A 54,862-nucleotide genomic window follows, 5' to 3' on the forward strand; every position below is an offset into this window, starting at 1 on the left:
CGGTTCACCCTGGCACGCCGCGGCTGTTCCTGGACAGGTTCGCCACGCCGGATGGTCGGGCCCGGTTCATCGCCGTGCGACACCGGGGCGCGGTGGAGCCGCCGGACGGCGACTTCCCCTACTACCTGACGACTGGCCGCACGATGCGCCAGTACCAGTCCGGAACGCAGACCCGGCGGGTGCGCGCACTCGTCGCCGACGATCCCGACCCGGTCGTCGAGCTGCACCCGGTGCTGGCCGCCCAGCACGAGATCACCGTCGGCGATCTCGTGGAACTGCGGTCCCGGCGAGGACGGGCGGTGTTCCGGGCCCGCGTCACCGACACGATCCGCCAGGACACCCTGTTCGCGCCCTTCCACTGGGGCGGGTACTCGACCGTCAACCTGCTTACCAATCCGGCGCTCGACCCGACCTCACGCATGCCTGAGTTCAAGGCATGCGCGGTGGCGCTGCGCCGGATCGACGAGCTTCCCGATGGCGGCGACGCGCCGCCGACCGGCGCGACCGTCCCAGTCGCGACCGAGTGGTCCCGCCCGCGCGGCGCCTCGGCCCGACCGGCCGACGCGACCGCCTCCCCAGCGGCGTCCTCCCCGGCCGCCGCCCTCACCTCCCCCGGCGCCGGCTCCGCGGGTGCCGGCACCGACCCCGCGGAAGGCATGGCGCCCGCGCCACACCGGAAGGACCGTCGTATGCACAGCACACCCCGCTTCTTGCAGGGCGTCTTCTCGTTCGAGGGACAAGGGCTGACGAAGCCGGCTCCCCTCGACCCGGCGCTGACCTACACGGTCCCACCGGGAACGACCACCCAGCCGGTGTACTTCCGCGGCGGCAACTCCTCCGACCAGCTGATCTACGTCTTGCTCATCCGGGATGGCGCGCCGATGCGCTACTTCCCGATCGGCGCCCGCGCCGACGTGCACGTCCCGCTGCGCGTGGTCGAGGACCTGCTCGGCGACACCCGCGTCGAGCTGCACCTCGCCGCCCCGGAGGGCGCCGAGGGCAACGTGATCATCGACTTCGGCCTGATCGAGTTCTAGGCGAGCGCGACATGACCATCACGGAGAACACCCCGATCACGCCCTCCAGGACCGGCACCTCTCCCGCGGCCAAGGCGATCAGCGCCGTGCCGGCGCAGCGAGAGCACCGCCAGACGCCCGCCGGCGGGCGCCAGAGACTCGTCGTCGTCGGCAACGGCATGGCCGGCATCCGGGCCGTCGAGGAGATCCTCGCCCGCGGCGGGGCCGACCTGTTCGAGGTCACCGTCTTCGGCGACGAGCCGTACGGCAACTACAACCGGATCCTGCTCTCGAACGTGCTGGCCGGCGCCGACACGGAAGACGAGATCTTCCTCAACACGCCGGAGTGGTACACGGACAACGGGATCCGGCTGCGCGCCGGCACCCGGGTCACCGGCCTCGACCGGTACGCGCGCGTCGTCGCCACCGAGGACGGCACCGTCACTCCCTACGACAAGCTGATCATCGCGACCGGCAGCCGCTCGTTCATCCCGCCCATCAAGGGCCTGACCGGCCCGGACGGCCAGCTTCCCGGCGGCGTCTTCGCGTTCCGCACGATCGACGACTGCCGCTCCATGATCGCCTTCGCGGGCGGGCGGCGGACCGCGGCGGTCATCGGCGGTGGTCTGCTCGGCCTGGAGGCCGCCCGCGGGCTGCAGACCTACGGGCTCGAGGTGCACGTCATCGACGCGGCGCCGACCCTGATGAACCAGCAGCTGTGCGCCGAGGCCGGCGGGATCCTGCGGCGTGGCGTCGAGGAGCTCGGCATCACCGTGCACCCGGGCGCGCGGACCGCGCAGGTCCTGCTCGCCGCCGACGAGACCGGCGACGGTGAGACCGACGGCGGCGCTGCCGGGGATGGCGGTGGCCTCGGCCGAGCGGTGGGACTGGAGTTCGCGGACGGGACGCGCCTCGACGTCGACATGATCGTCGTGGCGGCCGGGATCCGGCCGAACGTCGACGTCGGCCTGCGCGGCGGGCTGACCGTCGAGCGCGGCATCGTCACCGACGACCAGATGCGGTCGGTCGACGATCCGGACGTCTACGTGGTCGGCGAGTGCGCCCAGCACCGCGGCCAGGTCTACGGGCTGGTCGCGCCGCTGTGGGAGCAGGCGACGGTGCTCGCCGAGCACATCACCGGCGTGAACCCGGACGCGGCCTACCACGGTTCGAAGACCGCGACGAAGCTCAAGGTCGCCGGTGTGGCCGTCGCCGCGATGGGACTCAAGGACGCGGAGCACCCCGACGACGAGGTGGTCCGGTTCGTCGAGCCTCGCCAGGGTGTCTACAAGAGCGTCGTCATCCGCGACGGCAAGCTCGTCGGTGCCACCCTGCTCGGCGACACGGCCAAGTCGGCCTCGCTCATCCAGGCGTTCGACCACGGCCTGCCGCTGCCGGAGGAGCGGCTGAAGCTGCTGTTCGACATCGGCCTGCCGGCGGCCGAGGTCGGCGCGGCGGAGATGGCCGACGAGGCCCAGGTCTGCAACTGCAACGGCGTCAGCAAGGGAAAGATCGTCGCCTGCGTCAAGGGCGGGATGAAGACGGTCCCCGGCGTCATGAACGCCACCCGCGCCGGCAAGGGCTGCGGGTCCTGCAAGACGCTCGTCAAGGAGATCGTCGAGTGGGCGGCCGACGGCGACGTCGAGGACGACCCGTCCGCGAACTGGTACGTCCCCGGCGTCCCGATGGACAAGCCGACCCTCATGGCGGCGGTGCGGGAGCAGGAACTGCGATCGGTGTCGGCCGTGTTCGCGGCGCTGGCGCCCGACGGCCGGGAGGACGCGGCCAGCAAGATGGCGCTGACGTCCCTGCTGCGCATCGTCTGGGGCGGCGACTTCGTCGACGAGCGCGACGGCCGGTTCATCAACGACCGTGTCCACGCCAACATCCAGAAGGACGGCACCTTCTCGGTCGTCCCGATGATCGCCGGCGGCGTGACCAGCCCGGACGAGCTGCGCCGCATCGCCGACGTCGCCGAGAAGTACTCCGTCCCGATGGTGAAGATCACCGGCGGCCAGCGCATCGACCTGCTCGGCGTGCGCAAGGAGGACCTGCCGAAGGTCTGGGCGGATCTCGACATGCCCAGCGGCCACGCGTACGGCAAGAGCTTCCGCACGGTGAAGACCTGCGTCGGCAAGGACTTCTGCCGGTTCGGGGTCGGTGACTCGACCGCGCTCGGCGTCGCGATCGAGCAGCGCTACCACGGCCTCGAGAGCCCAGGGAAGCTCAAGCTCGCGGTCAACGGCTGCCCGCGCAACTGCGCCGAGGGCCTCATCAAGGACGTCGGCGTCGTCGCGATCGACGGCGGACGCTGGGAGATCTACATCGGCGGCGCGGGCGGCGCGCACGTCCGCAAGGGCGACCTGCTCGCCACGGTGGACAGCCCCGAGGAGGTCATGACCCTGACCGGCCGGTTCCTGCAGTACTACCGCGAGAACGGTAAATGGCTGGAGCGGACGTACACGTTCGTCCCGCGGGTCGGCATCGAGAAGATCCGGGCCGTCGTGGTCGACGACACCGAGGGCATCGCCGCCGACCTCGACGCCCGGATCCAGGAGTCGATCGACGCCTACCGCGACCCGTGGCTGGAGCGGGACGAGCCGGCCACCCCCGGCCAGTTCCGCGCGTCCCTCCCGCTCGTCTCCCTTCCCCGGGTACCGGTCCGATGAGCGCCACCGACACCACGACCAGCGCCACGATGGACGCCGCCATCGCCACGACCAGCGCGATGCGCGCCGAGACCACCGGTGCCGGCCCGGGCAGCGGCGCCCGCGCCGGCGCCGGTACCGCGAGCGGCGCCCGGCGGACCGGGGCCGTCCACCGGCTCGGGCCGGTCGCCGAGATCCCGGTCGGCGAGGCCAGGGCCTACGCCGTCGACGGCCAGCAGATCGCCGTGTTCCGGCTGCGCGGCGGCGGGCTGCGGGCCGTGGACGCGGTCTGCCCGCACGCCGGCGGCCCGCTCGCCGACGGCCAGTCCGACGACGCCGTCGTCATCTGCCCGCTGCACGCCCACGTCTTCGACCTGTCCACCGGCGAGTCCGCGTCCGGCGCGGAACCCCTTGGCTGCTACCCGGTCGGTCTCGCGGCCGACGGGACGCTCGAAGTCACCGTGTGACCTCAGGCTGACCGAGTAACCCCCAAGACCAGTGGCGTGGTGGCCGAAACCTCCGGATCCCACGGCCACCACGCCACTGCACCACGCCACCGGCGCAGGCCACCGGACTCCGCCGTGACCCCGCGAGTACGACGCCGCGTACGCGCCCCACGCGGCGTTCCAGACCATGTGCGACTCTCGCTCACATGAGCGCCTCGGAGAGGACCGACGACACGGGGACGACGGACGACACAGGGATGACCGAGAACATGCGCCGGCTGATGGCGGTCGCGCTGGCACTGCCCGAAGCCGCGCGGGTCGACATCGAGGCCTGGGACGGCGAGCCGACGTTCCGCGTCCGTGGCAAGAACTTCGTCTTCACGGACCCGGAGGCCAACCACCTCACCGTGAAGCTGCCGAAGGACGAGGCCGCCGCGGTGGTCGCCTCCGAGCCCGGTGCCGAGCCCGCCGGCTACGGCCTCGGCCGCCACGGCTGGGTCCGGCTGACCATCACCCCCGACGAGCCCGAGGACCGCTGGGACCAGCTCGCCGAATGGGTCCGCGTCTCCTACACCCTCGTGGCCCCCAAAACCCTGGCCCGCCTCGTCGACCCGGCCGGCTGACATCCGGGGAGCGCGGACTCGTCTGAACAGGGCAACAAAAAACGACCAGGTCCACCTCGGCTGGACCTGGTCGCGCTCGAGAGCGGGTGACGGGAATCGAACCCGCGTTGCAAGCTTGGGAAGCTCGTGTTCTGCCTCTGAACTACACCCGCGTGGTACTGCCTCCGCATCCTAGCGGATGGCTCGGCTGGGTGGGATGTGGCCCGTCGACGCGGCACCCCGCCGCCCATGAACATCCTGGACGGCGTCGCGAGCCCGCCGCTCGTCCAGGTCAGTGGTGCGCGCCGCGGCCGTTCTCCGTCATCAGCTCCGTCATCGGCGCGCCGCCTCCTCGTTGGGCGGCGGCCGGCTGGGCGATCCGGCTGGCGGCGTCGCTCACCGCGCTCACACTGGTGGGCGTCATCTCGCGGTGAACCGCGGCGTCGTCGCGGATCGCCAGCACGATCGCCGGAGGTACGGACAGCCGATGAGCGACGCGGACCTGGTCTTCATCGGCGGGCCGGTGTTCACAGCCGACGCCGCCCGCACGCGTACCCACGCCGTCGCGGTGCGTGGCGGGCGGATCGTCGCCGTCGGGCGCGACGCCGAGGCACTGGTCGGTTCGTCGACCGAGGTCGTCGACCTGGCCGGGAAGCTGCTCGTGCCCGGCTTCCAGGACGCTCACGTCCACCCGGCGTGGGGTGGGCTCGACCTGCTGCGCTGCCATCTGGGCGGCGCCCACGACCGGGCCGGCTACCTCGCCGCCGTCGCCGCCTACGCCCGGGCGCACCCGGGCGAGGAGTGGATCCTGGGCGGCGGCTGGAGCATGCCGGCGTTCCCGGGTGGCACGCCGCTCGCGGCCGATCTTGACGTGGTCGTGCCCGACCGGCCCGTGATGCTGATGAACCGGGACGGCCACGGGGCGTGGGTGAACTCCCGGGCGCTGGAACTCGCCGGCGTCGACGCGCGCACCCCCGACCCGGCCGACGGCCGGATCGAACGGGACGCCGCCGGCACGCCCACCGGGACCCTGCACGAGGGCGCGATCGCCCTGGTCAGCCGGCTCGTCCCGCCCGACACCCCGGAGCGGATGGTCGAGGCGCTGCTGAGGGGCCAGGAGTACCTGCACTCGTTCGGTGTCACCGCCTGGCAGGACGCCATCGTCGGGACGTACGGCAACGCGGCCGACCCGGCGCCGGCCTATCTCGCCCTCGCCCGGTCGGGCCGGCTCACGGCCCGGGTTGTCGGCGCGCTGTGGTTCGAGCGCGACCGCGGCGTGGAGCAGCTCGACGACCTGCGGCACCGGCGCGAGACCTACTCCCACGGCCGGTTCCGCGCGACGACCGTGAAGATCATGCAGGACGGCGTTCCGGAGAACTTCACCGCGGCGATGCTCGACCCGTACCTGTCCCCCTGCGGGTGCGGCGGCCATGGCGACCGGAGTGGGCGCGGCCTCGGCAGCGGGATCGCGTTCTTCCCGCGGGAGGTCCTGCTGGAGGCGGTGCCGGCGCTGGACGCCGCCGGCTTCCAGGTGCATTTCCACGCCATCGGCGACCGGGCGGTGCGCGACTGCCTGGACGCGGTCGAGCGCGCGATCGCCGCGAACGGGCGCGGCGACCTGCGCCACCACATCGCCCACCTGCAGGTCGTCCATCCCGACGACGTCGGGCGCTTCGGGCAGCTGGGGGTCGCCGCGAACCTGCAGTTCCTCTGGGCGGTCCTCGAGGCGCAGATGATCGAGCTGAACCTGCCGTTCCTCGGCGCCGAGCGCGCCGCCTGGCAGTACCCGTTCCGGGGGCTGCAGCAGACCGGGGCGGTGCTGGCGGCCGGGAGTGACTGGTCGGTGTCGACTCCCAACCCGCTCGCCGCGCTCCATGTGGCCGTCAACCGGACGCCCGCGCCGACGGAGAGCGTGACCCGGGCGGAGCACGAGGTGTTCCTGCCGGAGCAGCGCCTCGACCTGGCCAGCGCGCTGGCGGCCTACACCTCCGGGTCGGCCTGGGTGAACCACCTCGACGACGTCACCGGCACCGTCACGGTCGGCAAGGAAGCCGACCTGGTCGTGCTCGACCGTGACCCCTTCGCCGGCCCGGCCGGCGAGATCGGCGAGACCCGCGTCCTGCAGACCTTCGTCGCCGGCACCCGCGTCTACGCCGCCCCGGACGGCTGACGCCGTCGCTGTAGGCCGCCTCGTCCCGGTAAGCCGTCGCGGCTGCTTCCTTGTAGCCGTAGCCGTTTCTTTCCTGTCGCCGCTTCGGCGCGGACGCTTCGCCGAGTCCGCCCGGCCGTCGGTCCGCGCGCACGAGGCCACGAGGCGGCCGAAGCACTTGATGTGAAGCAGAACGCGTTCTAGAGTCGGGTTCAACAATTTGACCGCTCGGTCGAAGTATTGAACCGACGTTCGGTGACGGGGGCGCCGCCCGGCGGCGCCGCCCGCGCGGCAGGGCTGGTGTGCGCATGACTGTTCAGGCGGCCACAGAATCCGGGGACCCGGCCTTAGCCGGCGCTGGTCCCGCCGGTCCACCGAAGATCCGCGCTCTGGGCGCGGAGCGGGTGTTCGGGCGCGGGGCCAAGGCCGTGCACGCGCTTGGCCCGCTCGACCTCACCGTGGGCGAGGGCGAGTTCGTCTGCGTCGTCGGACCGTCCGGCTGCGGGAAGTCCACCTTCCTGCGGATCGTCGCCGGTCTGACCCGCCCCACCGGGGGCCGCGTGGAGGTACGCGCCGGTTCCCCGAACCCCGCCGCGATGATCTTCCAGGACTACGGCATCTACCCCTGGAAGACGGTCGAGGCGAACGTGCGGTTCGGCCTGGACGTCCGGGGGGTGCCCAGAGGCGAGGCCCGCGCGCGAGCGCGCGCCTGGCTCGAGCGGATGGGGCTGGCCGAGTTCGCGCACGCGTACCCCCGGCAGTTGTCCGGCGGGATGCGGCAGCGGGTTTCCATCGCCAGGGCGCTCGCGGTCGAACCAGAGATCCTGCTGATGGACGAGCCGTTCGCCGCGCTCGACGCCCAGCTGCGCACCATCCTGCAGGACGAGCTCCTCGCCATCTGCCAGGCGGAACGCCGGACCGTGCTGTTCGTCACCCACAGCCTCGAGGAAGCCATCGTTCTCGGCGACCGGGTGGTCGTGATGAGCGCCCGGCCGGGGCGGATCCTGGCCGAACGCGTACCACCGTTCCCCCGGCCGCGTTCGGCCGAGGTGCGGGAGTCCGCCGAGTTCGCCGCGTTCCGGGGCGAGCTGTGGGCCCTGCTGCGCGGCGAGGTGGAGGCCGAGAACCTCGCGCGAGGCGGACCGGGAGCCACCCCAGGAGCCCAGAGCGGCGAGGGCTCGTCGCGAGGCGCGCCGCGCCCCGGCGGCGCGGCGGACCAGGCCGCCGCGCCGGCAACCCAGCCGGCCCCAGAGCCGGCGGCCGGGCCGGCCGCGCCGAAGGGAGCCTGAGCGATGACGGGAACGCGCGCCTTTGCCACCGAGCAGGTCCTCGTCCGAGCCCCGGGCCGGGCCGAACGCGACCCCACGGGCAGCGCCCGCCGCCGCGCCGTCCTGGAGATCGGTCTCGCCACGGGTGTCCCGTTGCTGCTCCTCGGGCTGTGGCAGGCGGCGAGCGGGCTCGGCTGGATCGATGCCCGGCTCTACCCGTCGCCGATCGACATCGTCCGGACCGGCGGCGAGATGCTGGGCGACGGACAGCTGTGGGGCGACATCTGGCACACCACCGCCCGGGTACTGGCCGGGTTCGCCATCGGCACCGCGGCCGGCATCCTGTTCGGACTGGCGATGGGCTCGGTCCGGCTCATCCAGGTCGCGCTCGAGCCGACGCTCGACGCGCTCTACGTCGTGCCGAAGCTCGCGTTGCTCCCGGTCTTCCTGACCATGTTCGGCCTCGGCGAGGGACCGAAGATCGCGCTGGTGGCGGTGACCGTCTTCTTCTTCGTCTGGATCTCGACGATGTCGGCGATCATCGCGGTGGAGGACGGCTACCGGGAGGCCGGGCGCTGCTTCGGGGCGAACCGCTGGCAGATGTTCCGTCATGTGCTCGTCCCGGCCGCGCTGCCGCAGATGTTCGTGGCGATGCGGGTCGCCGCCGGGGTCGCGTTCCTCGTCATCATCGCCGCCGAGTTCATCGTCGGGGACAACGGCCTCGGCTATCTGATCTTCCAGTCGCGGACGTTGTTCATCAACGACCAGATGTTCGTCGGCATCGTCGTCGTCGCGATCGAGGGTGTGCTCTTCGCCGAACTGGTCCGCGCGGTCGGGCGCCGGGTGACCCGGTGGGCGCCGACCGACCACGAACGCGTCCGGAGCTGAGCCTCCGGCCCAGCCCTCGCGCTCGCCATCCGGCTTGCGCCCCTCCCCGGGCGGCTTCCGTCCCTCGTTGGGCGGCTTCCGTCCGCCTGCCCGACCGACCCGCCGTCGGCGCTGGGCCGGCGGGGTTTCTCGGGCTCGGGCGGCGCGCTCACGCGCAGCCCACGCGAAACCCCGCCAGCCGCTGATCGCCCGCCTGGCACCCGCCTCCCCTGCCCGCGGACCGGTGCCGACCGTTCCCGCACCGAGGAAGGACCCCCATGAGGTCTCGTCGCCGTCTCTCCTTACTCCTGTTACCGGCGCTGTCCGCCAGCATCCTGCTCACCGCGTGCGGTGGCGGGGACACCACGGGCGACGAGTTCACGCCCGCGTCCGCCGCGCCGATCAAGGCCGTCGCCGGCTGCGAGAACGGCTGGACCGACCCCGCCGACCGCTCCGCCACCCGCGCGCCGGCCCGCTGCGCCGCGAACGCGCCGGCGCCGGAGCCCCTCGCCACAAAGACGAAACTCGTGATCACCGCCGCGACGCCGAAGGCGGAGTTCATCGCGCCGATCCGCTGGGCGCTGGCCAACGGCGAGTTCGAGAAGGAGAACCTGGAGGTCGAGCTGCGCCAGGTACCGGCCGCGGACGGCCTGAGCCTGCTCGCGCAGGGCGAGACGGACATCATGGTCGGATCTCCCGACGCCGCGTTCTTCAACGCCGTGAACCAGGGCTTCGGGCTTCGCTGGGTGATGGGCAACTTCTCCGCGCCGGCCACCAGCAAGACCGGTATCTGGGCTCGCGACGTCGACGGCCGGCCGGCCACCTTCGCCGACCTGAAGGGCAAGACCATCGCGAGCGTCCTGGGCAACGGCAGCCCGACCGTGTACCCGATCGTCCAGCAGGCCGAGAAGGCCGGCCTGACGTTCGACGACCTGAAGTTCCAGACGCTGCCGGCGGCCGACGTGGTGACCGCGCTGGTCAACGGCGGGGTGGACGGCGCCTGGGTGCTCGACCCGCTGTGGATCCAGCTGGTGGACAAGCCGGGCCTGACCTACCTGGGCGGGCAGCCGGCCGGCGAGCCGCTCGGCGGGGTGCTGTTCGGCCAGAACATCCTCGGCGAGAAGCGCGCGGCGGGCGTCGCCTTCACCCGCGCGGTGGTCCGCGCGATCAACACCGAGTTCGCCGCCGACTACAAGTCGGACCCCGCGTTCGTGGAGGAGCTGGCGAAGGTCGTCGAGCTGCCGGCCGCCCAGCTCACCCAGACGCCGTCGCTCGTCACCGACTGGGAGATCAGGTCGGGGACGTCGACCCGCCTGCAGGACGCGATGATCAAGAGTGGCGCGCTCAAGTACGACGCGCCGATGGACGAGTCCAAGGTCGTCGACCGCTCCTTCTACGAAGCCGCGGTCGGGCACAAGGACTAGGGCCGGTCCGGACACCGCTCGGCCGGGCCAGGCGCGGCCCGGCCGAGCAGGCAGGCGGAGGTGAGCTACCGCGATGGCGACGTCGAATCCGACCGTGCGGGTGGTAAGCGTGCTTGAAGTATTGATCCGCCACCCACACCGGGGTTACGGCCTCTCGGAGCTCGCGCGCGCGGCCGGCGTCAGCAAGGGGACCTGCCTCGCGATCGCCGACACCCTCGTCGAGCACGGCTACCTGGTCCAGCACTCCACGACCCGCGCCTACCGGCTCGGCCCGGCGCTCATCACCGCCGGGCAGGCGGTCCTCAGCGGGTTCGTCGACCTGCGGCCCGCGCTCGGCGCGCTCGCCCGCGTCACCGCCGAGTTCGACGTCTCGTGCTCGGTGCTCGCAGTCGACAACGACCAGATCGTGGTACTCGAACGCGTCGGCAACCCCGACCCGACCTACGGTCTGAGCGAGGTCGGGGCCCGGATGCCGTTCGCCCCGCCCTGGGGCGCGCCGTTCGTCGCCTGGGGCTCGGCCTCGGACCTGGACCGCTGGTTCGGCCGCAGCGTCGTCCCCCTGCCGGAGGCCGCCCAGGACTCGCTGCGGCGAGCGCTGCGCGCCGGTCTGCGCCTGGGGTTCTTCGTCACCCGGGAGATCCCGCCGGCGCATCCGGTCGCCGCCGACCTGCACCGGCTGCGCTCGGCCGCGGGCACGGTGGACCTCGCCGCGCTGCGCCGGCTCGCGGCGGCGCGGCTGAGCGCCGGTGGCTACTTCATCGACGACCTCGACCCGGCCCAGACCTACCCGGTCAACCACATCTCGGTCCCCGTGCTGGGCGCGGACGGCCGGGCCGTGGCGAGCCTGCTCGCCATGATGTTCGGCCGGGTCGTCAGGGGCGACGAGATCACCCGTCTCGGCGTCCGCCTCACCGAGGTGGCCGCGGACGTCGCCGCCCGCGTGGCTCGGCCCTACCCGAGCCCGCGATCTCCCTGACCGACCCAGCCCTGCCCGGCCCTGCCCGCGTCAGGCCGGCTCCGGGGCGCTCGGGGGCCGGAAGAAGTGGGGCTCCCGCCCGGCGGGCTGGTGGGGCCGCTCGGGCGGTGAGATGTGCGGGATGTCGAGGGTCGCCGGCTTGTCGGGCTCCAGGCGGAACGACTCGCCGTGGTGTTGGAGGGTGATGCTCCCGCCCTCCAGGATGGTGTAGGTCGCGGTCTCGCCGGTGACCTCGATGCGCAGGTGGCGGCCGCGCACGCACAGCCCGAACGCGAGCCGGGACAGGCCCTCGGACAGCCGCGGCGCGAACCTGAGCACCTTCCCGTGGTCGCGCAGCCCGCCGAAGCCCTCGACCAGCGCGATCCAGGAACCGGCGAGCGACGCCATGTGCAGGCCGTCGCCGGTGTTGCGGGCGATGTCGCGCAGGTCCATCAGCGCGGCCTCGCGCAGATAGGCGTGCGCGAGCGCGAGATGCCCGCACTCGGCGGCGAGCACCCCCTGCGGCGCGGCCGACAGGGAGGAGTCCCGGACGGTGAGCCCCTCGTAGTACGCGAAGTTGCGCAGCTTCTGCTCGTGGGTGAACGCGTCGCCGCGGCGCTGCATCGCGAGCACGATGTCGGCCTGCTTGACGACCTGCTTGCGGTAAAGGTCGAAATACGGGAAGTGCAGCAGCAGCGGGTACTGCTCGGGACGGGTCTTCGCGAAGTCCCAGATCTCGTGCCCGGTGAACCCGTCCGACTGCGGGTGGACGCCGAGGTGCTTGTCGAACGGGATGTACATGTCCTCGGCGGCGTCGCGCCAGGACGCGGTCTCCTCGGCGTTGACGCCGAACTCGTGCGCCCGGTCCGGGTGACGTTTCGCCGCCTCCGCCGCCGCGCGCAGGTTCTTCTGGGCCATCAGGTTCGTGTAGACGTTGTTGTCCGCGATCGCGGAGTACTCGTCGGGGCCGGTCACCCCGTCGATCCGGAACCGGCCGTCGAGGTCGTGATGGCCGAGTGAACGCCACAGCCGGGCCGTCTCGACGAGCAGCTCCAGTCCGACGGTGCGTTCGAACTCGTAGTCCTCGGTGACGTTGACGTAGCGGGCGACGGCATCAGCGATGTCGGCGTTGACGTGGAAGGCCGCGGTGCCCGCCGGCCAGTACCCGGAGCACTCCTCGCCGTTGATGGTCCGCCAGGGGAACGCCGCGCCGCGCAGGTTCAGCAGCTGGGCACGCTCCTGGGCGAGCTCCAGGGTGGACTGCCGCCAGCGCAGCGCGTCGGCCGCGGCCGACGGGCTGGTGTAGGTCAGTACCGGCAGCACGTAGGTCTCGGTGTCCCAGAACGCATGCCCGTCGTACCCGGGACCGGTGAGCCCCTTCGCCGGGATCGCCCGGCGTTCGGCGCGGGCACCGGCCTGAAGCACGTGGAACAGCGCGAACCGGACCGCCTGCTGGACCTCCGCGTCGCCATCGACCTCGACGTCCGCGCGCTTCCAGAACGCGTCCAGGTAGGCGCGCTGCTCGGCGAGCAGCCCCTCCCAGCCGGTCTCCTTGGCCGCGACCAGGGCGGCGGCGGCCTGGTCACGCATCGCTGGCAGCGACCGCTGCTTCGACCAGCCATAGGCCACGAACTTCACGATCCGCAGCTTCTGCCCTGGCTTCAGCACTCCGGTGACCGTGACCCGCCCCGAGTTCGCCTCACTCTCCGAGAACACTCCGAGCGCGCCGGGACCGTCGATGACGTGGTCCATCGCCACCGCGACCCGGATCTGGCTGTGCCGGGTGACGTGCACCAGCCCGACGGAGGTGTCCCGGGCGATGTGCAGCTCCGGCACCAGCGGGGACTCCAGCACCGCGGCGGCGCGGGGGTCGCCGGTGCGCACCGGAAGTGTCTCGTTGGCCACCAGTTCGGACTGCACGACCACCCGCGTCGCGTCGGTGATCGGCTCGACCTCGTAGCAGATGGCGGCGACGGCCCGCTGGGAGAACGAGACGATCCGCCGGGACACCACCCGGACGACCTGCCCGGCCGGCGACTCCCACTCGGCCTCGCGGACCAGCACGCCGTCCCGGAAGTCGATCTTGCGTCGGTGTGCGCGCAGCTCGCCGTAGCGGACGTCGAGCGGCTCGTCGTCGACCATCAGCCGGATCAGCTTGCCGTTGGTGACGTTGATGACGGTCTGGCCCGACTCGGGATAGCCGTAACCGGCCTCGGCATACGGCAGTGGGCGCAGCTCGTGCACCGAGTTCAGATAGCTGCCGGGCAGCCCATGCGGTTCTCCTTCGTCGAGGTTTCCGCGCAGGCCGATGTGGCCGTTCGACAGGGCGAACAGGGACTCGGAACGGGCCATGTTCTCCACGTCCAGCCCGTTTTCCTCCAGCGACCACGGGTCGACGCTGTAGGACGCGCTCCCGGCCATCAACGGTGCTCGGGAGACGACGGAACGGACGGGGACGACTGGGGCGACGGGTCTCCGGAGGTCAGCAGGTCACCCAGATCGGCGACCACCACGTCCGCGCCGTGGGCGCGCAGCGCCTCACCATGCCCGTGCCCGACCCGGTCGATGCCGACGACGTAGCCGAATCCACCGGCGCGTCCCGCCGCGACCCCGGCCTCCGCGTCCTCGAAGACGGCCGCCCGCTCGGGCGGCACTCCGAGCTCGCGGGCGGCGGCGAGGAACGTGTCCGGCGCCGGTTTCCCTGCGAGCCCACGCTCGACGATGGTGAGGCCGTCGACGCGGACCTGCAGCAGGTCGGCGAGCCCCGCCACCTCGACGACCTCGCCGGCGTTCGCGCTCGAGGAGACCAGCGCCCGGGCCTTCTCCGCGGTGACGCAGGCCCGCAGGTAGCGGACCGCGCCCGGGTATGGCCGCACCCCACCCTCGGCGATCTTGTTCAGTACGAGGATGTTCTTACGGGTTCCGAGGGCGTTGACGGTGAGCCCGGACGGCGGGTCGTCGGCCGTGCCCTCGGGCAGGTGGATGTCACGCGAGGCCAGGAACGAGCGCACGCCGTCCAGGCGGGGCTTCCCGTCCACGTACTGCTGGTAGTCCCGCTCGAGATCGAAGGGCTCCTCCGGGTCGCCGGACCGCGAGGCCCAGTTCTCCAGGAACTCGTCGAGCATTTCCTTCCAGGCCGCCGCGTGTACCTGGGCCGTGCTGGTCAGCACTCCGTCGAGGTCGAACAGGCAGGCATCGATGTGATCAGGCAGCCCGAGCATGGCCGAGGCACTACCCCTTCTTGTCGCTCCCCGCGTCTCTGTGCCTCCGTGGGCCTTGCCTCCGTGCGCAGCGCCACCCCGCGCCGCCCCTCTCGGCGCGGCCCGGCCCAGCCAGGCCAAGGGCCTCGGCCTGCGCGGGCGTGCCTTCGTCGTGCTCGCGTCCGTCGTCCCGGGGGTTCGGGGCGGGGGCTGGCGGTTCTGCTGACGGTTCTGCTGGCGGCGCGGCGACGACCCCGGCGTCGCCCGCCGGAGGCGTGCGAACGGGACATGCATGCGGGCCTCCTACCCCCGTCCAGCCGAGACGACTCCACCGCTCGTGACAAATCGTGGCGGGATGTCGGTGAAGGGTGATGCGCTCCGCGCACGACGACGGGCGACCGGCAACAGGCGGTCGGCGGGCGCGACGCCACCCGTCGGTGGATGATGGCCCGCCCTGGACGACGGCCACCCTGGTGGACCGGTCGTGGACACTGGTGGACCCGTCAGTGGACAACGACCCACCTGGTGCGCCGTTGTCCAGTAGGTTGCGGGACGTGCTGCTGTCCGACCGGGACATCCGGGCCGAGATCGACGCGGGCCGGGTGTGCCTCGACCCCTACACCCCGGGCCTGATCCAGCCGAGCAGTGTGGACCTGCGCCTGGACCGCGCGTTCCGGGTCTTCCAGAACCACCGGTACAGCCACATCGATCCGGCCGTCGAGCAGGAGGACCTGACCGAGCTGGTCGCTCCCGAGGGCGACGAGCCGTTCGTGCTGCACCCAGGCGAGTTCGTGCTCGGCTCCACCCTCGAGGTCATCACGCTGCCGGACGACCTGGCCGGCCGGCTCGAGGGCAAGTCGAGCCTCGGCCGCCTCGGGCTGCTCACCCACTCGACCGCCGGTTTCATCGACCCGGGCTTCTCCGGCCACGTCACGCTGGAGCTCTCCAACGTGGCGACCCTGCCGATCAAGCTGTGGCCCGGCATGAAGATCGGTCAGCTCTGCCTGTTCCGGTTGTCGTCCCCGGCGGAGCACCCCTACGGCGCCGCGATCTACGGCTCCCGCTACCAGGGCCAGCGCGGCCCCACCCCGTCCCGCGCCTACCGCGACTTCACCCGCGCCCCCGTCCCCCCGGTCAACGGCCAGGCCTGACAGCCCCGTAGGCGACCGGTCCCGAGGCCGGTCATGGGCACGACGGCGCACGGCCTCGGCCGGGGCGCACGGCCGCGGCCCGGTCCGCTCGAGACCTGCCGCGCTGACCGGCGCTGAGCCGTCCCCGCTCGCGGGCGGGCCCAGTCGCCACCAGGGCCCGACGCGATCAGCTCGAGTCAGGACTTCTGGGCGAAATGCTCGTTGCCGCATGAGGTATGGGGGCGAAAAGCAGCGCATTCGCCGCCACGAGGCATGGCCGGAAGCCAGGACCGGCTTGGAAGGTCAAGGGGTGAGCCGGGCCAGCCAAGATCGAGCCAACCATGGCCGAGCCGGGCCGCGCGGGATCGATCGGCGTCGGGCTCGGCCGGGCGGGGCCGGGCCAGGCCAGGCTGGTCAGGCCGGTTGGGTCGGGTCAGAGCCCGGCCAAGGCGAACGGCCCGGGCGACGGGGTCGCGCCGGGCCGTTCGGGTGGGACGGGGCGCCGCTGGTCAGGCAGCGGTGGTGCTTCGTCGGCCACGGGCCTCACGGTCCGCCGGCGCGGCGTCGTCGGGCCCCGCGGCCCGGGCCGGGCCGCGCGCCGGGCCCGCCCCGGCCCGGCCGCGGGGCGGGCCGCCCCTGCCCGACCGCTGTCTCCCGCGGCTCCCAGCCGCCCCCCGCGCGCCACCGAGCAGGCGCTCCCGGTCCCGCCGGCCCATCTCCCACCGGCGTCAGGCCCGACGTGCCAGCTCCGCGCCGCGTACCCGACGCCGGCCGGCCCGCCGCGGGTGCTCCGGCCCCGGCGTGGTCACGGACGCGGCCGGCCGGATGGCTCCGGCTCCGGTCGCCCGGCCGCTCCGATCATCCCGACGGCACCGACCCGGCCGCCCGGCCGCGCGCGTGTGACCGCGCGCCCGGCCGCGCCGGGAGCGTCGCGCCACCCGCGCCGCTCCGCCGGCACCTGCCGGCTCGGCAGCCCGGCGGCGCGGGCCGTCGTCATGCTCTAGCGCCCAACCCGCATCTCCAGCAACGTTCGCCGCCGCTCCACCGTCCAGCTCGCCGCCGGCCGTTCGACCTCGCCGGCCCACTGCGAGCATGGGACAGTGACCAACACACCGGACATCACGGACGGGAACACGCCACCACGCAACGGTGGCCACCGTCCGAAGGTGGTCAACGAGCGCGCGCTGCTCGATTTCGGCCGAACCGGCCAGGAACGGCTCGCCGACAGCGTCACCGGCTTCGCCGGCTCGATGTCATTCGTCTATGTGCACGTCGCCTGGTTCGCCTTCTGGATCCTGCTCAACCAGGGCGCCTTCGGCACCCAGATGATCTTCGATCCGTTCCCCTACGGGCTGCTGACGATGGTCGTAAGTCTGGAAGCCATCTTCCTGTCGACGTTCGTGATGATCAGCCAGAACCGGGACACCCGCCGCCAGAACGTGCGCGCCGACCTGGACTACGAGACCACCGTCCGGTCCGAGGTCTGGTCCGCGCACATCGGCCGCCAGCTCGGCATCGACCCGGCGGCGATCGAGGTCGACGTCCGGGCGATCCTGCGCCGCGACGGTACTCCGCCGTCCTGAGACCGCCCGCCCCGCCGACGGACGACAGCGACGACGACGGCCGCGACAGGGTGCCGGCGAACGACCGCGGGGCGCTGGCGAACGACCGCAGGGTGCCGGCCCGGCTTGGGCCGACACCCTGGCGGATGATCCACGGGAGCGCGGGTGGTCAGCCCCGGAGGCGTTCGAGGGCGCCGATCATGTCCGGGTAGCGGCGGGTGCTGCCACCGCCGTCGGCGCTGTAGAGGCTGCCGGAGACGAAGCTGGCCTCGTCGGAGGCGAGGAAGAGCGCGACGTTCGCGATCTCCTCCGGCTCGGAGAACCGGCCGAGCGGGGTGTTGTCCAGGAACTCGTCAACGATGCCGGGGATGCTCCACATCCCCTCGGTGAGGGTGGTGCGCACGAGGCCGGGCGCGATCGCGTTCACCCGGATGCCGTGCCTGCCCAGCTCCAGCGCCGCGACCTCGGTGAGCGCGACGACGCCCGCCTTCGCGGCGCAGTAGGCGCCCATCCCCCGCCCGGGCTGGATCGCGTTGAGGCTGGCCATGGTCACGATCGACCCGCCACGGCCGCCGGCGCGCAGCACCGCGCCCGCGTGCTTGACGGTGAGAAACACCCCGTGCAGGCAGAGGTCGACGACCCGGCGCCACTCGGCGAAGTCGTGGTCGGCGACCTCGCTGGCCGTGCCGGTGCCCGCGTTCGCGACGGCGATGTCCAGCCCGCCGAACCGGCTGGTCGCGAGCGCGACGGCCGCGGCGACGTCGTCCTCGGCGGTGACGTCACAGCGCACGGCCGCGAGCGCCTCCTCGCCGAGCTCGGCGGCGAGCTTGGCCAGCCCCGTCTCGTCGATGTCCGCGGCGACGACGCGCGCCCCCTCGGCGATCAGCCGCTTGGCGGTCGCCCGGCCGATGCCGGACGCGGCGCCCGTCACCACCGCGACCTTGCCCGCGACCCGCCCGTTTCCCTCGCCCTGACCGCTCATGGCCCGCTCCGTCCCTCGCGATCCCTCGCGCCGAGTGGCCCACGTCACCAGCCGGCGATCGGGACGAAAGCCTGCCAGCCCGAAATTCCCGAAGCAAGCGACCGATACGGGCGCCGGGCCGCGCGCGGGAAGCCGAGCCCGGCAGCCCCGCCCTGAGGGGCCCGCCCTAAGGGGTTGACGTGGCGGGTTCGGCCGTCGCGAGGGCGGCGACGACGGCGTCGGCGACCTGCCGGCGGCGGGCGTCGCCGACGACCGCCGTGCCGTCGGGCTCCTGGATGTAGAAGGCGTCGACGACGTCGAGACCGATCGTGGCGACGATCGCCGTGTGCACGTTCACGCCGACCGACGCCAGCGCCCGCACGATGCGGAACAGCACGCCGGCCCGGTCGGGGGCGCGCACCTCCAGCACCGTCATCGAGCCGGAGTCGTCGAAGGTCGCCCGCGGCGCGCCGGGAGTCCGCCACGGCTGGCGGACCGCGTACGCCTCCTCCCGCGCGGCGAGCTGGCCGGCGACGTCGAGCCGGTCTTCCAGCCCGCGGCGCACGTCGGCGAGCAGGCGGAGCGGGTCTGGCTCGTGGCCGTGGGTCGCGGCCACCGCCGCCTGGAGCAGGGCCCGGCCGTTCGCGCCCCTGGCCGAGGCGCGCCGGATGTCGAGCCTGTTGATCGCGAGCACGCCCGCGGTGACGGCGAGCAGGCCGACGTGGTCGGGCGCGAGCACGACGATCTCGTACATGCCCTCGTCGGGCAGCGGGTTGACCTGCACGAGGTGCTCGTCGGGCAGGGCGAGCAGGGCGCGCTGGCGGTCGGTCAGCTCCCCGGGGACGGGCACGGGGCCGCCGCCGAGGACGGCCAGCGCCCGGGTGACCAGATCCCCGATGAGGCGGGCCTTCCAGGCGCTCCACGCCGTCGGGCCGGTCGCCCGCGAGTCGGCCTCGGCAAGCTTCTGCAGCAGGGTGAGCACCCGGGCGCCGCCGACCGCCGCGGCGACGGCCTCGATGGTGGCCGGGTCGTCGACGTCGCGGTGGGTCGCCGAGTCGGGTAGCAGCAGGTGGTGGCGGACCATCGCGATCAGCACGTCGACGTCGGCCGGCGGCAGGCCAAGGCGCGGCCCGATCTTCTCCAGGAGGACGATGCCGGCGTCGGTGTGGTCGCCGGGATAGCCCTTGCCGATGTCGTGCAGCAGCGCGCCGAGCAGCAGCAGGTCCGGCCGGTCCACCTCACGGGTGTGCTCGGCGGCTCTGGCCGCCGTCTCCATCAGGTGCCGGTCGACGGTGTAGCGGTGGTAGGGGTTGCGCTGCGGCCGGCTGCGCACGGGGGCCCACTCCGGCAGGATCCGGACGAGCAGGCCGACCTGGTCGAGCGACTCGAGCACCGGGATGGCCTTGTCGCCGGTCGCCAGCAGCGCGACGAACGCGTCCCGGGCGGCGTCGGGCCACGGGTCCGGCAGGGCCGCCGCGTCCCGGGCCAGCCGGTCGATGGCGTAGCGGCCCAGCGGGATGCCGGCGCGGGCGGCGGCGGCCGCGGCGCGCGGCAGCAGCGCGGGGTCCCTGGCCGGGTCGGCGTCCCGGGCGAGCTGGACCTCCCCGTCCTGCTCGACGACGCCGGCGTCGAGCGGGCGGCGGATCGGCCGGGCCGGCCGCCACCGCGACCGGGAGCGCAGCCCCGCGGCGACCCGGCTCCAGGTGACGTCCCAGGTCCACGAGACGGTCCGCCCGGCGTCGGCGACGGCGTGCGCGAGGGCGAACGAGTCCGGCTCGCCTGGTTCTCCCGAGGAGCGGCTGGCGCCGGCCGACAGGCTGGGGCCCGCCACCGCGCTGGACCCCGCGGCCGCGATGAGCCCGCCAGCCGCGATGAACCCGCCGGACAGGACGGAACCGGCGGGCTCGCTGGGACCGTCGCGGCGGGTCACGTAACCGAGCACGGCGGCGACCGCCTCGCCGTCCTGCAGCAGCAGGCGGTCCAGGTCACGGCCGCCGGCGATCCGGCGGACCTCGCCGCGGACGTCGAGCAGCAGTTGCTGGGCGGCGCGTACCCGCGCGTCCGGCGGCTCGGCGACCCAGGCCGCGGCGAGCGCGTGCAGCGCCTGCACGTCCCGCAGCCCGCCGCGGGCCTCCTTGAGGTCCGGTTCCAGCAGAAAGGCGACCTCGCCCGCGCGGCGGGTCCGTTCGGCGTGCAGCGCGGCGAGTTCGGGCAGGCGGCGGGCCGCGCGGGCCCGCCAGCGGGTACGGACCGCTTCGAGCAGCCGGGTGGCGAGCTCCTGGTCGCCGGCGACGAGGCGGGCATCGAGCAGGCCGAGAGCGGCCTTCAGGTCGCCGTCGGCGACGGAGACGGCCTGGTCGACGGTGCGGACGCTGTGGTCGAGCCCGACTCCGGCGTCCCAGATCGGGTACCAGATCCCGTCCGCGAGGGCGACCGCGTCCTTGCCGCGTCGGCCGTCGTGCAGCAGCACCAGGTCGAGGTCGGTGCCGAAGGCCGGCTCGCCGCGGCCATAGCCGCCGACGGCGAGCAGTGCCAGGCCTGGGCCGGGCTGGCCGAACAGCGCGCGCAGGACGGCGTCACCGCGGGCGGTGAGCGCGGCCCGCAGCGGCGCGCCGACCAGGTCGGACAGCGAGTTGTCGCGCCCGCGCAGCGCCGCGAGCCCAGCCGGGACGTCGACCGCCCCGGCCTCGGCAGCCCCGGCCTCGTGGGCGGCGGCCTCGTGGGCCGTGGCGTCGTCATGGGCCGTCGCGACCGCGTTGCTGGCGGCTCCTGGACCCGGCTGGACGCCGTCGCCGGGGCCCAGCGGGGCGCTTGGGCCCGGCCGGCGGGCTGGCTGCTCCACCACGCGCCTCCTCCCGATCGTGCGGATCAGTTAAACGTTTACCCGGCCCGCGCGCACGTCCGCCGATCTCGGCCATTGGCCGTCCGGCTACGCGAGGCGGGTCGGCGGACACGGACGTCCCAGCCGACACGGACGTCCCAGCCGACACAGACGTCCCAGCACAGTCGCGCGGCGAGGGCGACCGCGCGGCCGGCACGGTCGCCCCGGCGGGCGGGACGACCAGGCAGGTGGACGCGGCGGGTCGTCGGATGGGCGGGCAGTCGTATGGGCAGGCAAAGGCGGGGGGCCACCGGCCGTTGCCGGCGTGCCCCCCGCCCGTGTGGTGGTGCTTACCGAGACAGAGGAGGAGCGATCAGGAAGTGCTCGCGGTGTCCGGAGGCTCTGGCGAGCCTCACGCATGGAGTGCGTCGAACGGGCCGCCGGGCATCGTGCCCGCGCCTGCGTGGGTCAGGGTCTGGGTCCGCCACGGGTCCCCGCCGGCGCTCCGGTCCTGCCCGACGCCCGCCCCGGTCCTCCGGGACGGGCGCCGGGCCGGCGAGCCGGCGAGCCGGCGGGGAGGGACGACTACAGGGCGTCGGAGCCGCGCTCACCGGTCCGGACGCGGACGACCGTCTCGACGGGCACGACCCAGACCTTGCCGTCACCGATCTTGCCGGTCTGGGCGGCCTTGGTGATGGTGTCGACGAGGCCTTCGACCGCCTCGTCGTCGACGACGACCTCGACCTTGATCTTGGGGACGAAGTCCACCTTGTACTCGGCGCCCCGGTAGACCTCCGTGTGGCCCTTCTGCCGGCCGTAGCCCTGGACCTCCGAGATGGTCAGTCCGTGCACGCCCTGAGCCTCGAGCGCCGCCTTGACGTCGTCGACCTTGAACGGCTTGATCACCGCGGTCACAAGCTTGGTCATTTGCTTTTCCTCCTCCTAGTCAGGCCCGAGCCCCCACGCTCAGGCCTGCGTCTCCTCGGGAACCTTGGCCGATGAGACGACGGTGACGTTACCGTCCCCACCGGACAAATTTAACCAATTAGTTACCCCGTCACGCAACGCCCGATCGCCGTCGGCCTCGACTTCCGGCCGCGAAGTTTTCCTAGATCGGATGACGGGTAACGAAAAAGCCCGCCAACGGGTCATCCTGGCCACGATCTGCCCCGTATGCCCACTTATATGCGTTCGCGGGCCGAATCGCGCCGCGCCAAAGCGGGTCGCACCGGCCCGACGGGCCAACAGTGCCAGTCCCAGCGTGACGGTCGCCGAATAGGCGATCGCGCAGCCGACCGCGAGCAGTTGCTCGGCGAACAGCCGCCACGACCCACCGTAGAAGACACCCCGGATCGTCGAACCGCCGGTGCTCGGAGTAGCGAACAAGCCAACCATCAGTGTGCCAACTATCGCGCCGGTGAAATGGATGGCGCCGACGCCGAGCGCGTCGTCGAGCCCGCGTCGACGCGTGAGCGCGATGGCCAGTGGGCAACCGATGCCGGCGACCGCGCCCACGGCCAGCGCGCCCATCGGGGAGACGAAGCCGCAGCCCGGAGTGATCGCGACCAGTCCGGCGACGGCGCCGGACACCGCGCCCAGCGGCGTCGGCTTCCCGTCGCGCAGCCATTCGAACAGCACCCAGCAGATCATCGCGGCGGCGGCCGCGACCTGGGTGTTCAGGAACGCCCAGCCGGCCAGCTCCCCGGAGCCCAGCGCCGAGCCGGCGGTGAGCCCGAACCAGCCGAACCACAACATTCCGGCACCCACCAGGACCAACGGGACGTGATGGGGCCGGGCCGTCGGAACCCGGCGCGACGGGGCGTCCGGGCCGCCGCGCGGCCGGAGAGCGGGATCTCGCCAGTCGCCGCGCGGGCCGAACACGACCGCGAGCACGACGGCCGCCACGCCCGCGTTCACGTGCACGACGGTGCCGCCGGCGAAGTCGAGCGCGCCGCGCCGGAACAGCCAGCCGTTCGGGCTCCACACCCAGTGCGCGACCGGTGCGTAGACCAGCACCGACCAGAGCCCGGCGAACAGCGCGAACGCGCCGAGGGGCAGCCGGCCCGCCGTCGCCCCGATGATCAGCGCCACGGCGATGACGGCGACCATCAGCTGGAACGTGACGACGACGATCGTCGGCGTGCCGCCCCCCTCGGCGGTGTACGGCGCGGTGACCGGGTCGCCCAGGTGACGCAGGCCGGCGTAGTCGAGCCCGCCCCACAGGCCGTCGGCCGGGCCGAAGGCGACCGTGTATCCGATCAACGGCCACAGCAGCGTGACCACGCCGATACCACAGAAAACCTGGATCAGCACGCCCATGATGTGCTGGGCACGGACCATCCCGCCGTAGTAGAACGCCAGCCCCAGAGCCGCGAACAATGCCAACGCGCAGCTGACGAGCATCCACGCGCCGTTCGCGGACAGGTGGGCGGCGACGATCTCGTCGCGGGTAAGCGGGTCAATGATCCGCGGGTCCATGCCGATCCCCCCATCTGGCGCTCCTCGGCTTCGGCAGCATCCCGCCCGGCATGGGCGCGGGCGCCATCCGGGTACCTGGGCAGCCAGTACGGGTATCCGCACCGCGCCAGAAGGTGATGAAGGCCTGGACCAGGAGGCCGCGGGTGGATGGGCCGCGCCAGGCCCTGACCCGAAAAAAGTGGGGGTGCACCGGCCGGAACCGACACACCCCCACCCTCGTACGAAGGCCCGCCTACCGTGGTGGCCCGGCCCGTGGGCCTGGCCACCACGATCAGGCCTGTCGCGCTGGCCTGGAGCCGCTCAGGCTCAGACCTGCGCCCCCTCCTTGGCCGGCACCGGGACACCGATCGAGGAGCTGCTGGCGCCGCCGACCGGGCTGAGCCGGTAGGCGGACTCGCCGTGCTGCGTCTCGTCGAGGCCGATCTCCTCGTGCTCGTCGCTGACGCGGCCCTTGAGGACGTACTTGACGAACAGGGCCAGGATCAGCGTCCCGACGCCGGAGTAGCCGATGGTCGCGCCGACCGCGAGCGCCTGCTCGCCGAGGACACTCCACTCACCGCCGTAGAGCACGCCGTCCGGGCTGTAGCCGGTCGGGTCCGCGGTGGCGAAGAAACCGATCAGCAGGGCGCCGAGGACGCCGCCGACCAAGTGGACAGCGCCGACGTCGAGCGAGTCGTCGATGCCGACCTTGCCCTTGATCGAGGTGGCCAGGGCGCAGATGGCACCGGCGATACCACCGATGGCGATGGCGCCCATCGGGGAGACGTAACCACAGGCCGGGGTGATGGCGACGAGACCGGCGACCGCACCGGAGGCGGCACCCAGGGTGGTGGGCTTGCCGTCACGCAGCCACTCGACCAGCAGCCAGCCGAGGACGGCGACACCGGCGGCGATCTGGGTGTTCAGGAACGCCCAGCCGGCCAGCTCGCCAGAGCCGCCAGCCGAACCGGCGTTGAACCCGAACCAGCCGACCCACAGGATGCTGGCACCCAGCAGCACGAACGGCACGTTGTGCGGCCGGAAGTCGCCACCCGGCCAGCCCTTGCGCTTGCCGAGCACGAGCGCGAGGACCACACCCGCGATACCGGCGTTCGCGTGAACGACCGTTCCACCGGCGAAGTCCAGCGCCCCCCGCTGGAACAGCCAGCCGTTGACGTTCCACACCCAGTAGGCGACCGGCGAGTAGATCAGGATCGACCACAGGCCGATGAAGACCGCGTAGGCGCCGAACTTGAGTCGGTCCGCGATCGCGCCGGTGATCAGGGCCGGCGTGATGATCGCGAACGTCATCTGGAACACGATGAAGATCACCGTGTGGGTGCTGCCGCCTTCGAGGTTGAACTCCGCGAAGGTGCGGTCACCAATGTTCTGCAGGGCCACGAAGTCGAAGCCACCGAAGAAACCATTGGTCGCCGGACCGAACGCGATGCTGAACCCGACCAGGGTCCAGATCAGCGTGATCAGACCTATGGCGAAGAAGTTCTGCATCAGCATGCCGAGGACATGCTTGGTACGGACCATGCCGCCGTAGAAGAAGGCAAGGCCAGGCGTCATGAAGAGCACGAGCGCCGCACTGGCCATCAGCCAGGCGTCGTTGGCGGACAGCTCGGCGGCGCCTACCGCTGTCTCAAGATCTGCTGGGGACATATCTCTCCCGTCGTTCTCCCCCCGCGCGAGCCGCCGCGCGGACTACGGTCCCCGGTTCGCTGCCCGCGGCACTCGTCCCGGATCCTCCGGTGTCGAAGGTTCTTGAGGCCCTGTTCCAGAGCAGTGACCACCCTGTTTCTTGTGTGTGAATTCGCTAAATTGGGCGCCACGTGGCCGAGGCGGGTGTGCCAGCAGTGGGTGGCCAGAGACGCTCCGTGCCCTCCGGCGCGTATGCGTGACTGAGCAACTCCAGACAGTTACTGTGACGCGCCGTGCGCAGGACGCGATCGGAGGGCCCCCATAGTGCCAGTGGTCTGTCGCGAGACTCGCCGAACACCGGATGTTGGCGCGAGGCGACCCGGGCGTCGCCCACGCGGCGCGACCGGCCACCGGGCGTTCGCGCGTCGGTGGGCCTGCTGATCTCCGGATGGCTGATCCTGGCGCCGGGGATGGCGCCCGCGTGGGCGTCACCCGGCGCGCCGTCGCCCGGCGCGAGCGCCAACGCGGACCCCGGCGGGGCCGACACCCTCGAAGGGCTGAGCGCCCAGATCGAGGCGACCCGCGCCGAGCTCGCGGCGCTCGACACGAAGCTCGCGGCGGCCGCCGAGGCGTTCAACGCGAGCCGGCTGCGGCTGGGGCAGGCGAGGACGGCCGTCACCGACGCCGAGGCGCGGGTCGACCGGGCCGACGCCGTCGTCCAGGAGGCGGTCCAGAAGAGGCGCGGCCTGTCCGCGTCGGCATACCGCGCCACCGGGCTGGACACGTTGTCGGCGCTGCTGACCGGCGACCCCGGCGGCGCGCTCGACCGCGTTGGCGCGCTGGACGCCCTGGCCCGCCGGGCCCGCGCCGCGGAGGCCGAGGAACGGCTCGCCCGCGTCGACCTGACCGAGGCGCGCGCCGCCGCGCAGATGACGCTGGTCGCGGCCCAGGGCGCCTTCGACGAGGTCACGGAGCGCAAACGCGAGATCGAGACGTCGGCGAGCCAGCAACGCACCCTGCTCGACGGCCTGATCGCCAAGCAGCGCGACCTGGAGCGGGAGGCCAGGGAACGCGAGGCGGCGGCCCGCAGGGCCCAGGAGCTCGCCGCCGCGGCCAACGCCGCGCGCATCGCCGAGGCCGCCGCGGCCGAACAGCGCCAGCTACGCCAGCAGGCCGACCTGGCGAACCAGGCCGGGCAGCAGTTCGCCGGCGCCCCGGTCGCCCCGGCGCCCGCGCCCTCGGTACCCGGGCCGCCCGCCGGCGGCGGTGGCGCGGCGACCGCCGTCGCCGAGGCCTACCGGCAGCTGGGCAAGCCCTACGTGTGGGGGGCCGAAGGCCCGGACTCGTTCGACTGCTCGGGCCTGTCCCAGTGGGTCTGGGCGAAGGCCGGCGTGCACCTGACCCACTACACCGGCGCCCAGTGGAACGAGGGCCGGCGGGTCTCCCGCGCCGAGCTCATCCCCGGCGACCTGGTCTTCTTCCACTCGAACCTGGACCACCTGGGCATCTACGTCGGCGACGGGAAGATGATCCACGCCCCGCACACCGGCGCCGTCGTCCGCGTCGAGGACGTCTGGTGGTCCAGCTTCCAGGGCGGCGTCCGCCCCACAGGCTGACCCATGCCCGCCGAGACACCGCCCACCCGAAACACCCGCTCCTGGCCCTGCCCCCCGCCAGGCGACCTCGCGTGCCGAAGCGAACGTCACGAGGTCCGCTCTGGGAATGGCGGAAGGGGAACTCAGCCCGCCAGCCGAGTCACCCCCGTGCGGTTGGGCGAAGCCCGACTCCAGGGGTCCTGGGGTCGCGGGTCGTCCCCGGAGCAGACATCGCGAGGTCGGCCCCGAGAGGTGGCCAACGGCCGGGGTTCGCCGCTAACCGAGCTGTTCGGCCATGTCGACGAGTTCCTTGCAGCGGCGGCATACCGGGAACCGCTGCGGGTCCCGGACCGGTTCGAACTTGTACCCGCACAGCGCGGTCACCCGGCCGCCCTCGATGGACGCCCGGACGATGTCCTCGCGGCGCGCGAAGTGGGAGTAGTCGTCGCCCTCGCCAGTGCGCGTGTCGGACGTCTCTGGCCGAATCTGCGTCGTGCTCACCCATCGAGTGTAGGTCGCGACCGTCGCGTGGCCAGTCTTGGGCCGCTCGGAGCCGTCCCGCGCCAACCTCGTCCGCGAGAGCGGTCACCGGGCCGGCGAGGAGCCGCCGACGGCCGGCGCGGCCAGGTGGGAGTACCGGACGACCGCCCGTCGTTGCCCCCTGTGGGCACCGAGTCGAGGGGGGCCAGCGCGACCCGCGCCGGCGCCGTGTGGCGGGCGTCACGGTTCGAGACGGGCGGGTGATAATCGATCGAGTCGGCGTCCCGGCTCGCGGGCCGTTCGGGTACCGAGGGCGGGTCCGAAACGGACGTATGCCACGGGAACCACACAGGTAACTCGGAACGGTCCACAGGACTCTTGCGGCGGCGGGCCCCGACGTACCCTGGACGGGACGGAAAACAGGACGGGAGACCGGTGACTGGACTGATCGACAGTACCGAGATGTACCTCCGAACCCTGTATGAACTACGGGAAGAGGGCATCCCGCCGCTACGTGCGCGCTTGGTGGAACGACTGCATGTCAGCGCTCCCGCCGCCAGCGAGTCGACGGCTCGACTGGCTCACGAGGGCCTCGTCGCCCTCGCCGAGGACCGTACGGTCCAGTTCACCGAGAAGGGCCTGCTGCGCGCCACGGCCGTGATGCGCAAGCACCGGCTCGCCGAGCTGCTGCTCACCAAGGTCATCGGCCTCGACTGGGCGCTCGCCCACAACGAGGCCTGCCGCTGGGAGCATGTGATCTCCGACGAGGTGGAGGCCCGCCTCACGGTGCTGCTCGGCGACCCGAAGCGCTGCCCCTTCGGCAACGAGATCCCGCCCGGCGCGGACCAGGTGGTCACCGGCAACGGCACCCCGACGAGCCTGCTCGCCAGCGCCGACCTCGCCGGCGGCAAGGCCCGCCCGGTCACCATCAGCTGGATCTCGGAGCGGCTGCAGAGCTACGAGGACACGATGCGCCGCCTGAAGGAGGCGGGCATCGTCCCGGGCGCCCCGATCGTCGTCGAGTCCCACGGCGACCTCCTCAGCGTCCAGCAGGACAGCAACGCCTCCAGCGCCGAGATCGACCGCCGCACGGCGTCCCTCGTCTACGTCGAGTAGCGGATCGACCATCCGGTCATCCGCTGTGGCGCCGAAGTCCCCGCGATTCGCCGCCACGGGGTCTGACGGGACCGGCCCGCGCCGGTCCCGTCCAGAAAGCGGCCGCCGCCCGGCCGGCTGCCTCCCCACAAAGTTCCGCCGCGCTCGCGAACCAGCGGGCGAAGCGGCGTACTCTTGCTTGGTCACCTCGGGGGCCCGTCCAGCCCTGGCCGGTCCGCGGCCCCCGTCGCGACGTCCGGCCCTCGTAGCTCAGTGGATAGAGCGACCGCCTCCTAAGCGGTAGGCCGCAGGTCCGATTCCTGCCGGGGGCACCATTCGCTTCTACTCGGCGCACTCCTCTCGACGGCGTTACCCTGGGCGACTTGATATTGACCGATCGTTCGGCCATGGCCGTGATCTCACCGAGGGCAGCTTCGTCCGCGGGCAGTCTGATCATGATGTGGATCTCCTGTCTGTCGGGGCGGACGGACACGACGAGCTGGGTCACCTCGTAGAGCCTGCGGAGCAGGGCCTCTGGCGCCCGGCGCAGGTTGGGCCGCATGGCGGGCAGCACGGCGAGCAGGGCCTCAGCCTGAGCGATGGGCACGACTCCGTCGGCCACGGCCGCTTCGTCCTCCGCGTCGAGGGCGGTCAGCGCGGCCCGCAGCGTCGAGCGTTCGCCCTCCAGTTCGTTGTAGTCGCCGCGCAGTGCCTGGGCGAACGGGTCGGAGGGGTCGCTCTCCTGGACCTGGCGGCGGATGTTGCTCTGCCGCCGCTCCAGGTCAGCGATCTTCCGATCGAGCGCGGCGCGGTTGGCGGCGCGCTCCTCGGCGGCACGGATGTCCGTGCCGTCCATCTCGGCCGCGAGGAGGGCGACGCGGTCGTCGCCGAAGACCCGTTCGGCGAAGAAGTCGGCCACAGCGTCGCCGAGGATGTCCTCGCGGAGCCGGACCGTCTTCGGGTGACCTTCGAGCAGGTCTTCTCGGCCACGGTTGTTCGACCTTGGCCAGCAGACGTAGTGACCAGGCTTGCCAGACGTACGGGTAGCGCCGTACATCCGCCGGCCGCAGGCGCAGAACACCAAGCCCCGGAACAGGTAGGTGCGCGTCGTACCGGGGCGGACGTTGAGGTCGTTGCCGCTGCGGGAGCCTTCCTTGCTCCAGGTGCCGGCGTTGAGCTCGTCGTACATCCACTTGGGGATGAGCGGCTCGTGGACGGGTTCCAGCGACCAGACCCACTTCTCCGGACCGTTGGGTTCGTTGGCGCGTGATCTCCTGGCGCGCCGGTTGAACACCTGGTATCCGGTGTACTTCGGGTTGCGCAGGATGTCGGCGATGGCCGTCCTCGACCAGGCGCCGCGGGCCCGGCTCTTTCCGCCGACTGGTTCAGGCGGCGGGTACCGTTCCAGGTCGTTGTTGAGCCGGCCGGCGATATCCCCATAGCCGAGCCTTTCGTGATAACGCCAGTTGGCGATCTGGGTCACCGTGGTGCCGCAGGCGTCGTCGGGTTCAAGGCGTGACTTGGTGGCCCCCCGGTTGGCCTTGGCGGAATTCGGGTGCCGGTAGGTCTTGGCCTTGTACCCGTAGGGCGGCTTCCCGATGTTCCATCCTTCCCTGACGTGGGTACACAGCCCGCCCCAGGCGCTTTCCAGTGTGTTGAGTACCTCGTACTCAGCGACGGACTGGTTGATCCGCCGCTGGAGGATCTGCGACGCACGCGGCCCGTCGACCCTGATCGGCTCGTTCCAGGCGAAAATCGGCACTCCGGCGCGTTCGAGAACTCTCTCGATGGAGAGGTTCTCGTACATCTTCCGGGCGATCCGCGACATCGACTCGCAGATCACAACGTCGAACCGGCGGCCGGGCTGCGCGGCCTCCGCGAGCAGGTCGGCGATGCCGCCGTCGCGGGCGATCGGGATGTCGTACCGGCGGACGTCGGCGCCGTGGCCGCGCTGGTCCAGCTCTTTGCGGCCGGACTCGACGTCGTAGTAATGGGCGACGATCACCCACGACTGGGGCAGTGCCGACTTGCTGCGGTCCAGCTGGCGCAGCATGGACTGGCGCGGGTCCTGCTGGTCGTCGGTGGAGGTACGGCCGAGGAAGGCGACCCGTACCTCCCCATGGAGCAGGCCCAGCGGCATCGCGAACGGCGAGACCGCGAGGTCGGACAGCGCCTGGTTGCGCGGTCCGGGCGGGCCCGGCGGGGGGCCGGGTCGGGGTGGCAACGCGAGGGTCATGCGGCATCTCGTTCCGGCTCGTCGTTGGCAAGGTCTTCTGCGGCCCAGAGCAGCAGGTCACGGGTTACGTCCGCCAAGGCGGCGCGTAGGCGGAGTCCTTCCTGACCGCCGACCATGCGAACCTCCCCGGCGAATTTCCACTCCTGTGACCGGGTTCCGGATCGCCTTTTCGTCGGCGGCTTATCGACCTGGTTCGCCGAGTCCTGCTCGGCTGGGCGCGGTTCCCGTTCCTCCTCCCCCAGCCCGCCGGGACGCGAGGTATCTTCAACCATCCCAGCTGCTCACAGGGGTGATCTTTTCGGCGAATAGGATAACGCCGGCTGGCCCGATCACGCACACGACTGATGATGAGAACCGAGTCTTCATGAGGCCGATCGCCGACAATCATGTCGGTCGGCTCGCCTATGGGTCTCGTGTCCGAACGAGCCGCATACGAGTTGATGGCTGGACACGCACGGGTCGATGCCGATGAAGGCGCGGCCAAGGCGGCGAGCCGCCGCGCCGGTGGTGCCGGCACTGGCGAACGGGTCGAGAACGACCCCGCCGGGCCGACAGCCAGCCACAATCGCGCGAAGCGGGATCGCGATCGGGTAGTCGTCCCCTTGGCCGGTCTCTTCACGGTCGAATGGGATTGTCCAGACATCGCCTGGGTTGCCGCCGCAGGCCGCGGTCATGGGGCCAAGTGGCCACGGGGTGCGGTCTGTGGATGCCGCATGCGGGCGCGTGCCGCCTCGGTGCGCTCGGCGCGAGAGCGCCCGGGTGCCGGTGTACGGCGTCCGAAGCGGGTCGAGGTCGAAGTGGTACCGAGGCTGCCGGACAAGCAGGAACAGCAGGCTGTAGTGGATGGCTAGCCCACTGGAGGCAGGCGTCGACGTGGCTTCTGGCGTCTGGCAGACAACCGCGCTGCGCAGGATCCAACCATCGGCCTGCAGGGCGAACACCGCCTTCCAGGGCAGCCCGAGCAGGCTCGGGGCCGAGATATCACCATTCGGTCCGCGGCAGTGCTGTAGAGGGCAATGGTGTTGGCCAAGCCCACGGCCATCAGCGTCGGTCGTGTAGCTGTCGCCGAGGTGGAGCCACGCAGTGCCTGAGGGAACGAGAACACGTGCGACCTCGGCGAACACCTGCCGGAGCCGTTCCACGAGTGCCACAGCCATCGGCTCCGTCGTGGGCTGCTCCCCCGAGGCCGCCTTGGCATTGGCGATGTCGTCGCTGCCGCAGGCGAGGCAGGGCAGCGGCGACGTCACGACGCAGTCGACGGAGGCTGTCGGAATCGTGGCCAGCGCGGTGACGACGTTGTCGACCGCGAGGCATACGCCGGACGCGCTGGACAACCGGAAGCAGTCCACGCTCCCCCGGGTCGCCGGCTGGTCAGCGGTCTTGGTCGTCCGGATGCCACGTTGGCCTGGGCTGATCATGCGGCGTCCGCGGGCGGGACGGCGGCCCGCGCCTGGTCGGGCGCACGGGCGAGGCGGGCGATGGCGATGTCGTGGAAGGCGGGGTTGAGGTCGATGCCGACGTAGGGCCGATTGAGCGCGCGAGCGGCGAGGCCGGTGGTCGCGGTGCCTGAGAACGGGTCGAGGACGGTGCCGTAGGGCGGGCAGCCGGCCGCGATGCAGCGCAGCGGGAGGTCGATCGGGTAGGTGGCGAAGTGCGGCTCGGCGAGCGGCCGGGTGTTGATCGCCCAGACGTCGCTGAGGAGCTCGCCAGCGGCATCACGTTCCGTCCTATCGGCGCCGCCCGTGGCTCGAGGCCGGCGCCTGGGCGCAGGTCCGACGAGGCGGGCCTGCGCGTCGGTGGACTCGACGCGGGCAGCTTGGTTCTGGCTCGAGGGTTCCAGCGCAGTCCGATGTGCGTGGATCGCGTCTAGATCGAGGTAGTGGCGCTGCTCGCGTACGAGGAGAAACAGCAGCTCGTACCGAGTGGAGAACCGGTCGGTCACGGGTTCTGGCATCGCGTTCTTCTTCCACCAGACGATCGCGTTGCGGACGATCCAGCCGTCCGCCTGGAGTCCGAACGCGACGTGCCAGGGCAGTCCGAGCAGGTTGCGGCGGCGCAGTGGGATCACCGCGGTTCCGGTCGGTGCGGCGGGCACGGCCACCGGTGGGAGGCGGCTGGCGTAGGTGTCGCCGAGGTTCAGCCACACGGTGCCGGTCGGGATCAGAACCCGGGCCAGTTCGCCGAAGACGCGGCGCAGGGCGGTGATGTAGGCGTCCGGGGTGGACTCCTGGCCGTACTGCCGGTCTTCCTGGACCGCCGCGCAGGATCGACACCGCGCGACAGCCAGTCGCGGCCCGGCGGTCCGGCGGGAGGCGGCCCGATGCCGACAGCCGGGGTCGCCGCCGGTCCATTGACGGGTGCCGTAGTCGCGCTGGCGCCAGTAGGGCGGTGAGGTGACGACGCAGTCGACGCTGGCCGAGGGAAATCCGGCCAGGACGTCGTGAGCGTCGCCCGTGTAGAGGGTGACGCCGGGGCTTTGGTGGTACGGCGGCGGCAGAGGTGACGTCATGCGGCCGCTCCTACTTGCCCATCGCCGGGCGGGCTGCCCGGGCCGAACTCCCAGGGCGGTAGGGAGCGGCTCACGACCCGGCTCGCCGGCGGCGTGAGCAGCTGGGCCCGGTGGAAGGTTCGCCCGTCCACGAGCGGTTGGTGGGCGAAGGGGCAGATCACCCAGCCGTCGGGGTGCACCCGCCGGCCGCGCTGGACGCGACCCCACACCGAGGCACCGGTGTAGACCGGATTGCCCAGAACCCGGGCGACGGACTGCGGGGTCCACAGCCGAGGGCCACCCGGGTTTCCCGGCACGGGACCGCCTAGCGCGGCGTCGGCCCGCGCGATCTCGGCGAGCCGGACCGCGATCAGCGCCGGGCTGAGGCGCTCCTCGACCCGCATCCGAAAGATCGCGATGATCTCGGAAGCGGCGAGTGGGTCGACGATGAGATGGGTGCGCCGCCGGGTTACCCCGTCGGGGCCGGTGACGGGAAGGTGCAGCGGCTGGTAGCCGTACGGGATCGGACCGAGGTGGTAGCCGGCGCGGACGATCGCGATCTGCTCCAGGAGCGCGAGCGCGTTGGTCCGGGCGTGGAACTCGGCGAGCGCCTTCGCCTCACGGGCGGCCCGGCGGCGGGCGAAGAACCCTCGGCGGCGGCTCGGGGCAGCGGATGGCTGTGCCGGCCCGGCGGGGCCGAGGATGACCGGTTCGGACGGGTCTGGCATGAGGAACTCCATCGGGGCGGCGGCGGCGGACCGCGAAACGGGAGGTCGAGGAGCGGCGGCCGGGCCAGCGGTCATGCGGCTCGCGGCACCGGGCGGCGGAGGCGGCGGGTGGTGCGGGCAATCCGCGACGCGGCGGCCTGGCGATCGGCCGCGGCGGACGGCCAGGCCGCCGCGCTGGCGGCGGCACTGACCACGGCGACGCGGCGGAAGACGACCACGTCGAGGTGGGCGGGCAGGTGCGACGGCCTACCGCCCGCTTGGGCGGGTGCCACGCCCAGCGGGCGCGCGCTGTCGCCGGGGTCGGCGCTGCCCGGGCGGCTGGCGAGGTGGGACCGGAGGCCGGCAGTCGTGATGGCGGCGGTGAGCGCGACGCACCGGTCAACAGGGGCGAGGCCGGCCGCGCGGCCGGCGATGAGCAACTCCACGAGCGGTTCCCTGACGCCCGCGAGATGGGCGCCGTCGCGGCACGGACCGGGCCGGCCGACGATGACCAGCAGTCCGCCGGGCCGCGTCAGCCGCGTGTAGTCCGACAGCCGCGCGCGCAGCCGGTCCGCCCTGCCGGGGTCCGTCTCCGGACTTGGCCCGTCAGCCCCGTCCGGGTCCGGACTGGAGTCCCGGTCCGGACCCGGACCCGAGATCGCGAGGTCCGTCGCGCGGGCCGCGGTGAGTACCAGGTCGACCGGCGCGGCCAGGCCCGTCCGGGACCAGCCGTCCGCGACGCCGTCGAGGATCATCCCGTCGCCGGTCGCGCCGTGGCGCTTGGTGAGCGTGAGGTTGGCGCGGGCCAGTTCCCAGCAGCGCGGGTCGGCCGTGGCGCCCACCGCGTGCCGGCGGGCGCGCACCGCTTCCACGCAGACGGTCCCGGTGCCGCAGTCCGGGTCGTAGACCACATCCCCCGGCCGGCTGTAGGCGGCGATGGCGTGGGCCGCGACCGCCGGCGGGATCGCCGCCCCGTCCGCCTCCGTCGCGGGCAGGTAGCCGCCCGCGAGCAGCTGCTGGGCGAGGTCCTGCTGGCCGGTGGGCCAGACCGACAGCCACCGCGCGTCGGGCATCTGGGCGACCAGCACGCCGGCGGCCGTCATGCCACCGGCCATGACATGTCCCGCGCGGCGACCGCGAACACGAGCAGGTCGGAGCAGGCCCGGCGCATGGCGATCGGCCCCGGCGAGTCGTCGAAACGCCCGCTGCCAGCCGCGTCAGCGGAGAGAAGGTCCTGAAGGGGAACCTCCACCAGCACGATCCGGTCGACCAATGCCAGCCCGCTGTCGAACGCCGCCGCGGTGATGTCCACGATTGGGTCGACCAGCCAGCCCCCGTGACTCTCCGCGTGCGTGATGACGGCCAGAAGGCCGGGCAAGGCCAGCAGACTGACCCAGGGCATCTCAAGCGCCCAGCCGGCGTCGGCGGGTCCCACTCCGGCAACAACCAGGTCGAACCGTCCAAGCTCCTGCCCAGCCAGCGGCCGGACAGATTTCGGACCGCCGTCCCGATCAGCCACACCGGTCCCGCGGAGTCCCGGTCCGGCCGCGGACTTGGGCTGGGGTCCGGAACCGGACCGGGACCCGCTTCCCGTCGTCCCATGCCGGTCCGATCCGGCCGCGGCGCCCAGGGGAGAAGGTCCGGTCCATGTACCGACCCGCCGGCCGAGCGAGACCACGTCCTCGGCGACGGCTGGCAGAAGGTCAAACAGGCCGGCGGGCTCGTCGGGCGGGCCGGGCTCGTCCAGCTCGCCAGCCACCGTGGGTGGCGGCGCCACGAGAAGCACCCGCTGACCCACGCGGGTAAAGCGCGTCACCGCGCATCTGACCGCCGCGCGCAACCACGGCACGACCGCCGCGTCGTCCGACGCCAGGTCACGGATTGGGGTGATCTCCGGCGGCACCGCGTGCGGGGACGCGGTGCCCGGCCCCCTGACGTCCCGCGGCGAGCAGGGCCACACCGACATCAGCTCCTGCGGCGGCCCAGCAGCCTGCCCGTCCTGGCAACCCTCGGGGCTCGATGGCATCGAGCGGTCTCCTTCCTCGCCTCCTCGGCGACGCGTCCATCACCAGAAGAGACCGAGTTCCGCCCCGATTTTCCGTTTCCGCTTCACCGCCGACCGGTCACAGCGCCGCGCCCGCTCGGCGGCTCTTAGCACCTCTTTCTTCGCATCCGGTTCCGCCGGCGCCTCTGGCCGATCATCGCGACGCCCGGCGAGAAACCAGATACGCCCTGAACTGCAAATATCGCCCACCCGCCCGACCGCCCCGGGGTCGACAGACCCACTTCTGGCTTTCCTCTGGCTTTCCTCTCGATTCTTTCTGTGCCTCGCCTGGCGATCTTCTGGTGTTTCGCTGGTGGCGGGGTGGATTGCTTTTCCGGATTCGTTTCGACGACACGACGAGGACGGTCCGGGATGCCTGATGACGTGGGTGTGTTCGCTTCGACCGGCGGTGATCCGCACGGGCGGGTGTGGCCGCTGACCACCGTGCGGGACTGCTTCGCCCTGCTGGTTGCCGGGCCGGAGCCGCTGGCGGTCGACGGCTCGCCGTTCCTCGGCCTACCGGACCGGCTGGTCCCGCTGGACGAGCTGCGGGATCGGCTGATGGCGAGCCGCTGCCCGCAGAGCACACGGGACACGGCCTGGGCATTGGTGATCCGCCGCTCGAGGGAGCACGGCTCGGCGTGGACGGTGGGCTGCGCCGGAATGGCGCTGCCGGCGTTGGCGTCGGTCGCGGGTCGGCTGTCGCGCTATTCGGCGGCGGATCCGTTCGATGTGCACGCCGAGGTGCTCGCCGGGTTTCTCGCCGCCGTGACGACGGCGCGACTCGACCTGCCAAGGATCATGGTGCGGCTGCGGTGGGCGGCCTATCGGGCGGGGCTGGCGGTTGTGACCCAGGCCCGGGAGGGTCCCCGTCCGGACTCGGACCTGTTCGATGCCCGCGGGCATGTCGGGGAGTCCGGGACCGGTCATCCCGATCTGGTCCTGGTGCGGGCGGTCGCCGACGGGGTGCTGACCCCTGCCGAGGTTGACCTGATCGGCGCGACCCGGCTGGATCGGGTGACCGTCGCCGCGTGGGCCGCGGACCGTGGCACCTCTGCCCGGGCCGCGTATGTGCTGCGGTCGCGTGCCGAGGCCCGCCTCGTGGCCCACCTGACCGGATTGGACGCCTCCCTCGTCTCGTCGAGACCCGCGAAGGCCCAGCCCATCGCTTCCCCGGCGAACAACGCCACGGGCCCGCCTGCCCGACCACACCTCGTTTCCCCATCGGCGTCCGCGCCTGGGACTGTCTCTCATCCGGCCGCACCCAGGGATGCTCTGTCTCCGGTTACGACCCTCCTTGGAGGGCCGCGGCCATGGGTCTGATCTTTGGGCGCCGTGATTCCCGCGCCGGCGAGGCACCTCTTTCCGGTCCGCCGCAAAGACGTAGGTCCCCTGCGTGCTGGCGCCGACAGAGCTGGCATCGGACGGTCGCTGCCGTCGTGGTCGTCACCTTCCTGGTGCTGGTGGGCGTGTTCGCCGTCCCGGCGATCGCCGAGGTCACGCCGCCGGTCCCGTACGACCTGAACACGGTGCTGACCAACATCCGCAACTGGATCATGGGGATCCTCGGCCTGCTCGGCACGGTGTTCCTGACGCTCGCGGGCGCGCGCTACCTGATCTCCAATGGCGACCCGGGCGAGATCAGCAAGGCGAAGGCCGCGCTGAAGAACGCGGCCTGGGGCTACGGTCTCGCCGCGCTGGCGCCGGTCATCGTTCAGATCCTCAAGGGCATCGTCGGGGCCTAGAGACCATGAACCTTCCTGTCTCGTCACGACGTCTCGGTGCCCGCCCACCCAGGTCGGCCGCGCACCGGCGGGCTACCGCCCCAGCCTGTCGCAACCCGGTACCGCGAACTCGCCGGCGGCGGCTGATGCGGCCGTCCCTGCTTCTGAGCCTGTTCCTGTTCACGGCCATCGGCCTGGCACTCATGGCCCAGCGGACGCCCGTATCGGCGCCCACGGAGGCGAGCACCGTCTCGCGGCCAGCCGCGTCCGTGACGACCGGGCCGGCGCCGGCCACGGCGGCACCGCGCCCGAACCCACAACCCGGACCATCTCCGGTGCCACCTGGCGGCGATGCCCCCGGCGATGACACGCCGGCGCCTGCTCCGGGCGACGACGGCCCGTCGTCACCGGCCCCGCCGGCACCGGACCCGGCGCCTTCGCCTCCGGTGCCGCACACCACCCCGGAGGTGCCCGAGATCCCGGGCGAAGGCGGCGGCGGGTGGATTGGGTGGATTACGGACGCGGTCGAGGGGATCTTCGACAGGATCGCCCGCAAGCTGGTGATCTCCCTTCTCGAGCCGCTGCTGGATCTGCTCGGTCGCACACTGCTGACGACCCCGCCGCCGGAGTCGTTGCCGGCGATCGGCGAGCTGTGGTCGAACTCGTGGCGGCTCACGGTCGCGTTCTACGGCTTGCTGATCGCTGTCGGCGCCGTGCTGGTCATGGCGTTCGGCTCGGTGCAGACCCGGACGTCGATCAAGGAGATCGGGCCACGGATCCCGCTGGCGTTCCTCGCCGCCGCGTTCTCGCGGACCTTCGCCGACACGGCGATCAACCTGGTCAACTCGCTGCCTGCCGCGATCCTCGGTACCGGCGTCAACCCGGATACCTCGACCGAAACGTTGCGCGGCCTGTTGATCACCTCGCTGCGGACCAGCCCGACCCTGGCGCTGGCTCTTCTGGGTCAGTTCCTGGCGCTGCTTACCGCGGCGCTGATGTGCACCTACATCGCCCGGGTCCTGCTCACAGTGGTGCTGATCGGTGCTGCTCCGCCGCTGCTCGCTGCCCATGCGCTCCCGCAGACCGACGGGCTCGCGCGCTGGTGGTGGCGGGCCTTTGGGGCGTGCCTGGCCATTCAGGTCGCCCAGGCGTTCGTGCTGAACGCCGCGCTAGTGGTGTTCTTCACGCCCGGCGGGTTCACCGTGCTCGGCCCGACCCCGGACGGCCTGGTCAACATGCTGGCCGCGATCACGCTGATGTACGTCCTGTTCCGGATCCCGTTCTGGTTGCTGCAGGCCGCGCAGGTGGGCGGCGGTCCCTCGTTTCTTGGCAGGGTCGCCCGCGCCTACGTGGCCGGCCGAGTGCTCGGCCTGTTGCCCAGCGGCCGTCATACCCGGGGCCAGCGAGGGGCATCGGCCGGCGGAGCTGGCGGGCCCGGTGGCCGGGCCGGCTGGAGCGGGCAGGGGGCGGGTCGAGGCCCGGGCGGAGGCCATCCTTCGGGACCAGCGCCGTCGTGGGCCCGCCGCTCTCAGACCGGCCGTGACGGCTCGGCGCGCGGCGCGTCGGATCCGCTGTCCCGACAGACGCCGCGGCGCCCGCGGCCAGGTCCGTCATCCCCAGGCCAGCAGAGCGGCACCACCGGTAACGGAGCCACCAGCGGGTCACGGTCGCGCCCCTCCGGGTGGAGCCGTCCCACGCCGCCCGCCACGGTCTCCTGGTCACCGCTCGCGCCAACGGCACGCACGAACCCCCGCCACGATCTTGCGCAGGCCACATATGAGCGGTATCGGCGTCCGGCGGCCCCGTCCGCCTCGCCCCGCGAGCCGCGGCCGCGGTCCGGCTCCCAACCGGCGCTGTCGTGGTCGCCGGTAACCGCGCCACGCCGCACGCCCCGGCCACATGGGCGGTCCCAGCCCTCGTTCTGACACCTCTGAGCCGGTCGGCCTCCTAACAGCGCCCTATGCCCGGAAGGACCTTAGCGATGACGCACCCCGTTCGCATCCCCGCCGACATCGACCGCGAGGACAGGCTCCTCGGCAATTTGACCGCCCGGCAGTTGCTCATCCTCGCCGCCGCCGGCGCCCTGCTCTACCTCGCCTGGCTGCTCACAGCCTCGTTCGTGCCACTGCCACTGTTCGCGCTGGGCGCGGTGCCCGTGGTCGTCACGGCCGCGGTGCTCGCACTCGGCCAGCGCGACGGCCTATCTCTGGATCGGCTTCTGCTCGCCGCAGCACGCCAGCGCGACACCCCACGCCGTCAGGTCAGCGCTCCGGAAGGCATCACGCCTCCTCCCGCCTGGCTGACCGACCGCGCCACCCACCAGCCCGAGCAGACCGGGCGACGCGGCCGGGACCGGCAGAACACCGAACCGCCGGCGCCACTGCGGTTCCCCACCCGCGACGTCACCCACGCCGGGATGATCGACCTGGGGGCCGACGGCGTGGCGACGGTCGCGGTCGCGTCGACGGTGAACTTCGCGCTGCGCACGCCTGGCGAGCAGGAGGCGCTGGTCGCCGCCTTCGCCCGCTACCTGCATTCGCTGACCAGTGGCGTGCAGATCCTGGTCCGTGCCGAGCGCCTCGACCTGTCGGCCCAGATCCACGAGTTGCACGCCGCCGCGACTGCTTTGCCGCATCCGGCGCTGGCAGCGGCGGCCGTCGAGCACGCCGGCTACCTCGGCCAGCTGGCCACGGACACCGACCTGCTGCACCGCCAGGTACTGCTCGTCCTGCGCGAGCCGCTCGCTGGCAGCACGCCGGCCGACGGGCTCGGCGCCGCTGCCGGCGCGGCCCGGCACCGCCGCCGGACCCGCGACAGCCAGCGGGCGGCCGATGCTGCCCGGCGCGCGGCGCAGGTTCGGCTCGTCCGCCGGCTCGCCGAGGCCGCCGATCTACTTGCCCCCGCCGGCATCGTGATCACCCCGCTGGGCGCCGGCGCGGTCACCGGTGTGCTCGCCTCCGCCTGTAACCCGGCAGGCCTGCTCTCCGCGTCCGAGGACCTCGCCGCCCCGGACGACATCATCACCGCCGCCGAGCCCGAACCAGCTCCGCCCGACCCCATCTCCGCGCCTGGCGGCAGGCGGGAGACCACGTCGCCCGGCTGGATCCCCACCACCAACGACGGACGCCGCCGCCGGGCCAGCCGGCGGACGGCCCGGCGGCCCACCGGCCTCGGCCCCTACACCCCCGAAGCCTCCGACGCCCCGGGGACCGACGAAGACTCCTGGAGCTGACCATGCCCCGCACACGACGCACCAGCACGACGACCAGACCCGCCCCAGCGCCCGGGCACGACAGACCTACAGCCGCCCCGCCGGCCAGCGCCGCCGCGTTCGCGCCGGAGTCGCTGGTCGTGGCGCCACGCCACCTGGAGGTCGGCGGCGAGTACGTCGCCACCTTCGCCGTCATCGGCTACCCCCGCGAGGTCCACCCCGGCTGGCTGGCGCCGCTGCTCACCTACCCCGGGCGGGTCGACGTGTCCGTGCACGTCGAGCCCATCGACCCGGTCACCGCCGCGCGCCGGCTCCGCCGCCAACTCGCCAAGCTGGAGTCCGGGCTGCGCTACGACGACGACCACGGCCGGCTCGCCGACCCGCAGGCCGAGGCGGCGACCGAGGACGCCTACGACCTGTCCGCCCGCGTCGCGCGTGGCGAGGGCAAACTGTTCCGGCTCGGCCTCTACCTCACCGTCCACGTGACCAGCCAGGACGAACTCGCTGGTGAGGTCGCCGCTGTCCGGGCGCTGGCCGCGAGCCTGCTGCTCGATGCCCGGCCGGTCAGCTACCGGTCGTTGCAGGGCTGGGTATCGACTCTGCCTCTCGGGCTCGACCAGATCCGGATGCGCCGAACCTTCGACACCGCGGCGCTGTCGGCCGCGTTCCCATTCACCTCCCCCGACCTGCCTCCGGCTGGTCCGGCATCGGTCGCCACCGCACCCACGGGGGTGTTGTACGGGTTCAACCTCGGCAGCCAGGGACTTGTCTACTGGGACCGGTTCGGCGAGCTGGACAACCACAACGCCGTGATCCTCGGCCGTTCCGGCGCTGGCAAGAGCTACCTGGTGAAGCTGGAGCTGCTGCGCAGCCTGTACCGAGGCGTCGAAGCCCACGTGCTCGACCCCGAGGACGAGTACAGCCGCCTTGCCGACGCGGTCGGCGGTACCCACGTGCATCTCGGCGCACCCGGCGTCCGGATCAACCCGTTCGACCTGCCGATCCACACCTACCCCGACGGCCGCCGCGGCGCGCCCCGCGACGCCCTGATCCGCCGCTCCCTGTTCCTGCACACCGCGATCGCAGTCATGATCGGCGAACAGCCCTCCCCAGCGACACGGGCCGCTCTCGACGCTGCCATCACCGCCACCTACCGCCGCACGGGCATCACCGCGGACCCACGCACCTGGACCCGGCCCGCACCGCTGCTCACCGACCTGGCCAACACCCTCACCGCCTCGACGGACCAGGCCGGCATCGAACTCGCCGCCCGGCTACATCCCTACGTCCGCGGCGCCTTCGCCGGCCTGTTCAACGGGCCGGCGACGCAGCGGCCCGACGGGCATCTGGTCGTCTGGTCCCTGCGCGAGCTCGCCGACGAGCTCAAGCCCGTCGGCACCCTGCTCGCGCTGGACGCGATCTGGCGAACCGTGTCCAACCCGGCACTGCGCCGCCCCCGCCTTGTCGTGGTCGACGAAGCATGGCTGCTCATGCGGCAGCAGGCCGGCGCCGACTTCCTGTTCCGGATGGCCAAGTCGGCCCGCAAGCACTGGACCGGTCTGACGGTCGCCACCCAGGACGCCGCCGACGTGCTCGCGACCGACCTCGGCACGGCCGTCGTCGCGAACGCCGCGACGCAGATCCTGCTCCGCCAGGCCCCGCAGGCGATCGATGAGATCGCCCGCGTGTTCGACCTGTCCGACGGCGAACGCCAGTTCCTGCTCACCGCCAACCGCGGCCAAGGGCTGCTCTCCGCCGGAACCCAACGGGTCGCGTTCCAGTCCGTCGCCTCGCCGGCGGAGCACCGGCTCGTGACCACCAACCCCGCCGAACTGGCCGCCCAGCCCGAATCCACCGCTACGAATACCGTCAGCTTCCTCGACCTGTCAGCGGACCCCGATCTCGACGAGGACGACCCCTTCGACGATTTCGACCTCGATGCGGCCTGATCCCCGGCCGCTGGCGCTCGCCTGGCCGGACCCCTGTGATTTCACGTTGGCGGGATCGCGACGGACCTGGGCGGCTACCGCGAGCGCCGCCGCGCTGACCCCGTCGGCGCTCGGCGGCTATCTGCGGGACCCGTGGGAACCGACGCACACCCTCGCCGGACAACTACCGGTCTGGGGGCCATTCGCCGGCCCGGTGTTCGCTCTCCTCATCGCCGCGGTCCTGGCCTGGGCGCGGCGGGCCCGGCGGCGCTACCAGCACCGTCTCCACGACGGCGCCCAGCTCGTCACCGTCCTCGTCCCGCCCACTGTCGACCCGGACGGCGCCGAGACTCTGTGGGCCAACCTCGCCGGACTCGCCCAGTCCGGCTGGCGCCGCCTGCTCACCGGCCAGCCCCATGTGGCCTGGGAGTACCTCTTCGACGCCGACGGCATCCGCATCCAGCTGTGGGTACCCGGCGGCGTGCCGCACGGCCTGGTCGAACGCGCCGTTGAAGCTGCCTGGCCCGGCGCTCGCGCCACCGCCGAACGGCCCCACCCGCCGCTGCCGACCTTCGCGCTCCCCGGACGACGGCTACTCAGCGCCGGAGGAGAACTGCGGCTCGCCCGCACCGAGACGCTGCCGATCCGCTCTGACCACCGCACGGACCCCCTGCGCGCCCTGCTCGCAGCGCCCCTCGGACTGACCCGCGACCAGCGCGCGGCCGTGCAGATCCTGGCCCGTCCTGTCGCCGGCCGCCGCCCGGCCCGCCACACGCGTCCTGTCGTCCTGCGTCTGCTCAGCCGGCTGCTCGATCTCCTGCTCGATCTCCTCACGCCCTCAACCCACGGCCGAGGAGCGCAGGCACACCAGAACGGCTCGCCAGCGGATCACCAGAACCGGCTGCGGCAGGCCAGCGAGAACCGTGCCGCCCTTCCCAAGAATCGCGGCCCTCGTTACGAGACCCGCATCCGCTATGCCGTCCTGACAACCGTCCCGTACACGACCGCCGACCCGGGCGCCGACGCCGGGCCTCGCTCGCTTGCCTCCGACGAGGCCGCCCGCAAGGCTCAGGGCCAGATCCAAGGCCGGGCGCGCGCCATCGCCGCCGCCTTCACCGGCTACAGCGACCACAACCATTACCGGCGCGCCCGGCTCCGCGACCCGCTGCACGCCCTCGCCCGTCGGCGGCTTCGGCGCGGGGACCTGCTCTCTGTGGCCGAGCTCGCCGCGCTCGCGCACCTCCCTCTCGACCTCGCCGCCCCCGGCCTACAACGCGCCGGCGCGAAGGCCGTCCCGCCCCCGCCTGCTATCCCCACCCGAGGCCGCGACATCCGGCCTATCGGCCTCGCCGACAGCGGCCAGCGCCGCCGCCCGGTCGGTCTGCACGTCGCCGATGCCCGCCACCACGTCCACGTCCTCGGCGCCACCGGCGCCGGCAAGTCCGAACTCCTCGCCCGGATGACCCTCGCCGACGTCCACGCCGGCCGCGGCGTCGTCAACGTCGACCCCAAAGGCGACCAAATCAACGACATCCTCGCCCGCCTGCCGCTGGCCGCTGCCCACCGCGTCGTCCTCTTCGACGCCGAGACCTCCACCCAGCCGCCCTGCCTCAACCCCCTCGACCAGCCCGACCGCCACCGCGCCGCCGACAACCTCACCTCGATCTTCAGCCGGATCTACGCCGACTCCTGGGGCCCCCGCACCGACGACATCCTGCGCGCCAGCCTGCTCACCCTCGCCGCGGGGCCAGGCACCCCCCGGCTCACCGACCTGCCCAAACTCCTCGAGTCCCCGGCCTTCCGCGCACGCGCCCTGCGTGCTGTTGACGACGAGATCCTGCTCGGCTTCTGGCAGTGGTACGACCAGCTCACCGACGGCGCCCGGGCCTTCGCCGTCGCCCCGCTCATGAACAAGCTGCGCGGCCTGCTGCTACGCCCGTTCATCCGGCACACGCTCGCCGCCGGCCCCAGCACCGTCCAAATCGATGACGTCCTCGACCACGGCGGCATCTGCCTCGTCCGCGCAGCCCAGGACACCCTCGGCGTCGAAACAGCCGCGCTGCTGGGCTCCATCGTCGTCTCGACCGTCTGGCAGTCCGTCACCCGCCGCGCCCGCCTATCCCAGCACCACCGGGCCGACGCGGCGCTCTACCTCGACGAGGCCCACTACTTCCTCACCCTGCCGTACGCGCTCGACGACATGCTCACCGCCGCTCGCGCCTACCGGCTCTCGATCACCCTCGCCCACCAGCACCTCGCCCAGCTGCCGCGGCACCTGGAAGAAGCGATCGCGACCAATGCCCGCAACAAGGTCTTCTTCGCAGTCAGCCCCACCGACGCCCGTCGGCTCGTCGGCCACGTCGAACCTCGGCTAAACGAACACGACCTCGCTCACCTCGACGTTTTCCACGTCGCTGCCCGGCTGGTCGTCGCCGGCGCCAACACCGCCCCCTTCACCGCCCGCACCGAACCACTCCCACCGGCAATCCCCGGCCGCGCCGACCAGATCCGCGCCATCGCCCATCGCCGCGCCACCCGTCCGACCGAACCCGACCGCCGCCGACCGCGCCCCGCCGCGTGAACCGTCACCGAGACAGGCAGCCATGGCCATCACCGAACCCTCGCCACGCCCGCGCCCGGTCCTGACCCGGCCCGGCGCACGAACCGCCGCCAGCGCCGAACACCAAGCCGCGCTCGCCGCCCGGCTCACCCCACGCGACCGCTGGCTCACTCGCATGATCGCCGAATACAAGGTGCTCACCACCGACCAGATCGTCCAGATCGCGTTCCCGAGCCGCCGGGCGGCCAACCACCGGCTACGCAGCCTTTACACCTGGCGCGTCCTCGACCGCTTCCAACCCCTCCTTCCCCGCGGCCAAGGCTCCGCGCCCGCCCACTACGTCCTCGACATCGCTGGCGCCACCTTGCTCGCCCACGAAGATGGCCTCGACCCCAAGAAGATTGGCTACCGCCACGACCGAGCCATCGGCATCGCCCACTCCCAGCATCGCAACCACACCGTCGCCGTCAACGCCTTCTTCACCAGCCTGATCGCCACCGCCCGCCGCCCCGGTTCGAAGGCGCGCCTGCTCACTTGGTGGTCCGAAACCCGCTGCCTTCACGAGTTCGGCGACCTTGCCCGCCCCGACGGCTACGGCCGCTGGCGGCAGGACGGCCGCGACGTGGCCTTCTTCCTCGAACTCGACCGCGGCACCGAACCCCTACCCCGCCTCGCCCGAAAGCTCACCGGTTACGAGGACCTCGCCAGCAACAGCGGCACCGTCACCCCGTTGCTCTTCTGGCTCCCATCCCCGAGGCGGGAGGCCGGCGCACGTCAGGCGCTCGCCGCGGCACTGCGCGGCCTGAGCTATCCCGACCTTGCACCCATCGCCACGACCGCCGCAGACATTGCCGCACTTGGGCATGGGTGTCCGACCGCGAAATATTGGCTCCCGCTCGCGCCTTCCACCACATCGACAAGCCGACTAAGCCTATTCGATCTTGCCGTGCTGTGGCCACATGACGTCAAAGGGCAACCTCAGTACGCGGCAGCGGCACAACGCAGGCACGGTCTACGTGCCCCCGACTTAGAAGAGCCCTAAAGATCTTTATTGGGGAGTTAACGCGCGGCCGGGTGCGGGTGTTGAGGAGGGGCCGGCCAGTGGGGCGGGCGTTCTCTCAGGGAATCAGGATCTTGGATCCGGGAACGGCGGCGGGTCCGTAAGCCGGCCAGTTCGCCCCAGGGACGATGGTGGGCTCGTGGGCTTGTCTCTTCCTCCTCCTGGGAGCGGGGGTAGTTTCGGGAGTCGGTGGCCACCGACGACCGAACGGCGGATTTGTCGGATGAGGGTGGCCCGCGCTTCCCGCTCATCCAAGCCGACGAGGTCGATGTACATGATCGTGGCAAACAGCCCTTGCGGCTGGAAGTCCTCGACGCGGACCGGGATCAGAGTCCTCGTTGTCTCGTTGGGATCCCGCCGGAAGGCCTGCGACCATCCGGGCCCAAAGCTGTCCGACGTCTCGGAGGCCCGGGAGAGCACGACAATGCTCCACCGCGAATAGCGAATTGCCTCATCGAAGGCGTGGACCATGCTCTCACCAACCCTTACATCCACTTGTGGAAAACGGACCCTATAGTCCTCCTCCTCCAGGCAGTATTTGATCCAGGCACCCCAGTCCTCGTCACCCACGGCGGCGGAGAGGACAAAGTCCCACCGGGTGTCGTCGCGTAATGGAGAGCCAGTCTCGTCGTCGCCCTGTGGCTTGTCCGCCTCCTGCTCGGCGGCCGGCGCCGCAGCCGGTGCCTGGTCCGTCGTCTGACCGGTTGACGTGGTGCCCGGAGCCGAGGGCACGTGCGGCGCGCCGATGCTGGGAAGGGTCACCCAGGCCAGGCCGCGGTACTTGCCGTGCATCTCGACCTCGCGGTAGTCGGAGGGGCGCGTCCCGCGGAGCCCCGCCCGGACGACCGAGTCGTAGATCGTGGGCGAAAGAATCAATGCCAGGTCGGCGGTCGGTTCGGCCGCCAGCGCGGCGCGGACGGGATCCGAGTCGACCAGGCGCATGGCGATCACGACCGCGTCGCCGCCCCAGCCGTCGGAGTCTGTGTACACCTCCCCCTCGTGTATCGCGACCCGCAGCCGGAGCCGGCCCTGCTCGGTCCTGGTCTCGTTGTACTCCCGGAGCACTATGGTCAGTTCCCGGACGAATTCGACGACGATGTAGGCCTTCGAGACGGTCGCGGGAAACATCGTGAAGAAGCCGTCTCCCCGGTCCATCCCCCGGATCCACGCATCGCCTCCCACCGCGTCAAGGGCCTTCCTAATCACCTCCCGGAGTCCGACCTGCAACGCGCGCTGAGCCGCCACGCCGAGCATGGCGAAGGCGACCATGTCCACCGCGAGCACTGTGTAGTGCACAGCGGAGTCACGCTGATCACGCGCCGATGCCGGGGGCGTTGCCTCAGCACGCGCCGCCTCGGCGCGGACGGCGGCTTCGAGGCCCGACTGGAATACGCGGGCGCCTGGATAGCTCCGGGTGGCGATTTCCAGGATTCGCCGCCGGGCACCGACAAGAGCACCGAAGGTGAGCATCCGATTTACGGCGACCCAGAATTGCATCGGCGTCTCGGTGTTCACTGGCAGACTTTCGTACCGCAGGCCTGCGTTCTCGAGCAGTCTCCTCGCGGAGTCTAGGTTGTAGTAGTACTCAGTCAGCGCCCGTACCTCTGACTCAGCCAGCCAGTCGGTCAACTGATCGTCCGGTGAGGGCGGCTCCTCCTCGGAGGGTCGCTCAGGCGCATGGCTCGGTTCTTCCTCGGACCTCGGTCCGGATGCCGCCTCAGCCTCGGCACGGGCCGCCGCAGCCATCAAGGTCCGGTTCTCGGGGAACTGGGCGGAGGCTGCGGCTAGGAGCCGCCGACGTCCTTCCGGAACGGCGCGAAACTCAAGCATCCTCGCCACCTCTCGCCAGAACTCGACGGGCGAGTTGGAGGGGATGGGATTTTGCCCATATGGCAGGCCCACGGCTTCGAGGAGCCGGCGCGCAGCGGGCTTATAGCCGTACACATCGGCGAGTGTCTCGATCTCTTCTTCGGTCAGTCCGCCGCCGGCGATCTTATCGGCGAGTGGGTCCCGTTGAGTTCGATGGAATACGGGGTTGCCGGGGAAATCTTCCGCCGCAGCGGCCAGGATTTTTCGGCCTCCCTCTGAGAGGATGTTGGCGTCGAGCTGTCTGGCAATTATCGTCCAGAATCTCAGGGGAGTCTCGAAACGAGCGGGCCAGTCCGATGATGGCAGACCGGCGCGTGCGAGAACGGTTTCTGCACTTCCCCGGCCTGAATAGACTCTGGCGAGTTCGCCAATCTCCTCCTCGGTCAGCCTGTCCGCAGCAGGGTCCTGGGCCGGTCCTAGATGAACTCTGGCAAGTACACTGATCTCTTCCTCGGTCAGCCCGTCCGCGGCGGGGTCTTGGGCTGGGGGGACCGGGGGTTGAGGCGGCACCGGCGGCTTGGGGCCTGCGAAGCCGAGGCCGCGCAGGGTCGCGCGACTGGCCCGTGCGAAGGCGACGACGCTTTCCGGTAGGGACAGCTCGCCGTCCTGGTGGGGTACGGCGGCGGTGAAGGTGGCACCGCGCCCAGCCTGGCGGGCGATGAACGCGGTCAGGGCGCGGTCGCGGGCGAACATGTCGGCGGTGGAGAGGGAGCGGCGCAGGAGCCGCAGGACCTCCTCGTCGCGGTAGCGGAGCAGGATCTCCCGGTCGTCGTTTCCTGGAATGGCGTTGATGAGGTCGCTGACGACAAACTCGGCGAGGTCGCTGACCTCGGATCCGTCGACAACCTCCTGGCGGAAGAGCTGCATCAGGGATAGTGAGACTACGGGCTGAGCGGACCCAAGGACGGCGAGCCGGTAGACGTGCGCGTTGGAGGCGTTCTCCCGAAACTCGGTCACGTAGTCCGCGGCCGACGGCGTCGTGTCGTCCCATCCGTCATTCCAGCCGTCGTCCTCATCATCGAGCGTGTCATCGTCGTCGAGCAGGTCGCTCTCAACGACGGAATCTGCCCCAATAGGCGGCCGGTCGGCGGTGCCCCCGGCGGCGGCCTCCGGGCCGGCTGGCGCGCCGATAGATGGCATAGCGAGGAGGACGCCGGTCAGCCCATCCGATCGGCGCGCGGCGATCATCTGGGCCCAGGCGCCGAGGGCCTGCGGCGTCAGCCCGGCGATTGGCAGGAGCACCGTTCCCGCAGGGAGGACGAGCCGAGGGCGCTGGTGCAGGGGCGCGATGCCGGTCGGGTAGGCGTCGAGGCTGGTGTTGGGACCGCCTGGCGCTCGGTTCACCAGCCGGACCCACCGCCGGACGTCGGCGAACCCGGACTGACGACTCCACAGCCGCAGCGGCAGCGGGTTGAGTAGGACGGTCGGTGTTCCCCGGGCCCAGCCGTGGAGCAGGTCCCAGGCGGTGCTGTCGGCGCTCCAGGCCGGGTCTGCGCAGTCGGAGAAGAGCACGACCAGCCGACGGGACTCCGGCTCGTGCAGCCGGGCTGCGGGAGCTGGCCGGCCGGCGCTGTCGAGAAGGATGCCCTTCGCGACGTCGAGGCGCCAGCGGCGCAGGGAGCGGAAGGCGCCGGTATCGCGGAAGGTAGCAAGCAGTTCGGTAGTGAGCTCGTGCCACACACGGTTAGTGGGCGAGTCGTCGACGACGAGGTCGAGGTCGAACCAGCGCTCAGGCTCAGGCCGCATGACCGGGATGAGCACGTCGGTTTCGGCGAACGCCTCGATGGTCGCGTCGATGTCGAGGATGGCGCGCCTGCCACGTAGGTGGCGGCGCTTAAGCGGGCGCAGGGCCCTGGCTATCTCCTGCGCGCGCGGCAGCGACCGCGCACGTGGCACATGGACGGCGCTCGCCCTTCTGCTGCCCGTCCCACCAGCGATATCAAAGATCTCTGTCCTGGCGGCCGGATCAATGGCGTCCTCGGACACGGCCGAGGAAGGCGGGGTCTCCGGCTGGTCACCGGCGGGCCGGTCATCGGAGTCGCCGGGGACCTCGCCGGCCGTTTCAGCGCCGGATTCCGCGCGGGCGCGGCGCACGGCGAGCAGCAGGGCGTCGGCCAGTGCCGTCGCATCGACGTCGGCGCCGAGGTCGCGCAGTCCGCTGATCAGCCCGGCGAGGGTGGTCATGCCGAGGAGAGGTCCTTCGTGAGTAGCCTGACCAACTGCTCGCGCTGGTCGCCCTCGGGGGGAAACTCGCGGGTCACCAGGTAGACCGCGTTCAGGAGTTGGTCGGTCGCCAGTACCTCGGGCTTGCCGATACGCCCAGCGAACGCTTTGATCAAGTCCTGGATGGCCGCCTGGGTCTCCTCGTCGAGGTCCTTGAGGTGGGCATTGACGATTTTGGTCAGCTGGTCCGAGTCCGGGTCGGGCATGGGGAACCGGACGCAGCGCCGCAGGAACGGCGGCGGGAACTCGCGCTCGCCGTTGCTGGTCATGACTATGACCGGGAACTGGTCGCGGCCGCCGCGGACGACACCCCTGGCAATCGTGCACCTCGCGTCATCGGCGACGTCGTCTTCACCATCGGCGACGTCGAGCCGTACCCGGACCTCGTCCACGGTGTGCCGCTTGAGGACGTCGATCTCGAACGAGCCGCGTTCAAGGACATCGAGCAGGTCGCTGGGCAGGTCGATGTCACTCTTGTCGATCTCGTCAATCAGCAGCACACGGGGCCGGTCGACGGCGGCGAGCGCGGTACCGAGCGGGCCGAGCCGCAGAAACCGCTCCGGGCTATCGTCCTCCTTGTGCTGACGGGCGTGGAGCCGGCCGAGGGCGTCGTACCGGTAGAGCGCGTCGACTAGCGTGCTACGGGAGGTAATGTGCCAACGCAGCACGCCGCCGAGCCCCAACTCCTGGGCGATCGACAGTGCGACGGTGGACTTGCCAGCGCCAGGTGAGCCGGTTAGCAGCAGGGGGCGGCGCAGCAGCAACGCGGCGTTGACCGCGCCGGCGAGCCCGAGGGGCGGCTCGAACGGAACATGGGCCCGCGCCTGGCGCCACGGCGGCAACGGCGGGAGTTCCACCGGAGCTGAAGGCCGCTCGCCTTCGGACTGATTCCCCCGGTAGTACGGCGTCCAGGTCATCGCGGTCCAGCCTTCCCAGCATCGGGGTGTCGTTGCGGAATCTTTCTCGTCACGCGCGCAGCCCCTGCGGCGCGCCGATTCCTGCTCTTACAGAATTCCAGCCATGGGATGTCCTCCCAGACCGCCCGGACGAGCGCCAATGGGAGGCTGGCCTCGGGCTCGCCCCAGCGGCGCAGCCGGTAGGCCTCGGAGAGCTGCCGAGGCACGTCCGGGCCCCAGTAGGCGTCCAGCGCGTGCTTAGCCGCATCCCATGCCGTGCTGGTGGGTGCGCCGCCGTTCTGGTCGGGCCACAGCACGATTGGCGACTCCTCAAGGAGCAGGTCCAGCATTGTCCTCATGGACCCGTCATGGAGCACGGTCGACAGGCCCAGGGCCACTGGTGGCACCTTCCCCTTCTGAAGCAGGTCGTCGAGCACGTCCGGATCAGTTTCGGCCCGCCAGCTCACCCGCGCCGCCGCCGGCGATTTCATGATCCTGTTGTACCGCTGCTGAAGGAGCCCGATATTCTCGCCGCCGTTCAGGCGGCGGCTCCACCGCGCGGCGACGTGGTAATCCTGGCCGAGCATCGTCGGCCTGTTCCCACCAGCCATCATCTCCTCGGGACGCCAGGACTGTCCGCCGTCGCCACCGAGGAATGACGTGGGCACGGCCAAGTCAACGTCCTCGAGTTCGCTTGCCTGCTCCCGCGCCCACTCGAGGACACGCCCGACGGCTGCAGCTACGGCCGTCGCGCTCCGTTGTCTGCTGGGCTCGGAGTGGGGAATTTCCCACCGGGCCTTCCCCGCACTGTCGACGAGCCACGCCTGCACCTCCTCCGGCCACTCGTCGTCAGGCGAATGGAGGCTGATCACAAGCCGCCATGGCCCGGGGCGCCGCCACGCGCTGACCTTCTGGATGATGTCGTTGACAATCGTGTAGTTCAGATCCAGGTCACCGACCCATTCCTGGAAAGTCAGATCCTGCGCGAGCTCACCGTCAGTCGGTGCCTGTACGCTGGTCCCAATCGGTGTAGCGAGGTCGGCCGCAAGCTGCACGACAAACTCCACCAGCGCGCGCCTCACGCCACCGCCGCCCTCGTCAGCGGAATCCTCGCGTTCTTCAGCGCGGGAATTGAGCGCGACCCACGCGATGACGTCCTGGTCGGCAAAACGAATGTCGAATGGTGCGCCGTGGCCCGCTTCCTCCGTCGCCACGTCGCCGAGAACGTCTGCCGCCGCCTTCCACAGCTGTGAGATGGTCACCCGTGGCCGCCAGGCACGCAGGAACAATGTGGTCTCCAGTACCAGCGCGAGGTTCCCGGCCAGCCACGATACTTCCTGAGCTGCGGCCTCGGACTCATCGCGCAAGGTGACTGACAGCTGAACAAGCGCGTGCCGATCCAAAACCGATGAAACCGGTAAGGCCAGCTTGGGGAGCCGTTCGAGCGCCTCAGCGAGCCTGCGCCGGCCCTTGCCACCGAGACGGTCGGGCCGGGGCTGCCATCGTCTCCCTCGATGGTCGCCATACTGCTTCAGAACGAAGCCGACATCGACGAGCCCCTGCAGGACCGTGCTCTGCCTCGCCAGCCATCCCCGTCCCTGCGCGCAGGCATCGTCGAATGTTCGGTACCCCACGCCGTCCGTTGCCGTATACGCCGTCGGCTCGACGATGAGGAAGGCGCCGCCGGACGTCGCTCCGCCGGCACCCGCCGCGACACGTGCGAGGAGCGCATCCTTGGCCCTCCCGACGTCGGACTCGTTCAGATACCCCTGGTCGATGAACTCGTGGTCCTCGGGGGGCATGCGCATGTGACCGCCGCGGTCCAGCGCCCCGACCTCGTCGTCCAGCCAGACGGCGACGAGGACGTGGTCCTTCGAGGCGAGCAGGATCGGGCGCAGCTGGGCCACGAGGCAGTATCCGGCGAAGATCAAGGCCAGTTCGACGCAGTTCCCCTTCCGGCCCGCCTTGACCCGCTCGGGCAGCCGAACTCCCTGGAGGAAGCGCTGGCCAGGCGACAAGTCCAGCACCGAGGTCTCATACTCGATCCCCTGCTTCTTCAGATGGTCGTAGACCAGCCGGGCCACGTCGGCGAAACGTCTGTCCCGCCGCGCGGCGTACGGTGAGGGCAGCGGGTCGAAGATCCCTTCAATCCGGGTGTCGACGAGCCGGGCCAGCAGCCTCCAGTCGTCCGTAAACCAGTCGACCAGGTCATTCACGCGGAGTTCTCCGCCTCCAGCACCTCGAACACGTCCGAGGTCGTCAGTTCGAGCGAGCCGGCGGAGACCGTCGCCTGGTAGGCGCCGGGCGGCAGTGGTGGCAGCTCCCAGCGGAAGCCGGCCCCACTTTCGTCGCACGGCTCGAGCGCGGGCACAACGGGCGTGGTCGAACCGTCCGCAGCAGTGATCGTCAGCGTCGCCGGCGCGTCGACCATGGTGGCCCGCACCGCGCACCGAATTTCTACTGGCTCGTCGCTCGCGAACACGGCGTCCAGAGCCAGGTCCAGCGTGGGACCCGCCGCGGGCACCACCGACTCAGCCAGAGCGGCGGCCTGCTCGGTCGCCGGCCGTTCAGGCTCGGGCTCGTCGTCGCTAGGGCCCTCCAGGTGGCTGGTGTCCACGTCGCTCCCCATGGCAGCAAGGCTGAGAACGAGCTTGCGGAGCAGGTACCGCTCGCAGTGCGCCGTCCCATGCTTGCCGTTCTCCCAGCTCCACAGCCGCTGTTTCGCAAGTTCCAGCGGGATCGCGGACAGCGCCGGCACCGTCCCGTCGCCTGAGTCGAGCAGATCGCGCAGCGGCTCGTCGATAGCTAGCTCGCGGGCGCTTGGCAGCCCGACCGCCACCGTCAGCTTCTTGCCGTCATATTCCAATGCCTGCACGGTGCCGTGCCCGAACCCCGCCAGCGGGTTCCATGCCTGGTCACCCTGCAGCCGTGGGCTTCGCAGCTTGACGTGGAAGTTCTCGCGGGCTAGGCGAGCCTGCTCGACCGACAGGTCGCCCACCCGCTCCACCGGAAGCTCGCCCACCCGCAGCAGAGGAAGTTCAGCGCCGTCCTCCCGAAGGCGTTTGGCCTCGGGCGAGATGTCCCGAACGATCGCGTACCTCGGCAGCAGTTGGTAAACGGACGGGAAGCTGCTGACCAGCTTCGTCAGCCCACGCAGCTGGACTCCGAACTTGCGGGCACCGTTCGCCAGATAGTCGGCCGCGACCGGCGCGCCCCGGTACGGTGTGCCGAAGGTGATGAGCGCCCGGCACTGCTCCCAGCCACCAAGCACGTCTAGTGTTGCGTGATTCTGTTTGCTTACCGGTGGCGGTTGCGGTTGTTGTCGACGAGTTTGCGGATGCTGGTCTGGGTGAGGCGGACCTTGGCGAGGATCTCGTTGGTGGTGGCGGTCCAGGTGAACGGCTGCGCGTCGGTGTTCCAGTGGGTGATGTAGTCGCGGATCTGGCGGGTCAGCGCGTGGACAGAGGGGAAGGTGCCGCGGCGGATCGCCTGCCGGGTGATGATCCCGAACCAGGTCTCGTCGGGTAGCCCCGGCGCATTGCTGCGCCGGGGCCCCCTCAGAACCGGCCGTGCCCGCTTTCCGGGCAACCGGC

Annotated in this window: 37 protein-coding genes, 2 tRNA genes and 3 pseudogenes; 21 read left to right on the forward strand and 21 right to left on the reverse strand. The window is 71.7% G+C overall.

What is annotated here, in order from left to right; all coding sequences use genetic code 11:
• From I6A81_RS43080 to I6A81_RS07760, 4 genes are all read left to right on the forward strand, one after another.
• The coding region (locus I6A81_RS43080; protein WP_238438287.1) for a molybdopterin oxidoreductase family protein at nucleotides 1-1,037 on the forward strand (1,037 nt) is incomplete at its 5' end.
• A gap of 11 nt (nucleotides 1,038-1,048) precedes the next feature.
• Entirely contained in the window at nucleotides 1,049-3,685 is a 2,637-nt protein-coding gene (gene nirB, locus I6A81_RS07750) for a nitrite reductase large subunit NirB (protein WP_202999545.1), read from the forward strand.
• Nucleotides 3,686-3,744: 59 nt separating this feature from the next.
• Nucleotides 3,745-4,131, forward strand: a complete 387-nt coding sequence (locus I6A81_RS07755; RefSeq protein WP_202999631.1) for a Rieske (2Fe-2S) protein — start codon at nucleotides 3,745-3,747, stop codon at nucleotides 4,129-4,131.
• 236 nt (nucleotides 4,132-4,367) lie between these two features.
• Entirely contained in the window at nucleotides 4,368-4,733 is a 366-nt protein-coding gene (locus I6A81_RS07760; protein WP_202999629.1) for an MmcQ/YjbR family DNA-binding protein, read from the forward strand.
• An 81-nt stretch (nucleotides 4,734-4,814) separates the two neighbouring features.
• On the opposite strand, the gene I6A81_RS07765 is transcribed toward I6A81_RS07760, so the two are convergent.
• Nucleotides 4,815-4,885: transfer RNA gene (locus I6A81_RS07765), tRNA-Gly, on the reverse strand.
• 119 nt (nucleotides 4,886-5,004) lie between these two features.
• Nucleotides 5,005-5,175, reverse strand: coding sequence for a hypothetical protein (locus tag I6A81_RS07770; RefSeq protein WP_202999543.1), 171 nt, complete (start codon nucleotides 5,173-5,175; stop codon nucleotides 5,005-5,007).
• A gap of 24 nt (nucleotides 5,176-5,199) precedes the next feature.
• On the opposite strand from I6A81_RS07770, the gene I6A81_RS07775 reads away from it, so the two are divergent.
• The 5 genes and pseudogenes from I6A81_RS07775 (at nucleotide 5,200) to I6A81_RS07795 (ending at nucleotide 11,396) form a co-directional block, all read left to right on the forward strand.
• Nucleotides 5,200-6,882, forward strand: coding sequence for an amidohydrolase (locus tag I6A81_RS07775; RefSeq protein ID WP_202999541.1), 1,683 nt, complete (start codon nucleotides 5,200-5,202; stop codon nucleotides 6,880-6,882).
• A 287-nt stretch (nucleotides 6,883-7,169) separates the two neighbouring features.
• Nucleotides 7,170-7,985 (forward strand): annotated as a pseudogene (locus tag I6A81_RS07780) (ABC transporter ATP-binding protein); the annotation flags it as partial.
• Between the two features lie 168 nt (nucleotides 7,986-8,153).
• Nucleotides 8,154-9,017, forward strand: coding sequence for an ABC transporter permease (locus tag I6A81_RS07785; protein ID WP_202999540.1), 864 nt, complete (start codon nucleotides 8,154-8,156; stop codon nucleotides 9,015-9,017).
• A 257-nt stretch (nucleotides 9,018-9,274) separates the two neighbouring features.
• Nucleotides 9,275-10,420 (forward strand): ABC transporter substrate-binding protein, encoded by a 1,146-nt coding sequence (locus I6A81_RS07790; protein ID WP_202999538.1) that lies wholly within the window; start codon nucleotides 9,275-9,277, stop codon nucleotides 10,418-10,420.
• A 73-nt stretch (nucleotides 10,421-10,493) separates the two neighbouring features.
• The gene (locus I6A81_RS07795) at nucleotides 10,494-11,396 is read left to right on the forward strand and encodes a helix-turn-helix domain-containing protein (RefSeq protein ID WP_202999536.1); all 903 of its coding nucleotides are present in this window, start codon (nucleotides 10,494-10,496) and stop codon (nucleotides 11,394-11,396) included.
• A gap of 30 nt (nucleotides 11,397-11,426) precedes the next feature.
• Here the strand turns inward: I6A81_RS07795 and I6A81_RS07800 are convergent, their stop codons facing one another.
• Together I6A81_RS07800 and I6A81_RS07805 are read right to left on the reverse strand one after the other, a co-directional pair.
• Nucleotides 11,427-13,796 (reverse strand): glycoside hydrolase family 65 protein, encoded by a 2,370-nt coding sequence (locus tag I6A81_RS07800; RefSeq protein WP_202999534.1) that lies wholly within the window; start codon nucleotides 13,794-13,796, stop codon nucleotides 11,427-11,429.
• The gene (locus tag I6A81_RS07805) at nucleotides 13,796-14,596 is read right to left on the reverse strand and encodes a beta-phosphoglucomutase family hydrolase (protein WP_202999532.1); all 801 of its coding nucleotides are present in this window, start codon (nucleotides 14,594-14,596) and stop codon (nucleotides 13,796-13,798) included. Before I6A81_RS07805 ends, I6A81_RS07800 begins: the two co-directional genes overlap by 1 nt.
• Nucleotides 14,597-15,129: 533 nt before the next feature.
• On the opposite strand from I6A81_RS07805, the gene dcd reads away from it, so the two are divergent.
• Both dcd and I6A81_RS07815 read left to right on the forward strand, forming a co-directional pair.
• Nucleotides 15,130-15,726 (forward strand): dCTP deaminase, encoded by a 597-nt coding sequence (dcd, locus tag I6A81_RS07810; protein WP_202999627.1) that lies wholly within the window; start codon nucleotides 15,130-15,132, stop codon nucleotides 15,724-15,726.
• 1,079 nt (nucleotides 15,727-16,805) lie between these two features.
• Nucleotides 16,806-17,288, forward strand: a complete 483-nt coding sequence (locus tag I6A81_RS07815; RefSeq protein WP_203003226.1) for a DUF1003 domain-containing protein — start codon at nucleotides 16,806-16,808, stop codon at nucleotides 17,286-17,288.
• Nucleotides 17,289-17,436: 148 nt separating this feature from the next.
• Here the strand turns inward: I6A81_RS07815 and I6A81_RS07820 are convergent, their stop codons facing one another.
• From I6A81_RS07820 to I6A81_RS07840, 5 genes are all read right to left on the reverse strand, one after another.
• Entirely contained in the window at nucleotides 17,437-18,249 is an 813-nt protein-coding gene (locus tag I6A81_RS07820; protein ID WP_203003227.1) for an SDR family NAD(P)-dependent oxidoreductase, read from the reverse strand.
• A gap of 166 nt (nucleotides 18,250-18,415) precedes the next feature.
• Complete coding sequence (locus I6A81_RS07825; protein WP_203003248.1) at nucleotides 18,416-20,878, reverse strand: [protein-PII] uridylyltransferase; 2,463 nt, start codon at nucleotides 20,876-20,878, stop codon at nucleotides 18,416-18,418.
• Between the two features lie 756 nt (nucleotides 20,879-21,634).
• Nucleotides 21,635-21,976 (reverse strand): P-II family nitrogen regulator, encoded by a 342-nt coding sequence (locus I6A81_RS07830; protein WP_203003228.1) that lies wholly within the window; start codon nucleotides 21,974-21,976, stop codon nucleotides 21,635-21,637.
• 39 nt (nucleotides 21,977-22,015) lie between these two features.
• Nucleotides 22,016-23,527 (reverse strand): ammonium transporter, encoded by a 1,512-nt coding sequence (locus I6A81_RS07835; protein ID WP_203003229.1) that lies wholly within the window; start codon nucleotides 23,525-23,527, stop codon nucleotides 22,016-22,018.
• A gap of 306 nt (nucleotides 23,528-23,833) precedes the next feature.
• Complete coding sequence (locus I6A81_RS07840; RefSeq protein ID WP_203003230.1) at nucleotides 23,834-25,174, reverse strand: ammonium transporter; 1,341 nt, start codon at nucleotides 25,172-25,174, stop codon at nucleotides 23,834-23,836.
• A gap of 407 nt (nucleotides 25,175-25,581) precedes the next feature.
• Here I6A81_RS07840 and I6A81_RS07845 point away from each other — a divergent pair, with 407 nt between their 5' ends.
• Nucleotides 25,582-26,769, forward strand: a complete 1,188-nt coding sequence (locus I6A81_RS07845) for a C40 family peptidase (RefSeq protein WP_307874526.1) — start codon at nucleotides 25,582-25,584, stop codon at nucleotides 26,767-26,769.
• Nucleotides 26,770-27,024: 255 nt separating this feature from the next.
• On the opposite strand, the gene I6A81_RS07850 is transcribed toward I6A81_RS07845, so the two are convergent.
• Entirely contained in the window at nucleotides 27,025-27,249 is a 225-nt protein-coding gene (locus tag I6A81_RS07850; protein WP_203003231.1) for a DUF3039 domain-containing protein, read from the reverse strand.
• A gap of 414 nt (nucleotides 27,250-27,663) precedes the next feature.
• Between I6A81_RS07850 and I6A81_RS07855 the strand changes: the two genes are divergently transcribed.
• Complete coding sequence (locus tag I6A81_RS07855) at nucleotides 27,664-28,344, forward strand: metal-dependent transcriptional regulator (protein ID WP_203003232.1); 681 nt, start codon at nucleotides 27,664-27,666, stop codon at nucleotides 28,342-28,344.
• 238 nt (nucleotides 28,345-28,582) lie between these two features.
• Nucleotides 28,583-28,658, forward strand: a tRNA-Arg gene (locus I6A81_RS07860).
• A gap of 635 nt (nucleotides 28,659-29,293) precedes the next feature.
• Here the strand turns inward: I6A81_RS07860 and I6A81_RS46115 are convergent.
• From I6A81_RS46115 to I6A81_RS07895, 6 genes and pseudogenes are all read right to left on the reverse strand, one after another.
• Nucleotides 29,294-30,559, reverse strand: a pseudogene (locus tag I6A81_RS46115) (recombinase family protein); the annotation flags it as partial.
• Between the two features lie 362 nt (nucleotides 30,560-30,921).
• Nucleotides 30,922-31,977, reverse strand: coding sequence for a DNA methyltransferase (locus I6A81_RS07875; RefSeq protein ID WP_203003233.1), 1,056 nt, complete (start codon nucleotides 31,975-31,977; stop codon nucleotides 30,922-30,924).
• Nucleotides 31,974-33,068, reverse strand: a complete 1,095-nt coding sequence (locus I6A81_RS07880; RefSeq protein WP_203003234.1) for a DNA-methyltransferase — start codon at nucleotides 33,066-33,068, stop codon at nucleotides 31,974-31,976. The genes I6A81_RS07875 and I6A81_RS07880 overlap by 4 nt, the downstream gene beginning before the upstream one ends.
• On the reverse strand, nucleotides 33,065-33,775 hold the full coding sequence (locus I6A81_RS07885) for a recombinase family protein (protein WP_203003235.1): 711 nt from the start codon (nucleotides 33,773-33,775) through the stop codon (nucleotides 33,065-33,067). The genes I6A81_RS07880 and I6A81_RS07885 overlap by 4 nt, the downstream gene beginning before the upstream one ends.
• 71 nt (nucleotides 33,776-33,846) lie before the next feature.
• On the reverse strand, nucleotides 33,847-34,869 hold the full coding sequence (locus tag I6A81_RS07890; RefSeq protein WP_238429142.1) for a DNA methyltransferase: 1,023 nt from the start codon (nucleotides 34,867-34,869) through the stop codon (nucleotides 33,847-33,849).
• On the reverse strand, nucleotides 34,854-35,780 hold the full coding sequence (locus I6A81_RS07895) for a hypothetical protein (RefSeq protein ID WP_203003236.1): 927 nt from the start codon (nucleotides 35,778-35,780) through the stop codon (nucleotides 34,854-34,856). The genes I6A81_RS07890 and I6A81_RS07895 overlap by 16 nt, the downstream gene beginning before the upstream one ends.
• 390 nt (nucleotides 35,781-36,170) lie before the next feature.
• Here I6A81_RS07895 and I6A81_RS07900 point away from each other — a divergent pair, with 390 nt between their 5' ends.
• The 7 genes from I6A81_RS07900 (at nucleotide 36,171) to I6A81_RS07930 (ending at nucleotide 46,263) form a co-directional block, all read left to right on the forward strand.
• Nucleotides 36,171-37,121 (forward strand): hypothetical protein, encoded by a 951-nt coding sequence (locus I6A81_RS07900; RefSeq protein WP_203003237.1) that lies wholly within the window; start codon nucleotides 36,171-36,173, stop codon nucleotides 37,119-37,121.
• A 116-nt stretch (nucleotides 37,122-37,237) separates the two neighbouring features.
• Nucleotides 37,238-37,543 carry a hypothetical protein gene (locus I6A81_RS07905; protein WP_307874527.1) on the forward strand — a complete coding sequence of 102 codons (306 nt, stop codon included), beginning with the start codon at nucleotides 37,238-37,240 and terminating at the stop codon, nucleotides 37,541-37,543.
• Nucleotides 37,544-37,989: 446 nt separating this feature from the next.
• Nucleotides 37,990-39,447, forward strand: coding sequence for a relaxase family protein (locus I6A81_RS07910; RefSeq protein WP_203003239.1), 1,458 nt, complete (start codon nucleotides 37,990-37,992; stop codon nucleotides 39,445-39,447).
• A gap of 56 nt (nucleotides 39,448-39,503) precedes the next feature.
• Complete coding sequence (locus I6A81_RS07915) at nucleotides 39,504-40,754, forward strand: PrgI family protein (RefSeq protein ID WP_203003240.1); 1,251 nt, start codon at nucleotides 39,504-39,506, stop codon at nucleotides 40,752-40,754.
• A 2-nt stretch (nucleotides 40,755-40,756) separates the two neighbouring features.
• Complete coding sequence (locus tag I6A81_RS07920) at nucleotides 40,757-42,682, forward strand: VirB4 family type IV secretion system protein (protein ID WP_203003241.1); 1,926 nt, start codon at nucleotides 40,757-40,759, stop codon at nucleotides 42,680-42,682.
• A 46-nt stretch (nucleotides 42,683-42,728) separates the two neighbouring features.
• Nucleotides 42,729-45,242 (forward strand): type VI secretion protein, encoded by a 2,514-nt coding sequence (locus I6A81_RS07925; RefSeq protein ID WP_238429143.1) that lies wholly within the window; start codon nucleotides 42,729-42,731, stop codon nucleotides 45,240-45,242.
• 22 nt (nucleotides 45,243-45,264) lie between these two features.
• Nucleotides 45,265-46,263 (forward strand): replication-relaxation family protein, encoded by a 999-nt coding sequence (locus tag I6A81_RS07930; protein WP_203003243.1) that lies wholly within the window; start codon nucleotides 45,265-45,267, stop codon nucleotides 46,261-46,263.
• A gap of 84 nt (nucleotides 46,264-46,347) precedes the next feature.
• Here the strand turns inward: I6A81_RS07930 and I6A81_RS07935 are convergent, their stop codons facing one another.
• From I6A81_RS07935 to I6A81_RS07955, 5 genes and pseudogenes are all read right to left on the reverse strand, one after another.
• Complete coding sequence (locus I6A81_RS07935) at nucleotides 46,348-50,334, reverse strand: SAV_2336 N-terminal domain-related protein (protein ID WP_203003244.1); 3,987 nt, start codon at nucleotides 50,332-50,334, stop codon at nucleotides 46,348-46,350.
• Nucleotides 50,331-51,290 (reverse strand): AAA family ATPase, encoded by a 960-nt coding sequence (locus I6A81_RS07940; RefSeq protein WP_203003245.1) that lies wholly within the window; start codon nucleotides 51,288-51,290, stop codon nucleotides 50,331-50,333. The genes I6A81_RS07935 and I6A81_RS07940 overlap by 4 nt, the downstream gene beginning before the upstream one ends.
• Nucleotides 51,287-53,485 carry a hypothetical protein gene (locus I6A81_RS07945; protein ID WP_203003246.1) on the reverse strand — a complete coding sequence of 733 codons (2,199 nt, stop codon included), beginning with the start codon at nucleotides 53,483-53,485 and terminating at the stop codon, nucleotides 51,287-51,289. The genes I6A81_RS07940 and I6A81_RS07945 overlap by 4 nt, the downstream gene beginning before the upstream one ends.
• Entirely contained in the window at nucleotides 53,482-54,540 is a 1,059-nt protein-coding gene (locus tag I6A81_RS07950) for a copper resistance CopC family protein (RefSeq protein WP_203003247.1), read from the reverse strand. Before I6A81_RS07950 ends, I6A81_RS07945 begins: the two co-directional genes overlap by 4 nt.
• 26 nt (nucleotides 54,541-54,566) lie before the next feature.
• A pseudogene (locus I6A81_RS07955) lies at nucleotides 54,567-54,862 on the reverse strand (hypothetical protein); the annotation flags it as partial.

Origin of the sequence: Frankia nepalensis (assembly GCF_016786325.1) — a bacterium.
Taxonomy (GTDB): domain Bacteria; phylum Actinomycetota; class Actinomycetes; order Frankiales; family Frankiaceae; genus Pseudofrankia; species Pseudofrankia nepalensis.

Excerpts from the sequence above, each read along its gene's own strand:
- I6A81_RS07930 (WP_203003243.1), top strand. The coding sequence starts at position 45,265 with ATGGCCATCACCGAACCCTCGCCACGCCCGCGCCCGGTCCTGACCCGG.
- I6A81_RS07830 (WP_203003228.1), bottom strand. The coding sequence starts at position 21,976 with ATGACCAAGCTTGTGACCGCGGTGATCAAGCCGTTCAAGGTCGACGAC.
- I6A81_RS07920 (WP_203003241.1), top strand. The coding sequence starts at position 40,757 with ATGCCCCGCACACGACGCACCAGCACGACGACCAGACCCGCCCCAGCG.
- nirB (WP_202999545.1), top strand. The coding sequence starts at position 1,049 with ATGACCATCACGGAGAACACCCCGATCACGCCCTCCAGGACCGGCACC.
- I6A81_RS07915 (WP_203003240.1), top strand. The coding sequence starts at position 39,504 with ATGACGCACCCCGTTCGCATCCCCGCCGACATCGACCGCGAGGACAGG.
- I6A81_RS07785 (WP_202999540.1), top strand. The coding sequence starts at position 8,154 with ATGACGGGAACGCGCGCCTTTGCCACCGAGCAGGTCCTCGTCCGAGCC.
- I6A81_RS07775 (WP_202999541.1), top strand. The coding sequence starts at position 5,200 with ATGAGCGACGCGGACCTGGTCTTCATCGGCGGGCCGGTGTTCACAGCC.
- I6A81_RS07835 (WP_203003229.1), bottom strand. The coding sequence starts at position 23,527 with ATGGACCCGCGGATCATTGACCCGCTTACCCGCGACGAGATCGTCGCC.
- I6A81_RS07760 (WP_202999629.1), top strand. The coding sequence starts at position 4,368 with ATGACCGAGAACATGCGCCGGCTGATGGCGGTCGCGCTGGCACTGCCC.
- I6A81_RS07885 (WP_203003235.1), bottom strand. The coding sequence starts at position 33,775 with ATGCCAGACCCGTCCGAACCGGTCATCCTCGGCCCCGCCGGGCCGGCA.
- I6A81_RS07840 (WP_203003230.1), bottom strand. The coding sequence starts at position 25,174 with ATGTCCCCAGCAGATCTTGAGACAGCGGTAGGCGCCGCCGAGCTGTCC.
- I6A81_RS07895 (WP_203003236.1), bottom strand. The coding sequence starts at position 35,780 with ATGCCATCGAGCCCCGAGGGTTGCCAGGACGGGCAGGCTGCTGGGCCG.
- I6A81_RS07790 (WP_202999538.1), top strand. The coding sequence starts at position 9,275 with ATGAGGTCTCGTCGCCGTCTCTCCTTACTCCTGTTACCGGCGCTGTCC.
- I6A81_RS07795 (WP_202999536.1), top strand. The coding sequence starts at position 10,494 with ATGGCGACGTCGAATCCGACCGTGCGGGTGGTAAGCGTGCTTGAAGTA.
- I6A81_RS07890 (WP_238429142.1), bottom strand. The coding sequence starts at position 34,869 with ATGGCCGGTGGCATGACGGCCGCCGGCGTGCTGGTCGCCCAGATGCCC.
- I6A81_RS07900 (WP_203003237.1), top strand. The coding sequence starts at position 36,171 with ATGCCTGATGACGTGGGTGTGTTCGCTTCGACCGGCGGTGATCCGCAC.
- I6A81_RS07880 (WP_203003234.1), bottom strand. The coding sequence starts at position 33,068 with ATGACGTCACCTCTGCCGCCGCCGTACCACCAAAGCCCCGGCGTCACC.
- I6A81_RS07820 (WP_203003227.1), bottom strand. The coding sequence starts at position 18,249 with ATGAGCGGTCAGGGCGAGGGAAACGGGCGGGTCGCGGGCAAGGTCGCG.
- I6A81_RS07755 (WP_202999631.1), top strand. The coding sequence starts at position 3,745 with ATGCGCGCCGAGACCACCGGTGCCGGCCCGGGCAGCGGCGCCCGCGCC.
- I6A81_RS07940 (WP_203003245.1), bottom strand. The coding sequence starts at position 51,290 with ATGACCTGGACGCCGTACTACCGGGGGAATCAGTCCGAAGGCGAGCGG.
- I6A81_RS07875 (WP_203003233.1), bottom strand. The coding sequence starts at position 31,977 with ATGATCAGCCCAGGCCAACGTGGCATCCGGACGACCAAGACCGCTGAC.
- I6A81_RS07805 (WP_202999532.1), bottom strand. The coding sequence starts at position 14,596 with ATGCTCGGGCTGCCTGATCACATCGATGCCTGCCTGTTCGACCTCGAC.
- I6A81_RS07800 (WP_202999534.1), bottom strand. The coding sequence starts at position 13,796 with ATGGCCGGGAGCGCGTCCTACAGCGTCGACCCGTGGTCGCTGGAGGAA.
- I6A81_RS07935 (WP_203003244.1), bottom strand. The coding sequence starts at position 50,334 with ATGACCACCCTCGCCGGGCTGATCAGCGGACTGCGCGACCTCGGCGCC.